Source organism: Arcobacter cryaerophilus gv. crypticus (assembly GCF_002993025.1).
Classification (GTDB): domain Bacteria; phylum Campylobacterota; class Campylobacteria; order Campylobacterales; family Arcobacteraceae; genus Aliarcobacter; species Aliarcobacter cryaerophilus_B.
Genome location: NZ_NXGI01000010.1, coordinates 1 through 57,671 on the forward strand (window position 1 = coordinate 1; position 57,671 = coordinate 57,671).

The 57,671-nt window shown below is 27.1% G+C and carries 52 protein-coding genes and 1 other RNA gene (1 of these 53 running past the window's edge); 29 read left to right on the forward strand and 24 right to left on the reverse strand.

From position 1 onward, the window contains the following. Positions 1-427 precede the first annotated feature (427 nt). The 20 genes from CJ670_RS05265 (at position 428) to CJ670_RS05360 (ending at position 22,297) form a co-directional block, all read left to right on the forward strand. Positions 428-1,999 carry a PepSY-associated TM helix domain-containing protein gene (locus CJ670_RS05265; protein WP_105939144.1) on the forward strand — a complete coding sequence of 524 codons (1,572 nt, stop codon included), beginning with the start codon at positions 428-430 and terminating at the stop codon, positions 1,997-1,999. Next, on the forward strand, positions 1,996-2,301 hold the full coding sequence (locus CJ670_RS05270) for a hypothetical protein (protein WP_105939145.1): 306 nt from the start codon (positions 1,996-1,998) through the stop codon (positions 2,299-2,301). Before CJ670_RS05265 ends, CJ670_RS05270 begins: the two co-directional genes overlap by 4 nt. An 11-nt stretch (positions 2,302-2,312) precedes the next feature. Then, entirely contained in the window at positions 2,313-2,816 is a 504-nt protein-coding gene (locus CJ670_RS05275; RefSeq protein ID WP_228154205.1) for a hypothetical protein, read from the forward strand. Positions 2,817-2,957: 141 nt separating this feature from the next. Further along, entirely contained in the window at positions 2,958-3,488 is a 531-nt protein-coding gene (gene hpf / locus CJ670_RS05280) for a ribosome hibernation-promoting factor, HPF/YfiA family (RefSeq protein WP_105911274.1), read from the forward strand. Positions 3,489-3,568: 80 nt separating this feature from the next. Next, positions 3,569-5,032 (forward strand): ribosome biogenesis GTPase Der, encoded by a 1,464-nt coding sequence (der, locus tag CJ670_RS05285; RefSeq protein ID WP_105911275.1) that lies wholly within the window; start codon positions 3,569-3,571, stop codon positions 5,030-5,032. Between the two features lie 8 nt (positions 5,033-5,040). Continuing rightward, a complete protein-coding gene (locus CJ670_RS05290; protein ID WP_228154206.1) occupies positions 5,041-6,603 on the forward strand; it encodes a SulP family inorganic anion transporter in 1,563 nt (520 codons plus the stop codon). Beyond that, positions 6,578-7,207 (forward strand): uroporphyrinogen-III synthase, encoded by a 630-nt coding sequence (locus CJ670_RS05295; RefSeq protein ID WP_105939146.1) that lies wholly within the window; start codon positions 6,578-6,580, stop codon positions 7,205-7,207. Before CJ670_RS05290 ends, CJ670_RS05295 begins: the two co-directional genes overlap by 26 nt. A gap of 235 nt (positions 7,208-7,442) precedes the next feature. Next, positions 7,443-8,714 carry a phosphoribosylamine--glycine ligase gene (purD, locus tag CJ670_RS05300; RefSeq protein ID WP_105939147.1) on the forward strand — a complete coding sequence of 424 codons (1,272 nt, stop codon included), beginning with the start codon at positions 7,443-7,445 and terminating at the stop codon, positions 8,712-8,714. A gap of 1 nt (position 8,715) precedes the next feature. After that, positions 8,716-9,159 carry an RDD family protein gene (locus CJ670_RS05305; RefSeq protein ID WP_105939148.1) on the forward strand — a complete coding sequence of 148 codons (444 nt, stop codon included), beginning with the start codon at positions 8,716-8,718 and terminating at the stop codon, positions 9,157-9,159. Continuing rightward, complete coding sequence (locus CJ670_RS05310; protein ID WP_105939149.1) at positions 9,152-11,308, forward strand: LPS-assembly protein LptD; 2,157 nt, start codon at positions 9,152-9,154, stop codon at positions 11,306-11,308. Before CJ670_RS05305 ends, CJ670_RS05310 begins: the two co-directional genes overlap by 8 nt. A gap of 2 nt (positions 11,309-11,310) precedes the next feature. Then, positions 11,311-11,976: a phosphoribosyltransferase family protein gene (locus CJ670_RS05315; RefSeq protein ID WP_105939150.1), complete on the forward strand. Its 666-nt coding sequence runs from the start codon at positions 11,311-11,313 to the stop codon at positions 11,974-11,976. Beyond that, positions 11,973-14,117 carry a polyribonucleotide nucleotidyltransferase gene (locus CJ670_RS05320; RefSeq protein ID WP_105939151.1) on the forward strand — a complete coding sequence of 715 codons (2,145 nt, stop codon included), beginning with the start codon at positions 11,973-11,975 and terminating at the stop codon, positions 14,115-14,117. The genes CJ670_RS05315 and CJ670_RS05320 overlap by 4 nt, the downstream gene beginning before the upstream one ends. A 64-nt stretch (positions 14,118-14,181) precedes the next feature. Further along, positions 14,182-14,550 carry a response regulator gene (locus CJ670_RS05325; protein ID WP_105911282.1) on the forward strand — a complete coding sequence of 123 codons (369 nt, stop codon included), beginning with the start codon at positions 14,182-14,184 and terminating at the stop codon, positions 14,548-14,550. Between the two features lie 23 nt (positions 14,551-14,573). Beyond that, positions 14,574-16,655 carry a chemotaxis protein CheA gene (locus CJ670_RS05330; RefSeq protein WP_105939152.1) on the forward strand — a complete coding sequence of 694 codons (2,082 nt, stop codon included), beginning with the start codon at positions 14,574-14,576 and terminating at the stop codon, positions 16,653-16,655. Positions 16,656-16,664: 9 nt separating this feature from the next. After that, positions 16,665-17,510 carry a CheR family methyltransferase gene (locus tag CJ670_RS05335; protein WP_105939153.1) on the forward strand — a complete coding sequence of 282 codons (846 nt, stop codon included), beginning with the start codon at positions 16,665-16,667 and terminating at the stop codon, positions 17,508-17,510. Continuing rightward, positions 17,507-18,181 (forward strand): chemotaxis protein CheD, encoded by a 675-nt coding sequence (locus CJ670_RS05340; RefSeq protein WP_105911285.1) that lies wholly within the window; start codon positions 17,507-17,509, stop codon positions 18,179-18,181. The genes CJ670_RS05335 and CJ670_RS05340 overlap by 4 nt, the downstream gene beginning before the upstream one ends. A gap of 20 nt (positions 18,182-18,201) precedes the next feature. Beyond that, entirely contained in the window at positions 18,202-19,275 is a 1,074-nt protein-coding gene (locus CJ670_RS05345) for a protein-glutamate methylesterase/protein-glutamine glutaminase (RefSeq protein WP_105939154.1), read from the forward strand. A gap of 155 nt (positions 19,276-19,430) precedes the next feature. Then, positions 19,431-20,483, forward strand: coding sequence for a tyrosine-type recombinase/integrase (locus tag CJ670_RS05350; protein WP_105911286.1), 1,053 nt, complete (start codon positions 19,431-19,433; stop codon positions 20,481-20,483). A 75-nt stretch (positions 20,484-20,558) separates the two neighbouring features. Continuing rightward, positions 20,559-21,674 (forward strand): molecular chaperone DnaJ, encoded by a 1,116-nt coding sequence (dnaJ, locus tag CJ670_RS05355; RefSeq protein ID WP_105939155.1) that lies wholly within the window; start codon positions 20,559-20,561, stop codon positions 21,672-21,674. Positions 21,675-21,700: 26 nt separating this feature from the next. Further along, positions 21,701-22,297, forward strand: a complete 597-nt coding sequence (locus CJ670_RS05360; RefSeq protein WP_105939156.1) for a hypothetical protein — start codon at positions 21,701-21,703, stop codon at positions 22,295-22,297. A 193-nt stretch (positions 22,298-22,490) separates the two neighbouring features. Here CJ670_RS05360 and CJ670_RS05365 read toward each other — a convergent pair whose 3' ends face one another. The 3 genes from CJ670_RS05365 to CJ670_RS05375 form a co-directional block, all read right to left on the reverse strand. Next, a complete protein-coding gene (locus tag CJ670_RS05365) occupies positions 22,491-22,790 on the reverse strand; it encodes a hypothetical protein (protein ID WP_105939157.1) in 300 nt (99 codons plus the stop codon). A gap of 3 nt (positions 22,791-22,793) precedes the next feature. Then, on the reverse strand, positions 22,794-22,982 hold the full coding sequence (locus CJ670_RS05370; protein ID WP_105911290.1) for a hypothetical protein: 189 nt from the start codon (positions 22,980-22,982) through the stop codon (positions 22,794-22,796). Positions 22,983-23,056: 74 nt separating this feature from the next. Further along, complete coding sequence (locus CJ670_RS05375) at positions 23,057-23,875, reverse strand: ferritin-like domain-containing protein (RefSeq protein ID WP_105911291.1); 819 nt, start codon at positions 23,873-23,875, stop codon at positions 23,057-23,059. A 56-nt stretch (positions 23,876-23,931) separates the two neighbouring features. Between CJ670_RS05375 and CJ670_RS05380 the strand changes: the two genes are divergently transcribed. From CJ670_RS05380 to CJ670_RS05390, 3 genes are read left to right on the forward strand one after another with little or no spacing between them, the layout of a single operon-like run. After that, entirely contained in the window at positions 23,932-24,528 is a 597-nt protein-coding gene (locus tag CJ670_RS05380) for an MBL fold metallo-hydrolase (RefSeq protein WP_105939158.1), read from the forward strand. Beyond that, a complete protein-coding gene (locus CJ670_RS05385; protein WP_165785187.1) occupies positions 24,525-25,427 on the forward strand; it encodes a GGDEF domain-containing protein in 903 nt (300 codons plus the stop codon). The genes CJ670_RS05380 and CJ670_RS05385 overlap by 4 nt, the downstream gene beginning before the upstream one ends. Before the next feature lie 9 nt (positions 25,428-25,436). Then, positions 25,437-26,411 (forward strand): GGDEF domain-containing protein, encoded by a 975-nt coding sequence (locus tag CJ670_RS05390; RefSeq protein ID WP_105939160.1) that lies wholly within the window; start codon positions 25,437-25,439, stop codon positions 26,409-26,411. A gap of 14 nt (positions 26,412-26,425) precedes the next feature. Here CJ670_RS05390 and cmoB read toward each other — a convergent pair whose 3' ends face one another. Together cmoB and CJ670_RS05400 are read right to left on the reverse strand one after the other, a co-directional pair. Beyond that, positions 26,426-27,340 (reverse strand): tRNA 5-methoxyuridine(34)/uridine 5-oxyacetic acid(34) synthase CmoB, encoded by a 915-nt coding sequence (gene cmoB / locus CJ670_RS05395; protein ID WP_105939161.1) that lies wholly within the window; start codon positions 27,338-27,340, stop codon positions 26,426-26,428. Between the two features lie 42 nt (positions 27,341-27,382). Then, positions 27,383-29,152 (reverse strand): sensor domain-containing diguanylate cyclase, encoded by a 1,770-nt coding sequence (locus tag CJ670_RS05400; protein WP_105939162.1) that lies wholly within the window; start codon positions 29,150-29,152, stop codon positions 27,383-27,385. A 292-nt stretch (positions 29,153-29,444) separates the two neighbouring features. Here CJ670_RS05400 and ccsA point away from each other — a divergent pair, with 292 nt between their 5' ends. Both ccsA and CJ670_RS05410 read left to right on the forward strand, forming a co-directional pair. Beyond that, entirely contained in the window at positions 29,445-32,201 is a 2,757-nt protein-coding gene (ccsA, locus tag CJ670_RS05405; RefSeq protein WP_105939163.1) for a cytochrome c biogenesis protein CcsA, read from the forward strand. A 110-nt stretch (positions 32,202-32,311) separates the two neighbouring features. Further along, a complete protein-coding gene (locus CJ670_RS05410; protein ID WP_105939164.1) occupies positions 32,312-33,598 on the forward strand; it encodes a zinc-binding metallopeptidase family protein in 1,287 nt (428 codons plus the stop codon). Between the two features lie 46 nt (positions 33,599-33,644). Here the strand turns inward: CJ670_RS05410 and CJ670_RS05415 are convergent, their stop codons facing one another. The 3 genes from CJ670_RS05415 to lolA form a co-directional block, all read right to left on the reverse strand. Then, positions 33,645-36,095 (reverse strand): methyl-accepting chemotaxis protein, encoded by a 2,451-nt coding sequence (locus tag CJ670_RS05415; RefSeq protein ID WP_105939165.1) that lies wholly within the window; start codon positions 36,093-36,095, stop codon positions 33,645-33,647. A gap of 88 nt (positions 36,096-36,183) precedes the next feature. Then, positions 36,184-36,505: RNase P RNA component class A (gene rnpB / locus CJ670_RS05420), an RNA gene on the reverse strand. Between the two features lie 14 nt (positions 36,506-36,519). After that, on the reverse strand, positions 36,520-37,047 hold the full coding sequence (lolA, locus tag CJ670_RS05425) for a LolA-like outer membrane lipoprotein chaperone (RefSeq protein WP_105939166.1): 528 nt from the start codon (positions 37,045-37,047) through the stop codon (positions 36,520-36,522). Between the two features lie 59 nt (positions 37,048-37,106). Between lolA and secA the strand changes: the two genes are divergently transcribed. Together secA and CJ670_RS05435 are read left to right on the forward strand one after the other, a co-directional pair. Next, positions 37,107-39,713, forward strand: coding sequence for a preprotein translocase subunit SecA (gene secA, locus CJ670_RS05430; RefSeq protein WP_105939167.1), 2,607 nt, complete (start codon positions 37,107-37,109; stop codon positions 39,711-39,713). Position 39,714: 1 nt separating this feature from the next. Then, complete coding sequence (locus tag CJ670_RS05435) at positions 39,715-40,920, forward strand: ABC transporter permease (RefSeq protein ID WP_105939168.1); 1,206 nt, start codon at positions 39,715-39,717, stop codon at positions 40,918-40,920. Between the two features lie 60 nt (positions 40,921-40,980). Here the strand turns inward: CJ670_RS05435 and mog are convergent, their stop codons facing one another. The 8 genes from mog to CJ670_RS05475 all read right to left on the reverse strand — a co-directional run bounded on the left by mog (position 40,981) and on the right by CJ670_RS05475 (position 50,053). After that, complete coding sequence (gene mog / locus CJ670_RS05440; protein WP_105939169.1) at positions 40,981-41,526, reverse strand: molybdopterin adenylyltransferase; 546 nt, start codon at positions 41,524-41,526, stop codon at positions 40,981-40,983. Next, entirely contained in the window at positions 41,523-42,038 is a 516-nt protein-coding gene (gene bioV, locus CJ670_RS05445; RefSeq protein WP_228154207.1) for a pimeloyl-ACP methyl ester esterase BioV, read from the reverse strand. Before bioV ends, mog begins: the two co-directional genes overlap by 4 nt. Then, positions 42,025-43,509, reverse strand: coding sequence for an AAA family ATPase (locus CJ670_RS05450; protein WP_105939171.1), 1,485 nt, complete (start codon positions 43,507-43,509; stop codon positions 42,025-42,027). The genes bioV and CJ670_RS05450 overlap by 14 nt, the downstream gene beginning before the upstream one ends. Next, the gene (gene mtaB, locus CJ670_RS05455; RefSeq protein ID WP_105939172.1) at positions 43,490-44,767 is read right to left on the reverse strand and encodes a tRNA (N(6)-L-threonylcarbamoyladenosine(37)-C(2))-methylthiotransferase MtaB; all 1,278 of its coding nucleotides are present in this window, start codon (positions 44,765-44,767) and stop codon (positions 43,490-43,492) included. Before mtaB ends, CJ670_RS05450 begins: the two co-directional genes overlap by 20 nt. A gap of 12 nt (positions 44,768-44,779) precedes the next feature. Further along, positions 44,780-46,462: a mechanosensitive ion channel family protein gene (locus tag CJ670_RS05460; RefSeq protein WP_105939173.1), complete on the reverse strand. Its 1,683-nt coding sequence runs from the start codon at positions 46,460-46,462 to the stop codon at positions 44,780-44,782. Beyond that, entirely contained in the window at positions 46,463-47,497 is a 1,035-nt protein-coding gene (gene aroB / locus CJ670_RS05465) for a 3-dehydroquinate synthase (RefSeq protein ID WP_105939174.1), read from the reverse strand. A gap of 85 nt (positions 47,498-47,582) precedes the next feature. Continuing rightward, positions 47,583-49,457 (reverse strand): LapD/MoxY N-terminal periplasmic domain-containing protein, encoded by a 1,875-nt coding sequence (locus CJ670_RS05470; protein ID WP_105939175.1) that lies wholly within the window; start codon positions 49,455-49,457, stop codon positions 47,583-47,585. Continuing rightward, the gene (locus CJ670_RS05475; protein WP_105908858.1) at positions 49,454-50,053 is read right to left on the reverse strand and encodes a transglutaminase-like cysteine peptidase; all 600 of its coding nucleotides are present in this window, start codon (positions 50,051-50,053) and stop codon (positions 49,454-49,456) included. Before CJ670_RS05475 ends, CJ670_RS05470 begins: the two co-directional genes overlap by 4 nt. A gap of 81 nt (positions 50,054-50,134) precedes the next feature. Between CJ670_RS05475 and CJ670_RS05480 the strand changes: the two genes are divergently transcribed. Further along, positions 50,135-50,632, forward strand: coding sequence for a SixA phosphatase family protein (locus CJ670_RS05480; RefSeq protein ID WP_105939176.1), 498 nt, complete (start codon positions 50,135-50,137; stop codon positions 50,630-50,632). Positions 50,633-50,642: 10 nt separating this feature from the next. On the opposite strand, the gene CJ670_RS05485 is transcribed toward CJ670_RS05480, so the two are convergent. The 7 genes from CJ670_RS05485 to CJ670_RS05510 form a co-directional block, all read right to left on the reverse strand. After that, the gene (locus tag CJ670_RS05485; protein ID WP_105939177.1) at positions 50,643-51,590 is read right to left on the reverse strand and encodes a FecCD family ABC transporter permease; all 948 of its coding nucleotides are present in this window, start codon (positions 51,588-51,590) and stop codon (positions 50,643-50,645) included. Continuing rightward, positions 51,587-52,288, reverse strand: a complete 702-nt coding sequence (locus CJ670_RS05490; protein WP_105939178.1) for an ATP-binding cassette domain-containing protein — start codon at positions 52,286-52,288, stop codon at positions 51,587-51,589. The genes CJ670_RS05485 and CJ670_RS05490 overlap by 4 nt, the downstream gene beginning before the upstream one ends. Beyond that, positions 52,266-53,093: an ABC transporter substrate-binding protein gene (locus CJ670_RS05495; RefSeq protein ID WP_105939179.1), complete on the reverse strand. Its 828-nt coding sequence runs from the start codon at positions 53,091-53,093 to the stop codon at positions 52,266-52,268. The genes CJ670_RS05490 and CJ670_RS05495 overlap by 23 nt, the downstream gene beginning before the upstream one ends. Position 53,094: 1 nt before the next feature. Then, positions 53,095-54,930, reverse strand: coding sequence for a TonB-dependent receptor plug domain-containing protein (locus CJ670_RS05500; protein ID WP_105939180.1), 1,836 nt, complete (start codon positions 54,928-54,930; stop codon positions 53,095-53,097). A gap of 18 nt (positions 54,931-54,948) precedes the next feature. Then, a complete protein-coding gene (locus CJ670_RS10830) occupies positions 54,949-55,119 on the reverse strand; it encodes a hypothetical protein (protein ID WP_164469546.1) in 171 nt (56 codons plus the stop codon). Positions 55,120-55,255: 136 nt separating this feature from the next. Beyond that, complete coding sequence (locus CJ670_RS05505) at positions 55,256-55,966, reverse strand: sulfite exporter TauE/SafE family protein (RefSeq protein WP_066359182.1); 711 nt, start codon at positions 55,964-55,966, stop codon at positions 55,256-55,258. After that, the gene (locus CJ670_RS05510; RefSeq protein WP_105939181.1) at positions 55,966-56,463 is read right to left on the reverse strand and encodes a hypothetical protein; all 498 of its coding nucleotides are present in this window, start codon (positions 56,461-56,463) and stop codon (positions 55,966-55,968) included. Before CJ670_RS05510 ends, CJ670_RS05505 begins: the two co-directional genes overlap by 1 nt. A gap of 298 nt (positions 56,464-56,761) precedes the next feature. Here CJ670_RS05510 and CJ670_RS05515 point away from each other — a divergent pair, with 298 nt between their 5' ends. Further along, complete coding sequence (locus tag CJ670_RS05515) at positions 56,762-57,391, forward strand: HAD family hydrolase (RefSeq protein WP_105939182.1); 630 nt, start codon at positions 56,762-56,764, stop codon at positions 57,389-57,391. A 27-nt stretch (positions 57,392-57,418) separates the two neighbouring features. On the opposite strand, the gene CJ670_RS05520 is transcribed toward CJ670_RS05515, so the two are convergent. Further along, positions 57,419-57,671, reverse strand: the 3' portion of a protein-coding gene (locus tag CJ670_RS05520; RefSeq protein ID WP_105939183.1) for a pseudouridine synthase. The gene runs 416 nt beyond the window's last position; 253 of the gene's 669 nt are visible here — the last part of the coding sequence; the start codon falls outside the window, past its right edge; its stop codon occupies positions 57,419-57,421.

The following is a 57,671-nucleotide window of genomic DNA, read 5'->3' on the forward strand; positions in this document are numbered from 1 at the left end:
AACTTGTTTTACAGCATCTCTTCTAAACTCTTCACTATATTCTCTTCTTGCCATTTTTAATTCCTTCAATTATTTACAATTTTCTCTAAATTGTTATTTTAATTAACTGAATTAATTTGTGTCTATATTTTCGGGGTCATTCCATATAGAGATGGTGCAAATACAGATGTTATCCCATCTTATACAGTTTATGATGGTGGAGTTAGATATAAAACAAAACTTGATAAATTCCCAACAACATTTATAGTTAATGCTACAAATTTGACAGGTAAAAAATATTGGAGAAGTTCAACATCTTTTGGAGAACCAACAAATATTGCATTTTCTATGAAAATGGAGTTTTAATAAATTAAGCTATCTTTTTGTTCTCAATAATAAATATTGAGAACAAAATTATTAAAAATAATAAATAAAAAGAAGATAAGATATGAAAAAAGAAGAAGACAAAATTTTTAAACAAAGACTCCAAAGAGTACATGTGTCAACAGGAGTAAGTTTTTCTTTACTTATGTATATAGCTGTATTTTTTGGAATATTTGCTATTATACTCCCATATATTCAAGTTTGGGAGAAGCCATCAAGACATTTTAAAATGGCTGATATTACAACTATAAATTATGGAGCTATGATAGATCCCATTTTGGCAGATCCAGACTATCCAAAGGTAAATCCAATAACAATATCATTTCCTGGATATATGGAAGATCCTGCTTTAAAAATAAGAACAGATTTTGTAAAAACAAAAGTTTTTAATCCAAATACTTCACTAGAAGTTGAAAATGAAGGTGATTTATCAGAATTAGCATGGTTTTTAAACTCTATGCACTATGGAAGACCACTAAAAGATGTTGGAATATATACTTTTGGATTTATGGCTGTTGGAATTATGTTTTTGGTTATAGGAGGAGTTTATCTAGTCCTAAAAATAAAATATACAAATAGTGGTAAAAATGCTACAAGTAAGTTTTCAAAGTGGCATAGAAAGATATTTATATGGACATTTGCACCTTTTATCATTATCACTCTAACAGGTGCATTGATGAATATAGGATATAGCGGTTCAGCTCCTATGACATATATTGCTTCAAAAGGTAATACTCATGAAATAGGAGATTTAACTGGACCTATCTTATTTCCTAAGCAACCACGACTTGATTTACGAAATGATAGTATAGTTATGCTTCCTATAAATGAATTACTTATAAAAGCAAAAGAGATAGCACCTCAAATAGATTTTCAAAGAGTAAGAATTATAAATTGGAATGATAGTAGTGCAATAGCAAAATTTGAAGGATATAATCCATATATGCCATTTTTAAATGGTATTTCAAATAAACCTTTTGTAACTCTAAGCGGAGTTGATGGAAGCTTAATACACCAACAAAAAGTTATGGATAAACACTGGAGTGGATTATTTTATGATAGTATTTTCTTTTTACACTTTTTATTTGGAGTAGATACATTTACAAGATTCTTTATACTTTTTCTTATGACTTTATCTACATTAGCAATAGGTTTTGGTAATCTGTTATGTTTAGAGAAGAAAGCAAGAAAATTACCAAATAATACTCCAACTTATCAAGGATTTGGAAAACTATCTTTAGCAGTTATGATTGGAGTTATTCCTGCAACTGGACTTTTATTTGTTTTACAATGGTTACTTCCTTTTGATATGGAAAATAGAGTATTAATTCAAAAAGGTTTATTTGCAACTCTTTGGATAGCTACTTTAGCTTATAGCTTCTATCAACTAAACTCCTACAAAACAGCTAAAGAATTTTTATATCTTGGTGGAATTTTATTTATTTTAAGTCCAATAATACATTTTATAAATAGTGGGTTTAATCCAATATCTTTATATGTAGGTGAAATGTATTCTATACTAGGTGTTGATATTGGATTATTTATATTTGGAGTAATTTTACTTTTTGTTGCTTATAAATTACCAACAAATAAAGAAAAGATTCAAGAGTTTTGGACAAAAAGAGGTGTTAAATGACAAAGTATCTCAATAAACTCAAAGTTGCAGAAAATAGTGGCACAAAAATAGGATTATTTAGAACTATTTGTTCTATTTTTGGTGGATTAATTGTTGCATATTTAAGTATGACTTTTTTAGTATTTATTATTCCAGGAACTGCTGGTGAATCTATAATAGTTTCACTTTTACTAAATACTTTAACTTGGGCAATTATTGCTTTGTGGATTAGTTTATCTAAAACAAAATATATAGCGCTTTTAAGATGTGTTGTTCCAAGTTTAATATTTGGAATACTTTTAATAATACTTTACAATATTTAAGGATAGAAAAAATGATAAAAAAGATATTTATATTTTTAATTACAATATTTGCTGTTAGCTCTTTATACGCTCATGATGAACTTACACTAGAGATAATTGATAATAAAAATAATACTATTACAATAGTAGGTGATGAAGAACATAATCAAGGTTTAGCAGGAGCTTTAATCAAAGTTGAATCTTTAATAAGTGGAGATATACTTTTTAAAGATAGATTTCCAAAAGAGAGTAAAATTACAATTGATATTCCAAAAGAACCTTATCAAGTTGTTCTTGATACTTCTTTTGAAGTTTTAACAAAAGTTGGTATTGCTCCAATTCAGGGATTTGATAAACAACATCAATTAACAGCAGATGAAGTTTTAGCAAAACTATCAAAAGAGACTCATAATGAAGATGAGTGGGATAATTTAACTATTCTTTTCTTCTCTTTATGTTTAATTTTATTTTTATTTGCAATTTATTTTAGCAATAGAAATACAAATAAAATATTAGAAAAAGTAAAAGAGGGTTAATCTCTCTTTTTATACTCTTAAGTTATATATTTTTATTAAATCCTTTTAAAACATACCTTCAAATAACATTTTATTTCAAATTCTCACCCAATAAAAGAATTTTTATGCTAGAATAAAGATATTTTATTTCAAGGAGTAATTATGAATACAAGTATAGTAGGAAGACATATAAAACTTACGGACGCAATAAAAGATTATATAAATAGTTCAATAGATACATTTAAAAAATATAACTTGGATATTATTTCAGTTACTTCTACGATTGTTGGAGATGAAAAAGCAAAAGGTTTTACTTTTGAGTTCTCTTTAAATATTGCAAATATAGATACAGTTGTTATTAAACAAAAAGATAAAGATTTATATACTGCAATTGATATTGCAACAGATAGAGTTGCAAAAGTTTTAAGAAGACACAATGATAAAATAACTGCTCATAAAGCAACAAAATTTAGCGAAGCTATAGAAGTAGAAGATGGTATAGCAAAAGAGCTTGAAAAGTTTGAAGATGAGATTATACCTCAAAGATTAACTTCTTATAAGCCAATAGATATTGAAGAAGCTTTAGAAGAGTTGAAAAATTCAACTGCTTTGTTTAAAGTTTTTTATGACAAAGATGACAATATGAGAGTTCTTTACAAGGCAAATGCTGCTGGAAAATTTGGACTTTATTAATACAGAAAAAAGTATACAAAAAGGTATTAGCTTTTGCTAGTACCTTTTTTAATTTATAAAAATAGGATTAGATAAAATTTATGGAAAAAAACTTAAAAAAAATTGCACTAATAGGGCAACCAAATGTTGGAAAATCATCGCTTTTTAACAGAATAGCAAATAAAAGAATAGCTATTGTATCAGATGTTTCTGGAACAACAAGAGATGTAAGAAGACATGAGATAGAGATTATTGATAGAAGTGCATTGATTCTTGATACAGGAGGAATTGATGATACAAATGATGAAATTTTTTCAAATGTAAAAAAGAAGGCTGTAAAAACTGCAAAAGAGGCTGATATAATACTTTTTATTGTAGATGGAAAAAAGATCCCCGATGATAAAGATAAGGAACTATTTTATGAGCTTCAAAGATTAGGTAAAGAGCTTGCCTTGATTGTAAATAAAATTGACAATGATAAAGAGCTAGAGCGACTTTGGGAATTTTTTGAATTTGGAATAGGAGAAGAAAACCTTTTTGGAATATCAGTTTCTCACAATCGTGGTACAAAAACACTTTATGAGTGGATTTATAAACATCTTCCAGAAAATCCTGAAACAGTTGCAAGAATGGAAGAAGAAAAAAGAAGAAAAGAGCTAGAAGGTGAGTTTTTTGAAGAAGACTTTGATGATGAAGAGGATTTTTCTGCTGAGGGATTAGAAAAAATAGAAGAAGAACTTATTATTGATGATACTTCTATAAATGTTGCAATTATTGGTCGAGTTAATGTTGGAAAATCATCTATTTTGAACTCTCTTGTGGGAATGGAAAGATCAGTTGTTTCAAGTATTGCTGGAACAACTATAGATCCTGTTGATGAAACTTTCTCTTACAAAGACAAAGAGATAACTTTTGTTGATACAGCTGGACTTAGAAGAAGAGGAAGTATTGAAGGTATAGAAAAATTTGCCTTAATGCGAACAAAAGAGATGCTAGAAAAAGCAAATGTTGCTTTGGTTATTCTTGATGCTTCAAGAGAGCTTACAGATTTAGATGAAAAAATTGCTGGATTAGTTGATGAATATGGTCTTGGAACAATTATTGTTTTAAATAAATGGGATGAAAATATGGATACATTTCAAAAAATGGAAGAAGAAGTAAGAAGAAGATTTAGATTTTTATCTTATGCTCCAATCATAGCAGTTTCAGCAAAAACAGGAAGAAGTGTAGATAGATTAAAAGATAAAATTATAGAGATTTTTGAAAACTATACACAAAGAATTCCAACTTCACAACTAAACAAAGTAATAGAAGAGGCGGTAATTAGACACTCTCTTCCAAGTCCAAATGGAGCATATTTAAGAATTTATTACTCTACACAATTTAGCTCAAGACCACCAAGAATTGCTTTAGTTATGAATAAACCACAACTTTTACACTACTCATATAAAAGATATTTGATTAACTTTTTAAGAGAGAAGTTTAATTTTGAAGGAACACCAATTCATGTTATTGCTCGTGGTAAAAATGATAAAATGGGTGATGAAGAGTATCTAGAAAGATAGGAATTTTTTTGACAATTAAAACTGTAAAAAATGATATTTTAGCTGGTATTACTGTTGCTGTAGTTGCACTTCCTTTGGCTTTGGCTTTTGGAGTTGTAAGTGGAGCAGGGGCTATTGCAGGACTTTATGGAGCTATTATATTAGGTTTTATTGCTGCTCTTTTAGGTGGCGTTTCTGTTCAAGTTTCAGGACCAACTGGTCCGATGACTGTAGTAACAGCAGCTGCAATTGCTACTTTTCCAAATGATTTTTCAACTGTTATGGCAATTGTATTTTTTACTGGAATTATTCAAATATCTTTTGGAATTGTAGATTTAGGAAAATGGATAAATTTTATTCCATATCCAATTATTTCTGGTTTTATGTGTGGAATAGGTGTTATTATTATAATTTTACAAATAAATCCACTTTTTGGGGCTAATACAAATAGTTCAATTGTTTATATAGTTACTCATCTTTTTGAAACATTTAAAAATACAAATTACGAAGCACTTTTTGTTGGTTTAATTACAATTTTAATAATGTTTTTAACTCCAAAAAGTATTACAAAAATAGTTCCAGCAGCTTTAGTGGCTCTATTTTTTGTAACTATTTTAGCTACGATATTAAACTTAAATATTCCAACAATAAGTGAAATTCCATCTCAGTTACCAGATTTTATTTTCCCATCTTTTAATATTTTAGATTTAAGCAGTATTCTTACTTTTGCTATTACTTTGGCACTTTTAGGTTCTGTTGATACTCAATTAACATCTGTTTTGGTTGATTCAAAACTAAAAACAAATCATAATTCAAAAAGAGAATTAATCGCTCAAGGTATTGGAAATACTATGTGCTCATTTTTTGGTGCAATTCCAGGAGCAGGTGCAACTATGAGAACAGTTGTTAATATGAAAAATGGAGCAACAACTAGAATCTCTGGAGTTACTCATGCAATTGTATTACTTATCATAGCTCTATTTTTAGCTCCAATTGCTTCAAAAATTCCCTTGGCACTTCTTGCTGGAATTCTTATAAAAGTTGGTTTTGATATTTTAGATTATAGATTTTTACAAATCATACAAAAAGTAACAAAAGACGATTTAATTATTATGATAACTGTATTTTTATTAACAGTTTTTGTAGATTTAATAATAGCAGTTGCGGCTGGAGTTTTTATCTCATCATTTATGGCTGTTTATCAAATATCAAAAAATATCAAAATGAAACATCATAGAGTTTTAATAGTTGATGAAAATATAGATATTATAAAAGTAAAAGGTGCTTTATTTTTTGCTACAGCAATACTTCTTGAGAGAGTTATAAACAAAGCTAAAAGTGAAAAAATAGTAATTGATTGTACAGAAGTTAGTTATTTAGATATGTCTGCTATATTCAAACTTGAAGATATTATAGAAAAATATCAAGAAAAAAATATTGAGATTATTTTGGTTATAAAGTATACTCACAAAAGAAGATTGTTGAAAATAGGTAAAATTTTTAATACAATAAAGATATACAGAATCCTAGAACATGCAAAAATACATATAAAAGAAGAGTTGAAAAATGAGCAAAATATATCTACTAAATGAGCAAAAATTTGATGGAGTAGAAAATCTTGAAGTTTTTGAGATAGAGTATTTAAAATTTGATTTAGATTTAAAAAAATATGATGCCTTAGTCTTTACATCAAAAAATGGTATTTTTTCACTAGAAGAAAATGGTATAAATTGGAAAAACATTCCATCTTATGTAATAGCTCCAAAAACAGCAGATATTGCAAAAAAAGTTGGTGCAAATATAGCTTTTATTGGATTTAGTGGTCATGGAAATGATTTTGCAAATGAACTAATCCCATATTTAAAAGATAAAAAAACTCTATATGTAAGAGCATTAAAAACCGTATCAAATCTCACAAATATTTTAAAAGAAAACGGTATAAATATAGATGAAATAATTGCATACAAAACATCTTGTAATAAAAAAGAAAGAAAATCTTTAGATAAAAACTCTACAATTATTTTCACCTCTCCATCTAGTGTTGAGTGCTTTTTTCAAAAATATAGCTGGGAAGATAGCTTTAAGGCAATAGCTATAGGCAAAACAACAGCTTTATATCTTCCAAAAAATATAAAGTGTGAAATAAGTTCTATTACTAGTGTTGAGGAGTGTGTTAAACTAGCTCTTAAAGATTAGTTTAATCACAATTTTAAATTTTTTTAGATAAAATTATCAATTCTAAGTAGTACGGGATTTCCATTACTTGCGGGTCCGATAATATTTTATTTTATACAAATTTGTAGTTTATACTGTGTGCAGCATCTCCTTTGGTTTTTGCTCCTAAAGTATTTCTCTTGTATATTTACTTGGCTTTTAGGGCCACCTTTATGGTTATCGGCTACTTGGATTTTAAAAATTAAAGGGAAAAATAATGAATATATTAATACTTGGAAGTGGCGGTAGAGAGTACTCTATTGGACTTGCACTAAAAAATGAAAAATCTCACAATTTATACTTTATGCCAGGAAATGGTGCAACTTCTAATTTAGGAAAAAATATTAATATTACAGATTATGAAAAACTAGCAATTTTTGCAAAAGAAAATAGTATAGATTTAACAATTGTTGGACCAGAAGGTCCACTTGTAGATGGTGTTGTTGATATATTTAAAAAATACGAATTAACTATTTTTGGACCTTCAAAAGAAGCAGCTCAGCTTGAAGGTTCAAAAGCTTATATGAAAAATATATTAAAAAAATATAATATACCAACAGCAGCATTTATTGAAACATCAAATAAGCAAGATGCTTATAGTTTTATAGATAATATGAAAAATCTTCCAATAGTTGTAAAAGCAGATGGTCTTTGTGGCGGAAAAGGTGTAATAATAGCTCAAAGCAAAGAAGAAGCTAAAAAAACAGTTGATGATATGTTAAATGGAAGTAGTTTTGGAGAAGCTGGTGAAAAAGTTATCGTTGAAGAGTTTTTAGATGGTTATGAGCTTTCAGTTTTTGCAATTTGTGATGGTGAAAATTACAAAATACTTCCAGCCGCTCAAGACCATAAAAGAGTAGGTGATGGTGATACAGGACCAAATACTGGTGGAATGGGTGCTTACGCTCCAACTCCACTTATAAATGATGAGATTTATAAAAAACTTGAAGATAGAGTAATTAAGCCTACCCTAAAAGGAATGCAAGAAGAAAATGCTCCTTTTGAGGGTGTTTTATTTATTGGAGTTATGGTTGTAAAAGGTGAACCAATAGTTTTGGAATATAATGTTAGATTTGGGGATCCTGAGTGTGAAATTTTAATGCCTTTAATTGAGTCAAAAGTTTCTGAATTATTCTACTATGGAGCAACAAAACAGCTTGATAAACTTGATATAGTAATAAAAAATGAATTTGCTGTTGGAGTTGTAATGGCTAGTGAAAACTATCCATATAGTGCTAGTGCTCACTCTATTATAACTATTGATAATATTGTAGATAAAGATTTACTTGATAACTCTCATATATCATTTGCTGGAGTTGAAGAAAAAGATGGAAAACTTTTGGCAACAGGAGGAAGAGTTTTGGTTTGTGTCGGAGTTGGAAAGAGTATAAAAGAAGCAAGAGATAGAGCTTATTTATTATCTTCTGAAGTTCATTTTGATGGAAAGAAATTTAGAAATGATATTGCATACCAAGCTTTAAAGAACTAAAATGCAAGAGCAAAATAGTAACTCAAACTTACAATTAGCAACTCTTAGAAGTAGGGCATTGGCTTTTGTTATTGATGATTTAATCGTAACTTTATTAATCTGTCTTATTTATTGGAATAGTATAGTTGCTGTAAGTGACAATCAAGAGGCTTTAATAAACCTAATGCAAACAACTTTTGTAGTGCCTTTAATAGTATTAAAGCTTGTATATCATACTTTTTTTATTTGGTATTATGGGCAAACTTTAGGTAAAAAAATAGTAAAGATTAGAGTAATAGATGCTAATTCTTGGGAAAGAGTTAGCTTTTTTTCATCTTTTTTAAGAAGCTTAGGAAGAGTTATATCTGAAATGTTTTTTTATATAGGATTTTTAATAGGATTTTTTACTGAAGGTAGAAGAACTTTTCATGATTTTACTGGTAAAACGTTGGTAGTAAATGCATAAAATAGTTGTTTCATTAGCTTTAGCTTCATTTTTAATTCAAGTAAATGCACAAGAGTTAGATATGGAAAAGTTGCAACTTGTTGCAAAAGATGTTGATACTAAAAATAATATTATAACTGCAATTGGTGATGTTGTTGCATACTCTCCAACATATTATTTAAGTTCCGATAAAATGGTTTATGATAAAGACAAAGAGATTTTAGAACTTTTTGATAATGTTTTAATTATCAAAGATAATAAAATCCAAACTCAAAGTAACTACGCTTATGTAGATATGAAGAATGATATTATAAATCAAGACCCAGTATTTCTAATGGATAATACTTCAAATATTTGGTCAAACTCAAAAGAAGCAAATAAAGATAAAGATGTAATAACTCTTGAAAACTCTATTTTATCTTCTTGTGATTGTATTGATCCAGTTTGGAGTATTAGGTCATCAAGCAGTGATTATGATACTGAAGCTATGTGGATGAATACTTACAACCCTAGACTTTATGTAAAAAATGTACCTGTTTTTTATCTTCCATATTTTGGTTTTCCAACAGATACAACTAGACGAACAGGACTTTTGCTTCCAACTATGGGATATTCAAGTAGTGAAGGTTTTTTATATTCACAACCAATATTTATAGCTCCTGCTGATAACTATGACATAGAGCTAATTCCACAAATTAGAACACAAAGAGGATATGGAAGCTACGCAAATTTTAGATATGCTGATAGTCCTGATAGTATGCTTAATGTAAAAACAGGATATTTCAAAGAGTTTGATAACTACAGAAAAGAAGAAAAACTTGAGAATAGTGAACATTATGGTTTAGATATTGATTATGAGAGAAAAAATATTTTCGCAACAAAAAAAGAGCATCAAGATGGAGTTTTTACTTCTGTTAGATATTTAAATGATATTGAATATATAACATTAAAAGAAGAAGATGACAATTTAGGAACTGATAAAAAAGTAGAATCTAAAGTAAACTATTTTTATAATACACCTGAATATTATGGTGGAGTTTATGGAAAATACTATGTAGATGCTTCACAAAAAACAAATGATAATACTTTACAAGAGTTACCACAAATTCAGCTTCACTCCTACAATAAAGAGCTGTTTTTAGAAAACCTTATATACTCTATAGATACAAAAGCACAAAATTTCACAAGAAAAGAGGGCTTAAACGCAAAAATCTATGATATAAATGTTCCTATTAGTTATACAAAAAATATTTTAGATGACTATATGTATGTAGGAGTTGAAAATAGAACTATTTTAACTCAATATGATTACAGTAACTCTTTATATAATAATTTAAGATACGAGGATGGAACTTTAATACAAAATAGGACCTCTTTTATTGTTGGAACAGACCTATTAAAACCATATAGTGACTATATTCATACTTTAAACTTAAACGCTAGTTATGATATTCCTGAAAATTTAAGAAAAGATGGAGATTTGTACAATATAACAGTAAAAGAGAATCAACCACTAAAATATAATGAATTAAGTGTTTTTCCAACTTTGCAAGAACAAAAAACAATAAAATTATCTTTAAACCAATCAATTTATGATAAAGATAATTTAAAACAGTTTATAAATCATAAAATGTCACAATCTATTTTATATAATAGTTTCGATGAACCAAAATTCCAAGATTTAGATAACTATGTAAAGATAAATCATGATTATGGTTCATTATCTGGAAAAGTTGTTTATAATATGGATGATAACAAAGTTGTTGAAGGAAGTTTTGATAACTCATTAAGTTATGAAAATTTAACTTTTAGTGCGGGTTATTATTATTATACTAAAAAAACGAATAATGAGTTTAATACAAGAGATGATTTAGAATCATATAGATTATCAACTTCTTATAAACTGGCTAAAGATTACTCTATAAAATATTACGAAAACTATGATTTACAAGAAAAGACAAGAAATAGACAAGGAATAGGGTTGAATATAGATGATAGTTGTTGGAATTTAGATTTATTACTTGAAAAAGAGATAACTCCTAGAAGCAGATATGTTGAAAGTACAAGAAGTTATGATAGTCATGAACAAACTATTGTATATGCCGTTTTAATGCTAAAACCAATTGGTGGAATAAGACAAAAATCTATAGTTAAAGATAGCGATAAGTAATAATGAGTAAAGATAAAATATATTTCAAAAATAGAGAAGAAGCAGCTTATAAACTACTGGAAATATTACCAATAGATAGCATGAAGCTTGAAGAGTGGACGGTAATTGCTTGTTCATATGGTGGTTTTGAAATTGCAAAAATAGTAGCAGATAGTTTAGATGCAGAGTTTGATATTATGTTTAATGAAAAAATTTATGCACCACAAAATGATGAGTGTGAAATAGCAGTTGTAACGGAACTAGAAGAAGTTTTAATACATGAAGAGTTGGTTAAAGCTTTTGATATAAATCTTGATTCAATTTATACTATGTCAAAAGAGATATATAAAGAGAAAATAAAACCAGTGGCTTATAGATTTAGAAATGGTGAGAAATTTCAAAATCTAGCTTTTAAAAATGTTTTAATTGTAGATGAAGATATAAATGTTGGTTTAGTTATGATGGCTTGTATAAAAACTATTATAAATCAAAAAGTAAAATCTATAAGTGTAGCAACTCCAATACTATCTACTGCTAGCATAAAAGCAATCGACAGTATTACAGATGATTTATACTATATAAAAAGTCTTGATCATTTTATTGAGGCAGAGTATTATTATGAAACATTAGAAGAGCTAACTTATGAAGATATAAATAGAATTAAAAATGAAGGAAAAGAAAAAGAATGATAATAAAATGTGAATTAGAGCTAAATCAACAAAAAGAGATTTTTGAGTTTAATAAAATTGCTAAACAAGCAAATGGTGCAGTATTGGCAAAAATGGGTAATGCAGTTGTAATAGCAGCAGTTGCTAGTGAGTTTGATAATCCTGTAAGTGAAGATTTTACTCCACTTACTGTTCAGTACATTGAAAAAACATATGCTTCAGCAAAACTTCCTGGTGGATTTATCAAAAGAGAAGGAAAACCTAGCGATTTTGAAACATTAACTTCAAGAGTAATAGATAGAAGCTTAAGACCACTTTTTCCAAAAGGTTTTGTATATCCAACAACAATAACTGTAATGGTTGTAAGTGCTGATAAAAATGTAGATTTACAAATATTGGCACTAAATGCAGCAAATGCAGCACTTTACACTTCAAATTTACCTATTAAAAAATCTGTTTGCGGTGTAAGAGTTGGAAAAATTGATAATAAACTTGTAATAAATCCAACAAAAGAAGACTTAGAAAATTCTACTTTAGATTTATATATAGCTGGTTCAAAAGATGAATTGCTTATGATTGAGATGAAAACAATTTCATCTTTAAATGATTCTAAACACTTTACAAATGAAATGGAAGAAGAAGCTTTAATAGAAGCAATAGCTTTTGCTCAAGAAGCTCTAAAAAAATCAAATATAGCTTATGAGATAAATTTTGAGAAAGCTTGTAAAATAAAAGCTAATGTAGAATTAGTTGAATTTGCAATAGAAAAAGAAGTTATTGATTATGTAAGAGATAATTTTGCAAATGATATACAAGATGCTATCAAAAAACTTGCAAAAAGTGAAAGAGCAGTTGAGTTAAAAGAATTAGCAAAAAGTATCGTAAAAAATGATTATTGCACTACAAATGAATTTGAATTTAAAACAATTTTTGAAGCTGTTAATATTGTAAAAAAAGAATTAGTTCGAGCTATGATAGTAAATGAAAAAATTAGAGCAGATGGAAGAAGGCTTAAAGATGTACGACCAATAAGTATTGAAACAAATATTTTACCATCGGCTCACTCTTCTTGCCTTTTTACTAGAGGTGAGACTCAGGCTTTAGTTGTAGGAACTATTGCTGGAGCAAAAGATGGACAAATGTATGAGATTTTAACAGACAAATCAACATCTATGGAAAATCTTATGGTTCATTATAATTTTCCTGGATTTAGTGTTGGTGAAGCAAAACCAATTTTTAATGTAGGAAGAAGAGAATTAGGTCATGGAAATCTAGCAAAAAAAGCACTAGAATCTACAATAAATAAAAACTTCAAAGATACTTTTAGAATAGTTTCAGAAATTTTAGAATCAAATGGTTCTTCTTCTATGGCAACTGTTTGTGGTGGTTCACTAGCGCTTAAAGCTGCAAATATCCCCGTTTCAGATCTTGTAGCAGGTGTTGCTATGGGAATGGTTGTTGAAGGTGATAAGTACTCTGTTCTAACAGATATTATGGGTCTTGAGGATCACGATGGAGATATGGATTTTAAAGTTGCTGGAACTTCAAAAGGTATTACAGCTTTACAAATGGATATAAAACTTGGTGGAATTGAATTAAATGTTCTAAAAGAAGCTCTTTTGCAAGCACAAGAGGGTAGGTTGCATATTTTGAATATTATGGAAGAAGCAAGTCTTGATATTGTTTCAAGTCCTGCTTTACCAAAAATTGAAGAGTTTGAGGTTGATAGTTCTAAAATGATGGTTATTATTGGAAAAGGTGGAGCTACAATAAAAGAGATTATTGAAAAATACTCTGTAAACATAGATTTAGATAGAGATAATGGAATTGTAAAAGTAAGTGGTGATAACTCTTCTAAAATAGCAGAAGCAAGTGATTTTATAAAAGATTTGGTAAATAATTCAACTGCATATAAAGCACCAGCAAAAATAGATTTTGAAAAACTTTATAGTGTAGATGAAATTGTTTCTGGAAAAGTTGAAAGAATAGTTGATTTTGGTGCATTTATTCTTCTTTCAAAAGGAGGAGAAGGTCTTTTGCATATATCTAAAATTTCAAAACAAAGAGTAGAAAAAGTAAGCGATATTCTAAGTGTTGGACAAGAAATAGATGTAAAAGTTCTAAAAATTCAAAAAGATAAAATAGAACTAGGTTTAAATTAATATTAATTAATTTTGTGTTAGGATGGGAAAAATTTTTAAATGAATAAAATCAAGGGGCTAATATATGGCTAAACTTTTAATAGTAGATGATTCTACAATGCTCAGAGACATGTTGAACTATGCTTTAAATGAGGGTGGTTATACAGATGTTGTTGAAGCAGTTGATGGAGTAGATGGTCTAGCTAAGGCAAAAAATACAAATTTTGATTTAATTATTACAGATGTTAATATGCCAAATATGGATGGTTTAACCTTAATTGGTGAACTTAGAAAAATTCCTCAATATATAAAAACACCTATTTTAGTTTTAACAACTGAAAGAAGTGATGAAATGAAAGCTAAAGGTAAATTTGCAGGAGCTACTGGTTGGATTGTTAAACCTTTTGTTCCAGATCAGCTTTTAAAAGCTGTAAATATAGTGCTAAGTAGATAAATCAAAAAGGGGAGACTTTAATTATGTCATTTGATATTTCAAAATATAGAGAAATGTTTTTAGAAGAAGCAGCAGAGCTTTTTGAATCAGCTGATAATGTTTTGTTAGCTGCTGAAAACAATGGAAGTTTAACAGATGACGAGATGGGACAACTTTTTCGTGATGTTCATACACTAAAAGGAAGCGGTGCTTCTGTTGAATTGGCTTTTTTTGCTGAATTTACGCATGATGTTGAAAACTTAATGGACAAATTAAGAAGCCATAAAATAGACTATAAACCAGAAATGGCTGAAACTCTAATAGATGGTCTTGATGTAATGAAAGAAATTTTAGAATTAGAAGTGTCAAACCAGATTACTAGAGAAAAATTCCAAGATTTAACAACTTCTTTATTAGAAGAGCTTAGAGCATATTCAAATGGTAGCATTATTGCTAAAACAGTTGAATTAAAGCAAGAACCAATTCCACAAGCTGTTACGACATCAGAAAAAACAAATACTCAAATTACTGATGAAAAAGAACAATTTGGTTTTTTTAATGATGATTTAAATAATCAAAGAGATATGAAAGATATGCCTTTTGGTATTTTTGAAGATGATGATATTGATGATAAAAATATTGGTTTTTATGATGATGAGCTTGAAAATTTATCAAATAATATAGATGATAATAAATTTAAAATTGATGAGAATAAAGAACATTTTGGTTTCTTTGATGATATGGAAAAGATTTCTCCAAATTCTATTATGGAAACAAATGATATTGAATCTGAAACTTCTAATGATAATAAAATAGTTATTCAAGATAAAAAAGAAGTAGCTTCTGCACCAACTACTACTAGAAGAGTTAAAGAAAATAGTGATGATGGCGAAAAAAAATCTATCTCAAATAATAATAACAGCATTAGAGTAAATCTTGATAAAATTGATTTATTAATGAATAATGTTGGGGACTTAGTTATTACAAATGCTATGCTTACACAATTTTCATCAACTATTGAAGAGACTAAAACTAGAGGTTCTGTTTTAGAAAGACTTGAACTTCTTGAGCGACATATTAGAGATATGCAAGATAGTATTATGAGTATTAGAATGGTTCCTATGGACTCTATTTATTCAAAATTTCCAAAAGTAGTACGTGATATATCTAAAAAACTTGGTAAAAAAGTCGAATTTAAACATTATGGTGATAATGTTGAAATAGATAAAGCTATGATTGAAGGATTAACAGATCCTTTAATGCATATTATTAGAAACTCTTTAGATCATGGTATTGAAATGCCTGAGGATAGAATAAAATCTGGTAAAATTGATACAGGAACTATTAGTATTTCTGCAGAACAAGCAAATGGTCAAATGATAATTACAATTAAAGATGATGGAAAAGGTGTTGACAGTGAAAGAGTTGCTGAAAAAGCACTAGAAAAAGGTCAGATTGATGAAAACCAATTTGCAAGTATGTCTCATAACGATAAAGCTCTTTTGATTTTTGGAGCAGGGCTTTCAACAGCTGATCAAATAACTGATATTTCAGGTCGTGGTGTTGGAATGGATGTTGTAAAAACAAATATTCATAAATTAGGTGGAATAATTAAGCTTGATACAGAACTAGGGAAAGGTACAATTATTACAATTATGCTTCCTTTAACTCTTGCGATTCTTGATGGTCTTGATATAAGAGTTGGAGATCAAAAATATATCTTACCTCTTAGCTCTATTGTTGAATCACTTCAGCCAACAGCTAATATGATTAAAAAAATTGGTGATGGAACTCAAGATTTATTAATGTTAAGAGAAGAGTTTATTCCTGTAGTTAAACTTCATCAACTATTTGGACTTAAAAAAAGTTTTGAAAAACTTGAAGATGGTATGTTAATAGTTGTGAAATCAGGAAATACTAAAGTAGCTCTATCTATTGATGAATTTTTAAATCAACACCAAGTTGTTGTAAAACCTCTTGATAAAAACTTTAGAAGTGTTCAAGGAATTGGGGCTGCAACAGTTAGAGGAGATGGAAGTATTGGACTTATTCTTGATGTTTTAGGAATTATAGATGCTCAAATTAAAATAGAAAAAGATATGAATGCAACAAAAAGAGCCTCTTAAGAAATAATTATGGCATATACAACACAAGATGTACATGAAAAAATAAAAAAAATTCTTTATTCTCTAACAGGTATTACTCTTACTGAGAATAAAGATATTATGATTTCAAATAGAATAGATAAGTTAAAAAGAAATTGTAATAATTATGGCGATATTATGGAACTTTTAGACTCTGTTGAAAAAGGAATAAATGTTACAGAGTTTATCAATACTTTTACTACAAATAAAACTCATTTTTTTAGAGAAGAGTTTCATTTTGAAGATTTAAGAGATAGAGTTCTTCCTACTTTCTCAAAAAATAAAGAAAATATATCTATATGGTGTTCTGCTTCTTCAACAGGAGAAGAGCCTTATTCTATTGCTATGACTGTATTTGAAGCAAATAAAGCACTATCTTCAAACATTAAAGCAAATATAATAGCAACAGATATTGATACTAGTGTTTTACAGTATGGAGCTGATGGTATTTATAGATACTCAAAATCATCAAAAGAGTTTCCATCTTGGATTAAACCACAAAATTATTTTAAAAGAAGAGTACAAAAAAATCTATCAGGAGAAGAAGTTTTAATAAAAGTAAATGATGAGTTAAAAAAAATGGTAACTTTTCATATAATGAATCTAAACAATGATAGTTATCCTTTTTCAAATCATCAATTTGATGTAATTTTTTGTAGAAATGTTTTAATATATTTTTCAGTAGAAGATCAAAATAATATTTTAAAAAAATTATTTAAATACCTCAAAATTGGTGGGACTTTATATCTAGGGCACTCAGAAAACCCTCAAGATTTAATACATTATGTAAAAAGAGCAGGGCAAAATATATTTGTTAAAGAGAAAGATTTAATATGATTACTATTGGTAGAAAAGATGGAAACATAGAAAAACTATCTTTAGCAAAAATAACTCAAAAAACAAAAGGTTTTCCTACTCATACAGTTATTGGTGGTGAGTTTGCTGTAGCTCCTGATAGTGATGATATTGCCTTAAAAACTCTTTTGGGTTCTTGTGTTGCTTTAATGTTTTATGATAGAAAAAAGAAAATAAAAGCAATGAATCACTTTTTATTACCTGATACAAATGATAATTCAAATGATATGAAGTACGGACTATATTCAGTTGAAGCCATGCTAAATGAGATGTACAAACTAGGTTGCTCAAAATCTGATATTGTTGCTAAAATATCAGGTGGTGCTGATATTATGAATTTAAATCTAAAAAACTCAATAGGTTCAAGAAATGTTGAATTTGCAAAAGAATTTTGTCACAAAGAAGGGTTTAGAGTAATTTCTGAACATGTAAGAGGAGAGCATGGAAGGTTGATACTTCTTGCTGATAACTTTGAAACTTTTATTAAAGTTACTCAAAAAACTGAAACTGATAGTAAAATTCTATCAAATGAGAAATCATTACAAATTGAAATCTCTAAAGCTCCAGTTATCAAAGAGTACACAGGTGCAGTTGAGCTATTTGGTACAAATAATAAGAAAATTGAACAAACTATGGAAATTGAACTTTTTTAAAAAATATTTTAGGATAAAAAATGTACACAGTATTAGTAATTGATGATTCTGCCTCTATGAGACGAATTTTAAAAGATATGATAAGCTCTATTGATGAATTTGAAGTAGTTGCAGTTGCAAATGATGCTTACGAAGCTAGAGAAAAAATCAAAGAATACGAACCTGATTTAGTTACTATTGATATAAATATGCCAAAAATGGATGGAGTTACATTTTTAAGAAATCTAATGCGACTTCACTCTATGCCAGCAGTTGTAATTTCAGGGGAGAGTGTAAGAGGAAGCGATATTTTCGATGATGGTGCAGTTGGATTTATTCCTAAACCAAACTCTAGAGAGAGTATGGTATCTTTTGAATCAAGAATAAAAGATACACTTTTAAGCCTTACTTTTTTACTAAAAAGATATACACTAAAAAAACCAGCTCCTTTGAAAAAAGATTATAAACCAACACAAACACCCAATTATAAAGTTCATCCAGATGAAGTTATTCCTCTAAGAGCTGCAAAATTTGGAGGACAAAAAGTAATAGCAATTGGATCATCAACAGGCGGGGTTGAGAGTTTATTAAAAGTATTTAGTAGATTGCCTTCAGATTTACCACCAATTGTTATGACACAACATATTCCGTATGGATTTTCAAACTCTTTTGCTTTAAGATTAAATGATCATTCAGCTGTTGAAGTTTGTGAAGCAAAAGATGGGCAGATATTAGAATTTGGTCATGCTTATTTAGCTCCTGGAAATATGCATTTAACTATTGAAAAAGTAGGAAATGAGCTAAGAACAAAGCTTCTTGACACAAAAAAAGTAAGTCAGCATAAACCAAGTGTTGATGTATTATTTAGATCTGTAAACAATAGTGTAGGTGGAAGTGCCATGGCTGTTATGATGACAGGAATGGGAGATGATGGAACAATTGCCATGAAAGAACTTTTTGATAATGGTGCATATACTATTGCACAAAATGAAGCTACTTGTGTTGTTTTTGGAATGCCTATGAAAGCTATACAAGCAGGAGCAGTAAAAGATATAGTTCCTTTAGATGAAATTGCTGATTATATAATAGCTTTTTCAAAAGGAAAAGTTAGATAAGAATGCATTTATAAGTAGAGCGTTAATTTTTATAAATGTTCTATTCTTAATAAATAAAAATATACTTAGTATTGAAAACTATAATTTTCAAACTAATATTAATATCTCTTTTGTTATACTTTCTTATAAATTAATAAAAATATTTAGAGGTTCATATGAGATATGATTTAGATTTTAAAAACAACTTTAAAGACACGATTCTGTTTTGGATAGAGAGATTTATAAGATATAAATTAACAAGTCTATCAAATAGACAAGTATCAAATAAAGATAAACTAGCTTTTATTATTCAAAGTTTAGTAAAAGGTACAAAATCAATTGAAGAGCTTGATGCTTTAGTAAAAGAAGCTAGAAATATTGGATTAAATGGAATAAATACATATTTTAATCCTCTTTTAAAACTATATAACTATACAAATAATTTAGGTTTAGCTTCTCTTAAAGAGATTGATGAAGAGTTATTAAGTGATTTTTTAGCTAGTGAAACCAGTGCTCTATCAGATGCTTCCAAAAAAAACCATCGTATCGCCCTACTATCTTTATTTTCGTACATAGATAAACAAAATGAAAATGAAGATGGAAGCTCATATTTATTCAAAATAGAGTTAAAAAATTGGGGTGGATTAAGTGGAAAAAGTGGTTCAAAACTCCCCTCTTTTATGAATAAAGATGAGATTGATAGATTTTTATCTGCTATTAATAATTTTGAATTTTCCAATAATACAGCTTATAGAAACCGACTTATTATAAAAATAATAATATATACAGGAATTAGGGTTAGTGAGATGTTAAATCTAAAATTAAAAGATATTTTTAACGAAAAAGATGTTTATATGCTTCAAATTCGTGGAAAAGGAAATAAACCAAGAGTTGTTATGATTAAAAAAGACATTATTGAACATGAACTACAAAACTGGCTAACTCAAAGAGTTTGCAATAGTGATATTTTGGTTTGTAATCAAAAAGGTGAGAGATTAACTCAAGCTTATGTTAGTCGTATTGTTGAGAACATTTTAGTAAGTGCTGGTATTAGAAAAGAGAAGAATGGAGCACATATGCTACGTCATAGTTTTGCAACTTTACTTTACTCAAAACACCATGATTTAATACTTGTTCAAGAAGCTTTAGGTCATGCAGATATAAATACAAGCAGAATTTATACTCACTTTGATAAAGAAAGATTAAGAAAGACTACAGATATTTTTTAACTTAATATTGTTTTATCAATAATTGGATAAAATAACAACTTTATTATAAAATTAATACATTTTTGGAGATTGAAATTGATTGAAATTGACTATTATGAGCTTTTGGAGATTGAAAAAACATCTGATAAAGCAACAATAAAAAAAGCATATAGAAAACTAGCTATGCAGTATCATCCTGATAAAAACCCAAACGACAAAGAAGCTGAAGAGAAATTTAAAACTATAAATGAAGCTTATCAAGTTTTAAGTGACGATGATAAAAGAGCTTTATATGATAGATATGGAAAAGCTGGTTTAGAAGGTCATGGTGGAAGAAGTTCTGGTTTTGGTGGTGGGTTTGATGATTTAGGTTCTATTTTTGAAGAGATGTTTGGTTTTTCAAGAAATCATAGCAAAAAAGAGAGAAAAACTTATAACTATAATCTTGATACTGCCGTTGAAGTTAAATTAGAGTTCAATGAAGCAGTATTTGGTTGCAAAAAAGAGATAAACTATAAATATAAAACAGCTTGTAAGCCTTGTAATGGAACTGGTGCAAAAGATAGTAAGATTGAAAACTGTAAAACTTGTGGTGGAGTTGGACAAGTTCATACAAGACAAGGTTTTATGACATATGCACAAACATGCCCTACTTGTAGCGGAAGCGGACAATCAAAAGCAAACTCTTGTAAATCATGTAATGGAAATGGTTTTGAAGAGATTAAAGGAAATTTCACTGTTGATATTCCAGAAGGTGTAAATGATGGAATGAGAATAAGAGTTTCAAATAAGGGAAATATAGCACCAAATGGTCAAAGAGGAGATCTGTATCTTCAAACAAAAGTAAAAGAAGATAGTCACTTTGTAAGACATGATGATGATATATATTTTGAAGCCCCTATTTTCTTTACTCAAGTAGCTTTAGGAGCAAAAATAAAAATTCCTAGCTTAAAAGGTGAATTAGAGCTTGAAATACCAAAAAATGCAAAAGATAAACAACAGTTTACTTTTAAAAATGAGGGAGTAAAAAGTGTTCAAGGATATGGAAAAGGTGATTTAATTGTTCAAATAAAAATAGAGTATCCAAAAACTTTAACAAACGAACAAAAAGAGCTTTTAGAAAAACTACAAGATAGCTTTGGGGTAGAAAGTACTCCTTCTGAAATAAAATTTGAAGGAATGTTTAACAAAGTTAAAAAATGGTTTTCATAAATTGAAAATATACACAAGGAGCATGAATGAAATTTGAATACGTTGGATATAGACCTGTTATTAGCCACCATGGAATTACTTTTAAGCAAGGGAAAGATGATAAATTTATTTATTTACCTTATGTTTATGAAATTTTAAATGCATTAAATCATGAATATACAGCAAATAAGAATAAATATTCAAATAGTATAAATCTTGATAATTCAAATATTGATAAATTATATAAAGTTGTTGAAACATATTTTCCAGATATTGAAAAATCTATAGAAGATAAGCTCAAAAAATATAAAGAACATTTAGAAGAAGAGAGAGAAGATATAATTTCAAGACCACACTTGAGTGATATAGAAAAAAATATATTTCTTACAAATCTTGATTTAATGAAAAATTATAGAGTAAATAGGGCAAAAAACAAAATATTCTATTATTTTACAATAGCAACTATTGTAGAAGTAATAAAAGAAAAAAGAATTAAAGAAATAGATATTCCATATCACAATAAATTTTGGCATGTTTTAAACACTCTTCAAGGTGTTTTGAGTTCTGAAAAAATATCTAGTAATATAAAAGCTGTATATTTAGATACAAAATTAGAGCTTAAATTTACTACATCGTTATCTTAAAACTGCTTAATAATATCAAGATTTTTTTTATCTAAATCTTGATATTTTTCCATTATATTTTTATATTCCAATTCATAATTTTTATATAAAAAAGAGTATTTTTCTTCATTTTTATACTTATTAGAGCCTTTTTTTGAGCTTGAAGATAATGCACTTATAAAATCAAAAGAGTTTACTTCGAGTAAAATATCATCTAAATCTTCTTTCCTAAAACTGTATCAAATAAAATATTTGCTAATTTTTCATCACTTGTAAAAAGTGTAGTTAATCTAAGATTTTTTGCTAAATCTTTTTTCTCAACATCTTTAAAAAGCTCATCAATCTCTTTTAGTGTAATTCCATTTATATTAAAAAAGGTCAATGAGTCATCTCTTTTTTTATCTTTATTTAATATATTTTCAACACTATTTGAAAATATATTGTCTATATCTTTTTCTAAAATATTGTTTGTATTTGTTTTCAATATTAAAATATCATAGTTTGAGTTTATCATTTATTAAAACCAAAATATAAAAAATGTTGCAATATTTGAAATCAAAATTGCAAAAAGTATAGATATCTTTGTAGAGTTATTTTCTACAAAAATAAACTTATTTGATAATTTATTTGTTACATAAATAGCCGGAGAGAGGCAAAATGCAATCAATGCCAAAACAAAAACAGAATATATAACAACATCTATCATAAAAAATACCCTTTATTGAAATATTATATAAAATATAACGAAAATAAAAACAAAATCCATTAATTTATATCAAGCTAAATACAATTGTCTTTTTTTGATAAAAACTTAAGTTCATCACAAGAAAATCCAGCTTCTTTTCTAGCACTAAAATTCAAATCCATTTTTCTTTTAGTGCTACCTGGAAAAACCTTTTCTATGGCTTCAAAATAAGCAACTTCTGGATTGCACCCTACTTTTTCACACTCATATTTAAACCAGAAATCGCCTTTTTTTACATGGCTTATCTCTTCTTCTAAAATAATTTTTAAAGCCTCTATTAACTCAATATTAAATTCATCTTTGTTTGAGTTTAGTTTTTCCATAATTTTTGGATTTTGATCAAGACCATTTGCCTCTAAATACCTAGGAATACATGCCATACGACTTAATAAATCAGGAGTTTGTTGCATAGCTTCAAATAGATTTTTATGTACTTCAAATTCTCCATAAAAACCATTTAACTTTTTTAATAATTTTTCTAACATCAAAAAATGTCGAATCTCATCACTAGCAACTTCTAGCCAATCTTTATAAAATTCAAAAGGCATATTTTGGTATCTTAAAGCTGCATCTAAAGCTAAATCAACAGCACTATACTCAATATGTAAAATAGTGTGTATTAAATATTTTTTTCCCTCTTTCGTTTTAAAGTTTTTAATTGGAGGAAGTTCTGTTGGTTTTACTATAGATAAAAAATCAGCATAAGATGGATTTTGTATATCTAAAGCTCTATAATTATGATTAAAAATAAGCTTATTTTCTAAAAAAAGTTTATAAAATTTATCAAACTTTATAAACTTTTCTTTTGGTAATTTTGTGAGTAAAATATCCTCTAAAATTGTGAAATAATCCATGTACATTAACCTTTTTTTAGATATAATGAAACAATTTTAGCAAATTAAGGTTTAAAATGGAAATCAAAGTTCATCCTATGGGTGATTATGCCACAAATTGTTATATTGTTACTATCGATAATAAAGATTTTATAATTGACCCTGGTGTAAACGCTACTGCTTGGATTAAGCAAAATATTAAAAATCCAGTTGCTGTTTTAAATACACATGGACATTTTGATCATATTTGGTCAAATCAAGAAGTAAAAGAGCTTTTTAATATAAAGCTTTATACTCCAAAAGATGATGAATTTATGTTAACTTTAAACCCATATAATTTAGGAATGCCTCATTCAAAGGCAGATATTTTAGTAAATCCAGATGAAGAAATTGAAATTGAAGGTGTAAAAGTAAAATTTCACCATTTTCCTGGACATACTCCTGGATGTAGTATGATTGAAATAAATAAAACATTTTTTAGTGGAGATTTTATCTTTAAAGGAACTATTGGAAGATTCGATTTTCCAAATTCAAGTTCAACACAGATGAAAAAAAGCTTAAATAAAATTTTAAAATGGAAAGATAATTATAATATTTATCCAGGACATGGTGATAAAACTACTCTTTTTAATGAAATTGACAATATTACTATATGGGAAAAACATATAAAATGAGAAATTTCTATGAAACTATCACTCAATTATCTCATAAGCTATCAATAAGCGAAAAACAAGAGATTTTTGATGATATTTTTGAATTTCTACAGTTTAATTTTCATATAGATTCATTAAAAATTTATCTTAAGAAAAATGGTATTTCAAGTAGTGTTTTTGATAATTCAGATCAAGAAAATTCACCATTTTATTATACATATAAAACAAAACTTACAAATAGTCTTGAGCTTACTTTCGGAATTATTTTTAAAAATAAAGATAAGCTAGATAATTTAAAAAAAGATACTACAAATATTAATATTTCACTAGATATTTTATCTATGAATATCTATACAAAACATTTAGAAAATACTATCTCTGATATTTTGATTATAGATTTATTAACAGGGTGCTATAATAGAACCTATTTAAATCATTACATAAGATCTATTTTCAGTTTGGCTTTGAGAGAAGAAAAAAAAATAGCATTTTTAAAAGTTGGTGTTGATCACTTTAAAGCTGTTTTAGATGAATTTAACTATGAAATTGGTGATAGGGTAATAAAACAATTGGCACAAGTTTTACAAGCTGGAACTAGAGATTCTGATTTAGTAATAAGAGTTTCAAATGATGCTTTTTTGGTTTTGCTTCAAAATATACAAGAGGAAGAAAATGCTGTTTTTGTTGCAAATAAGCTAATAGATGCTTTTAAAAAAGAGAAGATAGTTATAAACCCTGATACTAATCAAATTTTAATGAAAACAATCTGTGTTGGAATTACATTTTATCCAAAAGATGGAGAAGATTTAGATACAATAATCAAAAAGTCAGATATAGCAATTAGAGAAGCTAAAAATAAAGGTAGAGGTATTGCATTCGTATTTAGTGAAGATGAAACAGCTAAGATTGAACTTTTTTAGGTAAGATTGATGAGAAATAGTATTATAGAGTTAATTAAACAATCGGCATTTGATAAAGTTGCATTTGAAACATTGGATAGCATTTTTAAGCTATATGAACAGCTTCAATACTCTTCAAATTTAAACCAACTTGCAAATGATATTTTTTTATGGCTAGAAGAAGAATTTGCTATAAAAAATATGGTATTTTCATTATTTGATATAAACAAAAATAATAAAACTGATATTTTAGCAAAAGGCGATAAATTTTATTTAGATGATGATTTATCACAGTTTTTTATAATAAACACACATACAAATTTGAATGCAACTATATCTTTTTGTGCATCATCAGAAGAACACTCTTTATTTTTAGAAAATAAATACAACTCAATTGAAGCAACATTTTTTATTATTTCAACAATTGTTCAAAATGCTATTTTAAAGAAAAATTTTATTGATTCTGCTTCTCTTGATTCTGTTACAAATGTATTTTCAAGCCATTATTTTATTGAAAATCTATCTTCATATCTTAAGTTGTCAAACAACAAACAAAATGAGATTTTTTTACTTATGATAGGAATAGATAGATTTAAAGCTGTAGTTGATGAGTTTAATTATGAAATTGCTGATAAGGTTTTAATAGAATTAGCAAAGGTTATACACTCAAATATAAATGAGTTTGATATTGTAGGAAGACTTGAGACAGATACTTTTTTAGTGTCTATTTTAAGTAATGATGATGAAAATCAAGCTTGTGAAGTTGCAAAAAAGATTATTAGTGATTTCTCGAAAGCTAGAGTAATTGTAAATGAAGAAACTAGACAAATTCTACAAAAAACAGTTAGTATTGGTTTTGAAAAATTTGCATTAAACTCAAATATGTCACTTGATGATGCTATAAAAAATGCTGATATTGCACTAGTTGAAGCAAAAAATAAAGGAAGAGGAGAGTTTTTGAAATTTTCAAAAATAAATAGTATTGATAATTTTAAACTCTTTTAGTTCTATTTTTGATTTTATAAAACTTTTCTAGCTTTTACATAAACTCTTTTTGGAGCTGGATAACCTTCAACCGTTTTACTACTATCATTTGGATCTAAAAAATCTTCTAAACTCTCATCAAAACTCCAAGGAGTAGCTCTTTGTTCATCTTTTGTTGTAACAACTGTTGCTAATACTTCAATATTTTCAAATCCAGCTCTTATTAACCAATTTTTAAGTGCAGGAATTGTTGGAATAAAGTATATATTTGGGATTTTTGAGTATCTTTGATTTGGAGTTAAACATATCTCATCATCTCCATCTATCATAAAAGTATCAATTATAATCTCACCTTTACTATTTAATCCTTTGTTTAATGCTTTTAAAGTTCCAACAGGATCAGCTCTATGATATAAAACTCCTAGCATAAATATAAAATCAAATTTATGATTATAAACTTCTAAATGCTCAACTCCAAGCATCTCATAAATAATATCTGATTTTACAAAGTGGTTTATAAACTCAAATTGATGAAGCGTCAAAGGTGATGGATCAAATCCTATAAGTTTTTTTGGCTTATCTTCTAACATTCTAAACATATAGTAGCCGTTGTTGCAACCAATATCTGCAACAATTTTATCTTTTAGATTAAAATGTGGTCTTATTAGATTATATTTTAAATTACTTTGCCACTCACTATCAATTTCAAGGTCAAAAATTTTAAAAGGTCCTTTTCTCCAAGGAATTAGTTTTTTTGCTGTTTCTAAAATAACTTCATACTCTTTTGAGCTTAAATCATCTTTTTTTCCAATACTAAACCAATCACCATAATCAATAGCTAAATTACTCTTTTCAATCTTACAAGCCTCTTGCAGTTGATTAAACCAAGGCTCTACATTTTTCCAAGTTCTGCACTCATTTTTTTTAGTTTTTAGTTTTTCAATATTCATAGGTGAAATTATAGATATTTAAACTTAAACTTTAAGTCATATTTAAAAAACTTCAACTCTATCTCTTCCATTATTTTTGGCTTCATATAAAGCTTTGTCTGCATTTGAGATTATGTCATCATATTTTAAATCGTTTAAGCTACATGTTGCAACACCCACACTAATAGTTACACTATTTGGATAAGTACTAAATTTGTGAAGTTTAATAGCCTTATTTAGTTTTATTGCTAAATCTTTTGCACCATTTTTTAAAGTTTCTGGACAAACTACTAAAAACTCCTCTCCACCCCATCTTCCCAAAGTATCGACATTTCTTATATTTTGACTTAAAATATTTGAACACTCTTTTAAAACATCATCTCCAACTTGATGTCCAAAATTATCATTTATCTTTTTAAAGAAATCTATATCGATAATAATCACAGAAAAAATATTTCCATATCTCAAAGATAGGCTCATATTCTCTTGCAAAACATTGTCTAGTTTGACTCTGTTGTAAATTCCTGTTAATTTATCTGTAATTGATAGCTTAAAAAGCTCTTCATTTTTAATATTTAACTCTTTTGTTCTTTGTTCTACTTTCTCTTCTAATGATTGTTGATATTCATAAATAGATTTTGACATATCCAAAAATGCATTTGACAAAATTGAAACTTCTAAAATAGAGCTATCAACTTTTGAAATAGAATCATACTTTCTATTTTTTATTTTTTTACTCTCTCGAACAAGCTTAAGAATAGGATATACAATAATTTTTGAAAAATATATTATCAAAGGTATCATAATAAGGCAAACAATAAACAAACTCAATATTAAATTTAAAGTTTGAAATAAGTAAGGAGCAACAGTCTTTTTGTAATCTGCAAAAAGAATAATATAATCATTATTATCTGAATTATTAAGTTTTGCAATTTGTACAATATATTTTTTATCTTTTATATTTACAATACTCGCATTTTCAAATTTCTCTAAATCTTTATTTTTCTCAAAAAATGTAGCTAATAAATAATCATCTTTTGCAATAGAAGAAATAATAGTTCCATCTTTTTTAAATAAAAACATATCCATAGTCTCTTGATTTATACTATCTTTAAATATATTTTTGAAATCTTCAATCAAAAAATCAACAGATACAACATTTTTACTACCATTTAACTCTTTTGAAAAAGTAAGTCCATAAGAGTCAATATGTGAAAATTTATATGGAACTGTTTTTATAGCCCTATTCTCACTAGATATTGCCATCTCATACCATGGTCTTTTTGTAGGATTGTAGCTATTTTCTTCGACTCTTTTAGCAGTTTGATTTAAATCTTCATCATAAAGTGTTACCTCTTTTTTATTTATATTATTACCATCTATTTTAATTAAAACCCATCTATCAAGCTCTCTTGCTTTATAAGCATCTTTTAATTTTTTATTAATATTTAAATTTATAAGTTCATAAAAACTTCCATCTTCATAACCTGTATAAACAGAATAAAAGTTTTTTTGGATATTTAAAACTTTGATATATGTTTCAAAATTTTTATCTTGGTCTATTTTATCTTCATGATTTATTATACTTAACATCTCGACAATTCTAAAGTTTTGATTATCGCTATTTTTGATTAATTCATTTAAACTATGTGAAAGATTTTTAAATTTTTCACTTATATCTTTTTTGGATTGATTGTTGTCAATATATAGTAACTGAATACCAAAAATAATCAAAAGTAAAATCATAATAGATATGAAAAGCGAAAGTACAGTAGCTTTTAGAGTTTTTTCCTTGTTAAATACTTTTTCCATAAAATTAATTTTTTTTTGCATAATACCCCCTAATTTTAAATATTTAACCCATAATCAATAGTTTCAAAAGCATAATTAAAACAACTATTTAAGGTAGTTATTTTAATATTAATGCAGCTAAGAATACTTTTGATTTTTTAAAGCTTTTAACATAAGCTTTTTTATAGAACAACATCTTATCAAAAAATAACTTTTGAGAATATAAATCTTATTTTTCATTATAATTCTATTCTTAAAGAATATTATCAATTAACTAAATGTTAATTTTATAATAATACAATTTGCCAAAAATGAATACAAAAAAAGGATATTTTTGAAGCTTTTAAACTTTCTCTTCTCTTTTAAAGCAACCTTGCTTTTGTTAGCTATTTTGGCAATTGGTGCTGGAGTTGCTACTTTTATTGAAAATGATTTTGGAACATCATCAGCTAGAGTTTTAGTCTACAACAACACTTGGTATGAAATAGCTTTAGTTTTAACTACTATAAACCTATGTGGAATAATATATAAATTTAAAATGTGGAATAATCTTCCTAGATTTTTATTTCACTCCTCTTTTGTTGTGATACTTTTAGGAGCAATTATTACTAGATATGTTGGGTATGAAGGAATTATGCAAATACCACAAGGTACTACAGAAAATCAGATGATTTCACTAGAACCATACTTACAAGTTACAGTAAAAGAAGGTGAAAAAGTTGTTGCATATAAAGAGTGGCAAAAAGAGTTTACATCTTTGCTTCCAGAATTAAACAATTTTTCTTACAAAGTTGATTTTGACAACAATAATTTAATCATAGACTACAAAAGATTTCAGTTTGAAAAAAAAGAACAAGCAAAGATGGGATTACTTACTGTTGATGTAACTTTAAATGACAAAAAAGAGACTATTCGATTGCCAGGCTTAAGTGGTCAATTAGGAGTTCCTAGAGATCTTGTTTTTGATAAATACACAGTTACTTTGGAGTATGGTTCTAAGTTTATTGCTCTTCCTTTTGCTATTAGATTAAATGAATTTCAATTAGAAAGATACCCAGGAAGTATGGCTCCATCATCTTATGCTAGTGAAGTTACAGTTATAAAAGATGATAAAACTTATGATTATAGAATATTTATGAATAGAACTTTAAATGAAGGAAATTTCCTATTTTTCCAAAGCTCATATTTCCCAGATGAGAGTGGAACGGTATTATCAGTAAATAATGACCCTGGAAAATGGCCTACATATTTTGGATATTTTTTACTAACTCTTGGACTATTTTTAAACTTTTTTGATAAAAAATCAAGATTTAGAAAACTAACAAAATTTGTTGCAAACAAAAACTTAGCTATGTTTGTTTTAACTTTAGCTCTTCTTTCAACTCAAAATTTAAAAGCTAATGAAAACGATAATGTTGCATCACCTGAAGTAGTTGATGATATAACTATGAGAGTTGATTACTTAAATAAATTAAAAGATGAATCAAAAGTAACTGCAGATAAATTTGGACATCTAGTAGTTCAAAGTAGTGGTGGAAGAATGAAACCACTTGCAACTCTAAATAGAGAAATAGTTCAAAAACTAAGCGGAAAATCATCATTTATGGGAATGGATGCAAATCAGATTGTTTTAGGAATGATTACAAGACCTGATATTTGGAAAGATGTAAAAATAATAAAAATAAATACTCCAAAACTTAAAAAATTTCTAGGAGTAGCTGAAAGTGAAAAGTATATATCTTTTTCAGAAGCATTTGGGGAAAAGAATGATTATTTACTTGCAAAAGAGTCAGAAAAAGCTCTTCTTACAAAGCCAATTGAAAGAGGAACTTACGAAAAAGATATTATAAAAGTAGATGAAAAATTAAATATTATTTATAGTGTATTTAATGGTGCATTATTAAATATCTTTCCAAAAGTTTATGATGAACAAAGTGCAGATGATAATTTCAAATGGTATTCTCCTCTTGAAGCAATGCAAGAATTTTCAGGACAAAATCAAGCTGCTATTGGATCTGTTGTAAGAGGATTATTTAACTCAACTATGGATTTTGACTGGAATAGTGCAAATAATTATATTGATATGATAGCTTTATATCAAGACAAAGTAGGAACAGATATAAAACCTACTGCTTCAAAAGTAAATGCTGAAATAGTTTTCAATAAACTAGATATTTTCTTTAATCTAACTTTAGCTTATGTTCTTTTAGGTTTTGTAATGGTTGTTTTAGCTTTTGTTATTATTTTCAAACCAGAGTTTAAACCAGCAAAAACAACAAAAATTATACTTGCTATTTTATCTATACTTTTTGCTATACAAACTTTTGGTATGGGTTATAGATGGTATTTATCAGGACATGCTCCTTGGAGTGATATTTATGAAACTTTAATTTATATATCTTGGTCTGCTATATTTGCTGGAGTTATATTTTTTAGAAACTCTTTATTAGCTTTAGGTGCAGCTACAATTATCGCTGGAATTTTTATGTTTACAGCTCACTTAACAGATGTTGATCCTCAAATTACAAGTTTAGTGCCTGTTTTAAAATCTTATTGGCTTACAATCCATGTATCTATTTTGACTGCTTCATATGGATTTTTTGGACTTAGTGCAATATTGGGATTTTTAACTTTAATAATGTTTATTTTTAGAAAAAATAGACCACATTTAGATGATGTTGTTAAACATGTAAGTGCAATAAATGAGATTTCTCTAATTATTGGTTTAGCTTGTATTACTATTGGAAATTTCCTTGGTGGAGTTTGGGCAAATGAGTCTTGGGGTAGATACTGGGGTTGGGATCCAAAAGAGACTTGGGCATATGTTTCAATAGTTGTTTATGCTTTAGTTCTGCATCTTAGATTTGTAAAATCTTTAAATACACCATATGTTTTAGCAACTGCTTCATTACTTGCATTTAGCTCTATTATGATGACATATCTAGGAGTAAACTTCTACTTATCTGGAATGCACTCTTATGCGACAGGTGATCCTGTACCTATTCCAATGTGGGCTTATTTAACTGTTGCAACTGCTTTTGCTGCAATTATTTTAGCTTATAAAAATAGAGATTTAAAAAATATAGAGTAGATAAAAAGGGCTAAAAGCCCTTTTTTCATTTAAAATATAATTTTGTAAAAAAGCAAACATACTTTTTATTGAAATTGCTTTTTTTCAAGTTTTATAAAAGAGAGATAAGTATGCCAACAGTTTTAGAAATATTTAAAGATATTACAAAAATTCAAAGATGCAGTGGAAATCATAAAGCATTTATAGAATATATGAAAGAAATATCTAAAAAACTAGACTATATTTGTTTAGTTGATGAAACAAATAATATTTTATGTAAAAAAGAGAACTCAAATGCAAATATAGTTTTTCAATCTCACTATGATATTGTTTGTTTAAATGATTTTTGTATTCCTCAAATTATTGAAGATGATACAACTTTAAAAGCGATAGATTCAACTTTGGGCGCTGATAATGGAATTGGTTGCTCATACATGATAGCCTTAATGTATGAAAATTTCGATGGTGAATTTTTGTTTACAAGCGATGAAGAGATTGGACTTATAGGTGCAAATGCTTTAAATCTTCCTATAAATTCTAAATATATGCTAAATCTTGATAGTGAAGAAGAAGGTAAAATTTGTATTGGTTGCGCAGGTGGAGTTGATATTATTGCAAAAAACAAAAATAAAAAAATAGTTCCAAATATTGAAAATTTAGATTTATATGAAATTTCTATATCAAATCTACAAGGTGGACATAGTGGTGTTGATATAGATAAAAATATTCCAAATGCTATAAAACTAATCGTAAAAGCTATAAAAGAGTGTGAAGGAAAACTATTGGATATAAATGGAGGTGAGAGAATAAACTCAATTCCTGCAAATGCAAAAGCTATAATTGCTTCAAAAAAAATTCCACAAAAAAATCATGAAAATATGAAAATAGAGAAAATCAACACAAAATCTGAACATTTAAATATTTATGATGATGAAATTATTAATTTTTTATACAAATTTGAAAATGGTGTAAGAGATTTTAATAAAGAGTTAAATGTAGTTCAAGACTCTATAAATTTAGCATTAATTAAGACAAATATAGATGAAATTGTTATTGAATTTAGTGCTAGGTCAATGAATAATGAAAACCTAAAAGAGTTAAAAGAGAAAACAAAAAAAGAGTTAATAAATAATAATTTTAGTGTAGAAACTTATGGAAAATATCCAGCTTGGAGTCCTGATATAAATGACTTCACATCAAAAGTTTTAAATATTTACAAAACTTTTGATACAAATGCATCCCTAGAGGCTATTCATGCTGGATTAGAATGTGCTATTTTTAAAGATAAATTTCCAAATTTAAAAATAGCTTCAATTGGTCCAACTATAAAATTTCCTCACTCAAAAAAAGAGTTTGTATATAAAAAATCTATTGAAAATGTTTTTGAAGTAGTTAAAAAAATTGCAAATAGTATGTAGTCTTTAAAAGTTGAGAATTAATCTCAACTTTTATTTTTTAAGAGTTTTAGAAATTTTCCCATTCATCATTATCTTTTACTTGCTCTTTTTTTTCGATTTTTTCTATAGTTTGTGTTTTATTTGAAATTGTAGCTGTAGTAGATTTATGAAAATCTCTAGCTTTTGCACTATCTTTTCCTATAAACCCTTTTGAATTTGCCTCTTTTACAATCTCTTTTGCTATTTCATCTGTAACCAAAGCTATATCGTGAGTTTGAGATGATACCATTGCATTTTGTTGAGTTTGACGGTCAAGTTCGCTTACTGCATCATTTATCTGCTCTATTCCCATTAATTGCTCTTTAGAAGCATTTTCAATATCAGATATTAAATCCATAGTTTGAGTAATATTTTCACTTAAATCTTTGTACCCATATATCATACTTGAAGCTATTTGTTTTCCTTCATTTGCTTTTATAGTAGCATCTTGTACAATATTTTTTATATCTTTTGCAGCTTCAGCACTTCTACTTGCAAGATTTCGCACCTCTTGAGCAACAACTGCAAATCCTTTTCCAGCTTCTCCTGCAGTTGCAGCTTCAACAGCAGCATTTAGTGAAAGAATATTTGTTTGGAATGCTATTTGGTCAATTACTGAAATTGCTTCATTTACCATATTTACTTTTTTATTTATTTCATCCATAGCATTTGTTGTTTCATTTGCTAGATTTTCTCCATCTTTTGAAGATCGAATAACACCATCTGATAATTTTGCCATTTTAGCAATACTTTCAGTATTGTTTCTTATATTTGAAGTAATTTGCTCTAAAGCAGCTGCTGTTTCTTCTAATGAAGCAGCGGCTTCATTTGAGCTAATATTTAATTTATTTACATTTTCTAATAAAATTTTTGAACTATCTTCTAGTGTAAGTCCATTGATTTTATTTTCTAATAAAAGATGATTTATCGTATCTGCTAAAATATTTATCTCTTTTGCTACATCACCTGTTGAGTTCTCTATTCTTGGTGTAAAGTCCATATTTTTGTATTTAGATAATACTTCATCTATTGAAACTAAATCATTGTTTACTTTTTTAGATATTATTTCTAGCATATCATTTAAAATATTTTTTAACTCTTCTAGACTATCATTATCTGTCTTTGCTATAATTCTTTCTCTTAAATTTCCCTTATTTATTTGAGAAACAACTTCTTTTACATTATTAATTAAAGCTTCATCTTGTTTTAGTAGATTATTTGTTCTTTCAATATTATCATTTACTACTTTTGTCATTATTCCTATTTCATCTTCAGATTTTATCTCTATTTTATAAACATCTGAACTCTCTTTATTTAGATATTTAAAAAATGATAAAAGTCCACTTTCAAATCTTTCTAAAGGAGATATAATCTCTTTTGTAATAAAAAATGAGATAAGGAAAATTAAAATAACCGAAACAACTATAGCAATAATAACTATTCCTAAAATAATTGAAGCAATTTTTTCTTTTGAATTTTTGTGCATAATTTCAATATTTTTTTCAATATTATCAACATAAACTCCAGTTCCAATCATCCATTTCCACTCTTGAAGCCCATCTGCATACCCTATTTTGTCATATAAAATTGGATCATCTTTACTTTTTGGAAAATCAAAAATTACTGTTCCTCCACCTTTTTTTGCAGCTTCTATCAAATCTTTTATATAATAAACACCTTTTTGGCTTTTATTTTCAATTAAATTTTTTCCAATTAGTGATTGATTTATTGGGTGCATTATATTTGTACCATTATAATCATAAACAAAGAAATATCCATCTTGACCAAATCTAATTTTTGAAATCTCATTTAAAGCTTTTGCTTTTAACTCTTTTTCTTCGTTATCTATATAAACTCCTGTTCCAACAACCCAACCATAAGGTTCAAATAATCTTATATTAGATAATTTTGCTCTTGGTTCTTTACCTGGAATTACTTGCTCATAAGGCACAAAACCTTCACCTTTTTCAAAAGCGGTTTTTATAAATTCTAAAATATGTTTTCCATTGTTTTTAGTACCTTCTCGCTCTGGAGTCAAAGGTAATTTTAGTATTGTAGAATTTTTATCATACACAAAGAAGTAATCTTTTTCTTCTCCATATCTAACAGAACCTATAGCTTCTAAAAGTATTTTTTTTAGTTCTGCTTCTGGCATTTTATTTTTTTGTTCATCATAAATTTTTAATATCATTGCAAACAAAAAATCAGTTTGTGATTTTAAATACTCACCTTTTCTTACTTTAACATTTTCAATTTTTGCTTCTTCATAAGCATTTTTTGCAATATTTTGAGCAAACGCTGTATAGTTTTTTAGCTCTTCTATGCTTGAATTAAAAGCATTTTGCTTGTATTCCTCGATAGTTTGATTTGTAAGGTTATTAACCTCATAAATAGACTTTGTAGCTATTATAGTAGAAACTAATATAATAGTAATTATTACAATGCTTAGTAACTTAATCCGTATTGATAAATTTTTCATAAAAAACCCTTTTGTGTTTATTGAAAATTATTTTACTAAAAGAATTATAAGTTTTTGTTTTAATTTATATATATTTTTGTTAGATTTCTAAAAAAGGTAGATTATAAGCCGTGTTTTGTATTTGACAATAATTTATCTAGGTATTAAATCACTTTAATACTCCTGCGAAGACGAAAAATGTGAAGCTAAATACCATGTCTTCTTACTACAAGTTGGGTTTACAAAGCTGTTAAGATTACTCAAAACACTGGTAGGCTCTTACTCTACCGTTTCACCATCACCAAAAAAATTGGCTGTATACTTTCTGTTGCACTATCCCTTAGATTACTCTAGCCATCCGTTAGATGGAACCTTGCTTCACTGCAGCACGGACTTTCCTCTTGAAATCAAGCTATTGTCTATCTACCTTTAGTCGAAATTGTATCTATTTTCTTATTAAATCATAATTACTAGGAGCTACAAATACAAAAATATTATCATCAATTGGTTCATCTTGAACTGAATTTGAGAAAATTATCTCAACATTATTATCAAGAGTATCTTTATAAATTATTTTTTTTATTTTGTTATTGTCCATAGAGATTTGATATTTTGTACCATCTATTGTTGAAGCATAGTTGTTATTATCAATTTTTTTAGCCTCTTTTAAAAGCTTTAATATATTTATCTCATTTTCAAGTGTTGTAAAAATAGCTTGTTCTAACTCTGGCTCATCAACTATTGCCATATTATTATCAATATAAACATTTTTAACCACTGGAGTTTTATATTTCCACAAAATTTGTCCACTACTTTTTATAAAAACTTCGCCTTTATAAGTTATGATATCACTTGAACTTGATGTAATAGTTTGGGTAAATTTTGATTGAAAACTTTTCAGATTTTGAATATCATTTGAAGAAAAACAGAAGCTTGAAAAAATAAACAGAGTAAAGATAAGCTTATAAAACATTTTTTAACCTTTTTTTATATATAATCATTGCTTCATTATAACGAAAAGGAACTAATTTTATGTTAAATGTTTTTTCAAAAGTTTTTGGTACAAGAAATGATAGAGTTGTAAAAAAATATAAAAATATAGCAAACGAAATAACAAATTTGGAAGCAATATACTCAAAGCTAAGCGATGATGAGCTTAGAGCCAAATTTAATGAGTTTAAAAAAGAAGTACAAAACGATGAAAAATCATTGGATAGTGTTTTAAAAGATGTTTTTGCAATAACTAGAGAAGCTAGTGTTAGAAGTTTAGGTCTTAGACCTTATGATGTACAGCTAGTTGGTGCTATGGTTTTAAACGATGGTAATATTGCAGAGATGAAAACAGGAGAAGGAAAAACTCTTGTTGGTGCTATTGCTGTTTGCTTAAATGCATTAAGCGGAAAAGGCGTACATGTTGTAACTGTAAATGATTATTTAGCCTCTAGAGATGCAAGTGAGCTAAAACCACTATATGAGTTTTTAGGATACAGTGTTGGTGCTTTAAGTGATGCAATAAGAGATGATGATACAAGAAGAGAACAATATGCTTGTGATATTACTTATGGAACAAATAGCTCTTATGGTTTTGATTTTTTAAGAGATAATATGGTTTATGATTTAAAAGAGAAAGTTCAAAGAGGTCATCACTTTGTAATTGTAGATGAAGTTGACTCTATTTTAATAGATGAAGCTAGAACTCCTTTAATTATTAGTGGTCCAACAAATCACAAAAATTCAAATTATGTAAAAGCAAATGAGATAGCATTAAAATTAGTTCGTGGAGAATTAATAGAACCAAAAAATGCTAGTGAAAAACCAACTACAACTGGAGATTTTATTGTAGATGAAAAAAATAGAGCTGTAAGTTTAACAGAAGATGGTCATATAAAAGCCGAAGAGCTTTTTGGAGTTGAAAATCTTTACTCTATTGAAAATGCTATGTTATCGCACTCTCTTGACCAAGCTCTTAAAGCAAACTATATTTTCCAAAAAGATGTTGATTATGTTGTAAAAGATGATCAAATTATTATTGTAGATGAGTTTACAGGAAGATTAAGTGAAGGAAGAAGATTTAGCGAAGGACTTCATCAAGCACTTGAAGCAAAAGAAAAAGTTGCTATTCAAGATGAAAGTCAAACTTTAGCTGATACAACATATCAAAACTACTTTAGAATGTATAAAAAACTTTCAGGAATGACAGGAACAGCTCAAACAGAAGCAACAGAATTTGCACAAATCTATAATCTTGATGTTGTATCAATTCCTACAAATGTGCCTGTTAAAAGAGTTGATAAAAGTGATTTAATATATAAAAGTGAGAGAGAAAAGTTTGAGGCAGTTTGCGAAAAGATAAAATATTACCACGAAAAAGGGCAACCAGTTCTTGTGGGAACTGCAAGTATTGAAAAAAGTGAAAAGCTTCATAAATTTTTATCAGATAAAAAAATTCCTCATACTGTTTTAAATGCAAAACAGCACGAAAAAGAGGGAAAAATAATTGCTGATGCTGGTCAAAAAGGTGCTATTACAATTGCAACAAATATGGCAGGACGTGGAGTTGATATTAAATTAACACCTGAAATATTAGAACTTGGTGGATTAGCAATTATTGGAACAGAAAGACATGAAAGTAGAAGAATTGACAACCAACTTCGAGGAAGAAGTGGAAGACAAGGAGATGTTGGAGAATCTCAATTTTATTTGAGTTTAGAAGACAATCTTTTAAGAATATTTGGAAGTGATAGAATAAAATCTATTATGGAAAGATTAGGAATAAAAGAAGGAGAGTTTATTGAGTCAAAAATGGTTACAAGAGCTGTTGAAAACTCTCAAAAGAAAGTTGAAGCTATGCACTTTGAAAGCAGAAAACATCTTTTAGAATATGATGATGTTGCAAATGAGCAAAGAAAAGTAATTTATGCATTTAGAAATGATTTATTAAGAGAGGATTATGACATAGCTTCTAAAATAGATGAAAATAGAGTTGAATATGTTCAAAATCTTTTATCTGAATTAAATATTACTCGAGCATTAAGTGAAGAAGAGTTTGATTATGAACAACTAATGGCAAGGCTTAAAGAGGAACTTCATTTTATAGTAAAAGTTGAAGATATAAAAAGTGAGGATTATGAAAATTTAGAAAATAGATTAATCCAAATCTTAAAAGATGTTTATGAACAAAAAATGAGCCAAGCAGGAGATAAACAAAAAGCTGAAATTGAAAGAATATTATATCTTCAAATTTTAGACAATGCTTACAGAGAGCATCTTTACTCTATGGACACTCTTAAAACTGGAATTGGACTTAGAGGATACAACCAAAAAGATCCACTAGTTGAGTATAAAAAAGAGTCTTATAATATGTTTATAGATTTGGTTGCAAATATTAAACTAGAAATTATAAAAATTCTTTTTACAATCCAACTTCAAAGTAAAGAAGAGAAAGAAGCTCTAGAAAAAATAAAAGAGACTATGGAAAAATCAAATGAGCATATAACTACAAATATTGCACAAGAAGCTGTAAAAAGTAGTGAAAAAAAGATAGCTCGGAATGAAGTTTGTCCTTGTGGAAGTGGATTGAAATACAAACAGTGTTGTGGGAAAAGTGGTCCAAAAAGAGGCTTGGTAGCAGGAATTTAATTTGAATAAAGAATTAATAAATTTTATAGTTAAAAAGTATCTAAAGTTTGATAAAAAAAATCCATTTATCTCTATTAGTGCTATTTTAGCTTTTATTGGGGTTGCTATTGGAGTTATGGTACTAATATTATCAATGGCAATTATGAATGGAACAGCAAAAGAGTTTGAAAGAAAACTTTTTACTATGAACTATCCACTAACTATCTACTCAAAAAGTGCAAATAGTGTAACTGAAGATTTACTTTTGGATCTTGAAGCAAATTTTAAAGATCTTAAATTTTCGCCATTTATATCAACTCAAGCTATTGTTCAAAATGCAAACAATATGAGTGGTGGAATGATTTTTGGAGTAATACCACAAAAAGAGGCAAACATTAACCCTATTTTCAAAGAGGCTTTAAGGGATTTTGATTTTAATAAATTTGACATAATAACAGGTGTTGGAATAAGTGACAAACTTCTTCTTACTCAAAATAGTAAATTAACTCTATATTTTACAGAGTTAAATCCAGCTGGTTTTTCTCTTATGCCAAAAATGAAAAGGTTTGACTATATCTCATCGTTTAATTCTGGTCTTAGTGCGTACGATAAAGCCTATATGTACACAACTATTGAAGCTTTACAAACTCTTCTTCAAAAAGATATTGGCTCATATGATGGTATTCATGTACACTCAGATGATGCTTTTGTTGATATTGAAAAATTAAGAACTTTCTTACAAGATAAAAGAGTTGGTGTTGTTGGTTGGTGGCAACAAAATGGAAACTTTTTTGCTGCTATGAAGATGGAAAAAACTGCTCTTTTTATAGTTTTAATGTTGATTATTTTAGTTGCTTCATTAAATATCATTTCATCTTTACTAATGACTGTAATGAGTAGAAGAAAAGAGATAGCACTTCTTTTATCAATGGGGACTAGTGCAAAAGAGATAAAATCTATTTTCCTTAAAGTTGGTATTGCTATTGGTTTTGGGGGTATTGTTTTAGGTATTATTTTAGGGTTTATTGGGTATTTCTTACTTGATACTTTTGATATAGTAAGCTTACCTGCTGATGTTTATGGAAGTGCTAAATTACCGCTTGATTTAGCTGTAACAGATTTTATATCTATTGTTGTTGGCTCTATTGTTATTGTATTATTATCATCTTTTTATCCAGCTAGCAGGGCTACAAAAATAGATGTTATTGATGTTTTAAGAAACGAATAAATATAAAGACTTAAGATATAGTATTTTTTATACTATATTAGTCTAAATATTTCATAGAAATTATTTTTTAGGTCTAAATGCTTTTATAATATCTTCATTAGTCTCTAAAAATGGACCTTCCATCAAATCTATGCAGTATGGAATAGCTGGAAAAACTGCATCAAGACACTCTTTAATTGATTTTGGTTTTCCTGGAAGATTTACAATCAAAGAACTTCCTCTTAAACCTGCTGTTTGTCTTGAAAGAATCGCTGTTGGAACATATTGTAAGCTTACACTTCTCATAAGCTCACCAAATCCTGGCATCATTCTATCGCACACAGTTTCAGTTGCTTCTGGAGTTACATCTCTTAAAGATGGTCCTGTTCCTCCTGTTGTCACAACCAAGCAGCACTTTTGATTATCTATTAAATCTATTAAAGTCTCTTCAATAGTAGCTTTATCATCACTAATGCATCTATAAACCTCTTGCCAAGGAGATTTTAAATAACTATTTAAAGTATCAATAATAGCCTTTCCTGATAAATCCTCATAAATTCCAGCACTAGCTCTATCACTTGTTGTAACTATTCCAATTTTTGCTATTTTTTTTATCTCTTCACTCATAGTAAATGTCCTTTATCTTTAAAATAATAAACTGTTGCAAAATCTTTAAAAAACTCTTTTACAAAAAAACTATCAATTATTTTGTCCTTTTCGCCTAAAAAAACTTCTATTTTTATTCTCTTAGAAATTAACTTCTCAAAATCTTCTTTTTTCCAAACAAACTCTAAAAGCTCTTCTAATTCTTCATATTTTCCTATATGTAAATACTCTTTTATATCCTTGTTTTGCGGATATTTTACATTTTCTAAGAAATTATTTATATAACTCTTTTCATCTTTTTTAAAAAATAATTTTTGCATTTTTTTAAATTTTTCATCTTTATTTTGAAAAAAAGATGGTGAGAAAAGTTGAAGTTTATCAACTCTTGTTTGGCTTTCTAAAGCTTGCTTAAAAGCTCTAATAGCTCCATATGAAAATCCAGAGATTATAAAATCCCCTATTTCCAAATAATCTTTGAAAAGTTCACACTCATTTTTAAAACAAAATCCACTATAAAAGTTATTGCAAATCATCAATAGTTATTACCTCATTTTTAAGCATAATTTCTTTTAATTTGTTTATCTTTTCAATATTTTGTGAAAATTCAAGCTTTAGACTCTCTTTTGCATTAAAAATTATATCCTTGCTATCTTTTGCCATTTTATATTTTTCTACCATCAAAACTGCAATATCTTCTGCTCTTTTTATATCATCTTCACCTATTGCAAATTTTTTATTTTTTATTAGCTCAAGTCCAACACTTCCCGATAATTCTCTTTTTATATTTTCTTGCAACTCTTCAAAAGACAAAAATACTTTATTTATTTTTTTTACACCCTCTTCTAGTAAATTTACTTTTGATTTTGTAATATATGCTTTGCAAGTTTGATAAATTGCTAGAATCTCTTTTTGCTCAATATCAAGAATTTTAAGCTGTTTTTTTCCAAACTCTAGCTTGTTTTTTGCAATTTCAATATCATTTTCGCTTAATACTTTATTATTATTTTTTATCATATTTAAAAGAGCTTCATTTACTAATGTTGCCAATGCAGCTGAGCTAAAACCTGATGTCTCATTTGAAAGTTTTTGAATATTTATCTCATATTTAACATCTTTTAAATAAAGCTCCAAAATCTTTCTTCTATCTTCCATATTAGGTAATCCAACATATAATCTTCTATCAAATCTTCCAGCTCTTAAAAGTGCGTCATCTAAAACTTCTATCTTATTTGTTGCAGCAATTACAATAACTCCGCTTTCTCCATCAAATCCGTCCATTTGAGTTAGAAGTTCATTTAAAGTAGATTCTCTCTCATCATTTGATTTTCCACTTCGCATCTTTCCAACAGCATCTATTTCATCTATAAATACAATTGATGGTGCATTTATTTTTGCACTTGAGAAAAGTTCTCGTACTTTTTTTGCGCCCATTCCAACATAAATATGAACAAAACTAGCTCCACTTTGATAAAAAAATGGAACTTGAGCTTCTCCTGCAACCGCCCTTGCAATAAGCGTTTTTCCAACACCTGGAGGTCCTACAAGAAGAACACCTTTTGGAAGTTTTACACCAAATTTTTGGTACTTTTTAGGATTGTTTAAAAAATCAACAATCTCTTCAAGCTCCTCTTTTATCTCTTTTATTCCAGCAATATCTTTAAAAGTAATATTTGAAGTAACCGGTTTGATAGTCATATCAATATTTTTAGAATCACTAGAAGCTAAGCTTTTTTCTTGAAGCTCTTTTTCAAAAGCAGAGTTTTCTTGCTTTAAACCTCTTTTTTTAAGGAAATAATCTCTTATTTTATCTTGTTTAGCTCTTAAAACAAATGACATAATAAGTAAGATAAATAAAAACCCAACTCCTATATAATAGCTTATACCTTGAATATTTGTACTACTTTTATAGATTGTATATGAAAATAAAACAACCAAAACTATGGCTGATAAAACCATTAATTTAAAGTTTTTATCTATATTTTTATTATTTAAATCTTGCTTCATTCTTATTAAACTCCACTTTATAATTTTCTAAATTTAACCAATCTGATACTAAATCTTCATTTGAACTTATCTCAATTTGATTAAAAAACTGATCAAATCCTAAATACTTACCATTTTTTTCTTGTTCAACTAAAACTTCTAATTTAACTTTATTATTCTTGATATTTTGCCTAAATTCATAATTTTTTTGTTTAATTATCTCGACAAGTTCAATATATCTATCTTTTGCAACATCACCTTTAACCATATCTTTCATAGAAGCACTTGGTGTTCCATCTCTTTTTGAGTATGTAAATGCATGAACATGAGTTAGAGGAAAATTATGCAAATTTTTCATAGCTTCACTCCAAAGTTCTTGCGTTTCTCCTGGGTGACCAACTATAAAATCAGTTCCCAAAGCATATCCATTTTGGCTTAGAAATTCAAAAAGCTCTAAATCACTTAAAACTTTATTTCGTCTATTCATAATTTTTAACATATCTTTTGAAGTGTGTTGAAGCGCTATATGAAGATGTTTTGCCATAAAAGGCTCATTTATGAGCTCTTTAAACTCATCATCAATTTGAATAGGCTCAATACTTCCCATTCTAATTCTTTTAACACCTTTTATAAGTGACATTTTTTTAAGAAGTTTTGCAAGACTTGTGTGCATTTTCTTACCATAACTTCCTACATTTGTACCTGTTAAAATAAATTCACTAAAACCATTATTTGCCAAAGTTTGCACTTGATTTAAAATAACACTCTCTTCATAACTTCTAGCATCACCTCGCACATATGGAATAATGCAGTAAGAGCATCTAAAATCACACCCCTCTTGTATTTTTATAAATGCCCTGCTTTTTCCAACAAACTCTTCAACAACAGTTGTATCAAGACTATTTAAATCTCCAAGTTTATAGAATTTATCATCTAATTTTAAAAGTTCATTAATATTCTCTTTTTCACTTGAACCAAAAAGTCCATCAATTTTATCATCTGCAAAAAGTTTTTCACCTTTTGTTCTTGTTCCACAACCTGTAAATATTACTTTTGGAGAGTTTTCAAGTTTTTTTAAACCATTTATATAGCTTCTAGCAGTTGTATCTGCACTATTTGTAACTGTACAAGAGTTTATTATTACAACATTTGCTTCTTTTTCATTATTTGTTACATCAAAATCTTTTAGGTTACTAATCATTACTTGAGTATCAAAAATATTTGTTCTACAACCAAAAGTTTTAAAAAAAACCTTTGGTCTGTGTTCACTAAAATTCATAAAGTCTTTATCCTAATTATCATGTATTTCAAACTCTTTTTTTGGCATTTTTGATGCTGGTCCATAAGGATTTGAAGTTTTATTTATATTTATTTGTTGAGTTGGATAAGCTATATGTATATCATCCTCTTTCATTAATGCTTCAATTATCTCAGCACAAATAGTACTTCTTAAAACAAGTGCAGCAAAAGAGTTTGTAAGATACCAACCAGAAATAACCATTCCATAAGGTTCTATTAAAGTAAATACTCTTGGTTCAACTCCAGTTGCTCTAAGTTGATATTTATTTCTCATTTTTGAAAGTTGTTTTCTTGTAATATCGCTATAACCTTTTGAATAATGCTTTAAAATATCTCTAATAATCTTTTGAGCCTTTTTAAAATTTGAATCAAAAGTTAAAGTTATGTCAATTCCATCCCAAACTGTTTTTAGTTCACTATGACTATAATTTGCAATAAGTTCAGAAAAAATATAGTTATTTGGTACAAAGAAAATTCTTCCAGCTCTTCTATTTTTCATATATGAAACAAGTGTAACATCTTCTTTTATAGTAATTTTAAATAACGAAATATCTAAAACATCTCCAACCGTTTCAACATCTCCTTTTGTAACTCGAATTCTATCTCCAACTTGAATAAAACCAGAAGTTACAATAACCAACCAACCAAAAATAGACATAAACCAATCTTTTAGTGCAATTGCAATACCAGCAGATGCAAATCCTAAAATTGTTACAAGATATGAAACATTATCGATATAAGAGAAAAGAAGAAGCATTAAAACTAAAAAAGCCAATGTAAAATTTATAATTTTATTTACCATATAGTAATTTTCATTTTGTGAAAAATATCTTTTTAGTGTTAATTTCACTAAAAATGAGACTATAAGCATAATCACAATAATAGCAAATATCAAAAGTATTTTTTGTACTTGCTGAGATATTTGATTTTTTATCTCTAAAATAACCTGCTCAATTTTTCTTCCATAAACCTCTTGAGTTGTACTTACAATATCTAAGACAATTTCAAAATCTCTTTTTTGTTTATCTAAAAATACTATTTTCTCTTTGTACTCATCTTTTGGCTCTAAAACATATAAATTTCTATAGCTATCTAGCTCTTCTTGAAGATTTTTTGATAAAAATTCTAATTGTGCTTCTAAACTAGTAAATTGTTGTTTACTATCTTCCATCTTTTTTATACTTGATAAAGCATTAATTATTCCAAAAGGATTTGTAATTTTTTCAACTATTTCAATTTCTGGTGGATTTATCAAACTTCCTATTGGTGAACCTTTATATTCACTTATTAACTCTAGTTCATTCTCTTTTACTCTGATTTTATTTAAAAGTTGATACTCAAGCTCATCACTTAAATTATTTTTTCTCTTTAAGCTGTCTTTTAATTGCTCTAAATCAGCTGAAATTTTACTATACGATAGATAATTTGAGTATCTTTTTAAAAGAATATTATCTTTAAATCCAGACTCTATTTTATTTATTTTTTCAAGTAAAATATTTGCTTCAACCATATTTTCAATATCTAAAATATTTTCATCTTTTTTTTGACTATTTTTTGAAGAACCTTTTTTTTGATCTACTTTTTCTGTTTTTGTGTCATTTGTATTATCTTGATTTGCATTTAAAACTGTAGCACCAACTAAAAAAAGTATTAAAATAACTATTTTTTTAAACAATTAAAATCCTTTTAAAATTTCAATAACATCATCTTTTTTTATCTCATCTGTAATTTTACAATCACCAATCCCAACAGGCAAAATAAATTTAATTTTACTATTACTAGACTTTTTATCCAAGAAAAAATGCTCATAAAAATCTTCAACATCGTTTATTTTAAAAGTTGTTGGTATGTCATATTTTTTAAGTAAATTTTCTACTCTTTTTTCATCTTCTTTACTCATAATTCCTAGTTTAAGAGCTAAAGAATTTGCCATACACATTCCAATTCCAACAGCTTCACCATGAAGATATGTTTTGTAATTTGTAATATTTTCAATAACATGTCCAAAAGTATGCCCATAATTTAATGCAGCTCTTAATCCTTGCTCTTTCTCATCAACACTTACTACATAAGCTTTTGTTTGTACTGATTTTTGTATAGCTATATCAATATTTTTTTCATCTTTTAAGTCATTATTTTCAAGCCAAATAAAAAAATCTTTGTTGAAACAAACAGCCATTTTAATAATCTCAGCAACTCCCGCACCAAACTCTCTTTTTGGAAGAGTTTTTAAAAAACTAGAGTCTATGTAAACAGATTTTGGCTGATGAAAAGTTCCTACTAGGTTTTTTCCATATTTATTATTTATTCCTGTTTTTCCACCAACGCTTGCATCTACTTGTGATAAAAGTGTAGTTGGAATTTGAATAAAATCAATTCCTCTTTGATAAATTGATGCAGCAAAACCCGTCATATCTCCAATTACACCACCACCAAAGGCAATAAGAAGGGATTTTCTATCGAGTTTTGCTTCAAAGCACGAACCTAAAATATCTTCTAAAGTTTGTATATTTTTATACTCTTCACCATCTTTAATTGTGCAAAAAAATAGCTCTTTTGCTGTTAATTTTGATTTTAAATACTCTAAATGAAACCCAGCAACAGTAGGATTAGTAACAACAACAACTTTTCTATCAAAGCTCAAAGCTTTTAGTTTTTCGATATAAATTTCGTATGAATTATCATTTGTTAAGTCTATTTTTACAATCATAATTTATCTTTCATTTGATATAAGTAGAAATAGATATTAACCAAAAAAAGCTAAAAAAAGCCTTTCTTTGGTTAAATAGTAGTTTTTATAGTTTTGACATAACAGAGCCAGAAATTGCATTTATTCCTATCTCTTCTAAAGTTTTTATCTCTTCAATTTCATCAACACTTGTAGCAACAAGTTTAATATCTAAAGATTGTGTAAGTATTTTTAACATATTTAAGCTCTGTCTTGATTCAAGTAAGAAGAATTTTGAAGCTTTAATATAAAGTGGTCTTAACTCTTTTAAATAGTTATAATCATCGCTATTTGCAATAAAATTAAATATAGCAAAGTTGAAACCAAACTCTTTAAATAGTGAAATATACATCAAAGTACTATTGAAATTTTTATTAAATGCATCTTCTTCAATTTCAAAAATAATATTTTTTGAAATATGTTTATATTTAATTAATAGCTCTTTTAGATTTGCATAACTACTTAATTTTTCTATAAATAAAGTAGGAAGTTGAATTGATAAAAACTCATTTGCTTTATTTTGTTTGAAAACTTTTTCAATGATATGCAAATATACTTCATCTAATCTATTTTGTTCTAAAACAGAAGCTATAAATTCACCATATCTAATAGTTTCTCCTTTAAAATCAAGCTCAAAACTAATTGTTTTTAAATACTCTTCTTTTGAATTTATATCAACAATATCTCTATGAATAAGTCTGAAGAACTCCTCTTTTAAAGATATATTTAGTATATTTATCCACTCTTCTTTTGTTTTAATATTTTCCATATGAGTTACATAAAAATAATCTTTATCGCTATTTACTTTTGCTTGAGAAAGTGAATAATCTATCTTTGTAAATAGAGTTCTTAAACTCTCTTCATTTTCATATTTACAAAGACCTATAAAAATATTATCTTCAAGCTCTACAATAGCTTTTAAATCAATTATCAGTTTTTCTAAAGCGTTTTTTACATCTTTTTCTTTTGCGTTTGGAACAAGTGCTAAAAACTCTGAACCATTCATTCTAACAACAATATCATGATCAGCCTCAAAACTATTTTTTAACTTTGAAGCTAATTTAAATAAAATCTCATTTGTTTTTATAAATCCATAAGTTTTGTTTATTACATCAAGTTTTATTGCAAGAGATACTATAAAACCTTTATTATTTGAGCTATCTTTATCTAAATACTCATTTGCTTTTAATATAAAATATTTTCTATTATTTATTTTTGTTACTTCATCAAAATATAAAAGTTCTTTATTTGTCTTTAATACTTCATTTGTATTTTGAAACATTTTTTCAAATTTAGAAACCATACTATTTATACTAGTTGTTAAAGTTTTAAACTCATCTGTAAATGGTTGCTCTGTTGAGAGTATAAACTCATTGTTCATTACAGCTTTTGCTTGATTATTTATTGTTCTTAAAGGTTTTAGTATAAAATTAAAAAAGATAGATAAAATAATTATTAAAACAACAAAACTAAATGCTAAAGATTGTAAAAGTTTAATAAACATACTATATGTTTGATTATAGTATATAGCTCTATCTGCATAAATTTCTAAAACTCCTAAAACATTCCAGCCTTCTGAAATACTAGCAAGTGCTGAAATTTCACCAGTATCTACAATATTAATAAACCAATGTGGTATCTCATCGCTTATTATTAAATCTTTTTTTAGTTCATAAACTATCTCATCATTAATATTTTTAAACACAATTTTTTCATAATTTCCATTATCAAAAGCTGCATTTATAACTGTTTTTATAGTTCCTTCATCAACTCCCGCATTTGTTATTGATAAACTAGTACTTGTAACACTATTTTGTACATTTTCATACAAAGATTTTGCCGATGAATCTTTTATAATATTAAAAGATAGACCAATAATAGATACAAAAAGTATCAAAAAAATAAAACCAAGAACAATAGAAACTTGCTTTAATAAACTCATATTTTTTTTCCTTTATAATCTTTAATTAATGTATCCCACTTTCTGTGAGCAGCTGTTTTTTCACCCTTTAGAATATTTGGATTAAAGTTGAAAACTGGTATCAGATCATCTCTTTTTGAAGCTGGCTGTATAGTTTTTCTTAAATTATCTAAAACTAATGGCTCAGAACTTGGTGTTTCAAAATATGTCAAAACCATATGTGCTTCATTTGAAGATTTAACTCTAACATAAGATAAAAACATTTTAGAAGTTGGAACTCCTAAGTATTCAAGTGCAAGATATTTTGCAATTGCATAATCTTCACAATCTCCTTTATCTTTTGCTAAAAATTCATAAGGGTTTGCCCAATAATCACTAGTACCATAAACAGTTTGATCACTTGCATATTTTATACCATTGAAAAAATCATTTATCTTCTCAAGCTTTGTTCTTAAATCAGAGTTTTTGCTTTTTTCCAACATAGTATTTAATGCAATAAACCTATTTTTTGCAAATTTTCCATATTTTTCTTCAACTTTTAAGATTAAAGAGGTATCAACAAAATCAGCATTTATGGTAAAAAACAGTAGAAAAAATATACTAATTAAAATTTTCATGTAATTATTATATCTAAAAATAATATATTTTTTCTTTTCTGTAATATATGATAAAATGAGAAAAAAATTGAAGGATTTTATATGAAAGAGTTGATTTTAATAAGACATGCAAAATCTAGTTGGTCAAATCCTCTTTTAGAAGATTTTGAAAGACCTTTAAATAAAAGAGGTGCAAAAAATGCACCTTTTATGGCAAAAATTTTGAAACAAAAAGAGGTAAATCCAGATTTAATAATCTCTTCACCATCAAAAAGAACAAAAGATACTTTAGATTTTTTTATCAAAGAGTTTGATTATAAAGGAGAAATTATCTTTGAAGAATCAATTTATGAAGCACCTTATATTAATATTTTAAAAGTTGTAAAAAATATAGATGATAAACATAAAACTATATTTTTATTTGGACATAATCCTGGACTTAATGATTTAGCAGATTTTTTATTAGGAAGATTTGAAGAGAATATCCCTACATGTGGAGTATTAAAACTAAATTTTAATATATCAAAATGGGAAGATATTAAAGAAAAAATTGGAATTTTAGAGTTTTTTATATATCCAAAAATGTTTGATAAATCTTAAATAAAAATATTTATTTACGTATTAAAAGATATACAAAAAATGGAGCTCCAATAAAAGCAGTCACAACACCTATTGGTAAGCTTGAAGCTGTTGGTAAAACTCTTGAAATTAAATCACAAAAAACTAAAAAAGTTCCACCAAAAAATAGTGTTGGTATAAATAGTTTAGTTGCACTTTGCTTATATATTAGCTTTACAATATGAGGAATTACAAGCCCTACAAAGCCAATAGGTCCTGTAAAACTAATACAAATTCCAACACAAATAGTAATAAACAAAAGTAGAGTCAAAATAGTTTTGTTTACATTTAAACCTTTTAAAAAAGCCATATCATTTGAAATAAGAAGTAAATTTATACTATTTTTCATTTTATAAACAAAAAGAATAAGACAAGCAGCTACAACAACTACAACAAAAGAAGCAAGAAACCCAACCGTATCAAGACTTCCTAAGGTAAATCTTACTATTGAATAGTTTTCTTGAAGATTACTCATAAAAAATATAAGCATAAGTGCTGAACTATAAAAATATGATAGTGCAATTCCTATTAAAAGCATTGAATTTGTAGAGCTTATAAGCTTTTTGGAGTTGATTTTTTTAGAAATTATAAATAGAATTAAAATAGTTACAAGTGATCCAAAAATACTAGAAAAAAATAGTGGTATCAAAGGAAAAAAAACTATAGAAATAGCTGAAAACAGTGTTGTTCCACTTGCAATTCCTAAAGTATATGGAGTTATTAACTCATTTTTAAAAACTATTTGAAAAATTAAACCACCCAAAGCCAAAATTGAACCTACAAAAAATGCCAAAATAACTCTAGGAACTCTTAAGTCCCAAAAAACAGTAGATAAACTATCATTTAAATTTAAAATATCTTTAATATTTATTGTAATTTCTCCTAAAAAAGGAGATAAAAATATAATCAAAATAGCAAAAATATATAATATTTTTTTCATAAATCAAGTACCAAATGAGAATCTAAAAGTTTTAAATTTTCACCATAAAATCTATTTAAATTCTCTTGTATAAAAAACTCACTATGAGAGCCAAAAAATTTCAAAGAACCTTTTTGTAAAAATAGTACTTTGAAATCTTTTAAAGCATAAGCAAAATCAAGATTATGTGTAATTACTATTTTTTGAGAAAGTAAGCTTGAATTTAAAATATCAAAAACATCTTTTACTCTATTCAAATCCAAATTTGCAGTTAATTCATCAAAAATTGTAATCTTTGCATTGTGTAGTAAAGCACTAGCTAGAAGCAAAAGTTGTTGCTCTCCTGAACTTAAATCTACACAAGAATTAAATTTTAAATCTTCAAGTTTTAGTAAAGATATAATTTTTTCTATATCTTCTATATTTTTTTCTTCTATAATTGATAGTTTTAAATACTCTAAAACATTCAAATACTCATCAAATATTTCAAAACGACTAGGAATATAATTTATAGATTTTGCTCTATCATATGAGCTTAAATCTTTTATATTTTTACTTTCAAAAAAAAGATTAGAAGATGGTAAAAGATTTGATAAAACTTTTGCTAAAGTAGATTTACCTGCTCCATTTTCACCTAAAATAAGTAAATTTTCACTTTTTTCTAAAATAAAAGATATATCTTTTAAAATAAAATTACTAAAATTTTTTAGTTCTAACATCTTCTAAAATACCTTTAAAATCATCTATTAAATATTTTACTCTGTGACTTGAGATTCCTGAGTATTCATCATCTATTATATAAATATTCTCTTGTTTACTTGCAGTTACTGGTAACTTTTTCCAAAGATTTAACATATCATCTTTTTCTTTATCATCTTTTAAATATGGCGCTAATAATATAATAATATCTGGATTTAAAGTAATCAATTTTTCACTATTTATTGAAGGTTGTGATTTCAAACTTGATTGATAGGCATTTATATTGTTACTAGCTTTTATAATATCTTCAAAATATATAAAATTTCCTACTACAAAAATCTGATTTGATAGCGTGTTTTGTGGACTTATTACTATAAGAATTTTTTGATTTTCTATAATATTTTTTAAAGATTCCAAACTATTTTCTATCTGATTATTTAAATCTTTTGCTTCCTCTTTTTTATTGAAAACTTCACCTAAATCTTTTATTGTAAACTTAATATCTTCTAAACTATTTGTTTTATAAACCAAAGTTTTAAAATTTAAATCTTTTAAACTTTGGTTTAATTTTTTATCATAATCTTGATTTAATATAATAGTTGGATTTAAGCTTACAACTTTTTCCAAACTAACACTTCCATATCCTCCAACTTTTTGAATATTTTTTGACTCAATTGGAAAATCACAAAACTCCGTATTTGCAATAATCTTATCCCCTAAACCTAAGGCAAAAGCTATTTCATTTATTGCTGGACTTAAAGTGATAATTCTCTCAGTTGCATTTAAAAAATTTATAAAAAGTAGAAGATATAGTAGTTTTTTCATCTTAGAAACTAGCCTTTAATCCAACATATGCTGCTCTTTGACTTGTAGCATATCCATCAACTATTTGATAATCTTTGTTGAAAATATTATCAAGTTTTATATAAGTTGAGAAGTTTTTACTAATATCATAATCAACTACTGCATTCCAGATTGTATAGTTTCCAGTTTTTACATCAGGATCTCCCCAGTTGCTATTTGGGCTGTAACGAGTACCAATATATTCACCATTTACATTAAAATGAAAATCTTTTAAACCATAATAATCAACTCCAAAATTAAACTTATTTGTTGGTCTATTTTGAAGTTTTTTATCTTTTGAATCTTTTGCACTTAAGTTTGTATATGAAAGATTTAAAAATGTCTCTTCTACAACTTCATTTTTATAAGCTATCTCTGTTCCTTTTATTTTGCTTGTTCCTTCTATTTGCTCATAAACCCAAGTATTAGAATTAGAATTAATCATATTTTCTATCTTTGTTTTAAAGTAGGTAATTGAAAAACCTTTATATTCAACAGTCAAATCATAAGATTTTATTTTTTCTGGATTTAAATCTCTATTTCCATAAGTAATATCATTTAGTTGATAAATTGTTGGCACATTATATCCAGTACCATAGTTTGCACTAATATTTAGCTCATCAACAATATACTGTTTTATTCCTATCTTTCCTGTTGTTTTGTTGTCAAAATCACTGTATCTATCATATCGTAAAGCTTGCGTAAAGATAGTTTTATCATCAAAAAATTTATTTGTATTTGATACAAAAACAGCTTTGTTATCATAATCATCTACTGTATCTTTTTTATTTTCAAATTTTTTATAATCAGCTCCAATAGTTACATTTGAAGAACTTAAATAATCAATACTAGTATTTGCTCCATACTCTTTTGTAATACCCTTATAATCAGGTGTTTGACTATTTGTCGAACTTCTTTTTATCTCTGTAAAGTTTGTATAAACTTTTGTAAGAGCTATATCATTTCTGTTTTCATAAGTGATATTTGCTAAATGAGTTTTTGTTTTGGCTATATCTAAATTATTTGGGTCATTAGCATATGTTGGAGCTCCAAAATATCCATCAATATCAACTTTTGTATCTATTATTTCATATGAAGTTGAAACTCTATTACTATCATCAAAGTTATATCCTAATTTTAAATTTACTGTTGTATTTTCATATCCATCATCTTCATAATTTTTTGCTTTTTCTCCTTTTGGAGTCATAGCTGAAAAACCATCTGTATCAACTCTAGTAGCACTTAATTTTGCATCAAAACTTTCATTTTTGTGTGAAATATTTGCACGAGCTATTTTACTATTGTATCTTCCATACTCAATAGTTGCATTTCCATGAGTCCCATCTTGTGCACTTTTTGTAATAATATTTATAACCCCAGCACTAGCATCTGCTCCCCAAATACTACTTTGAGCACCTTTAATAACTTCAATTCTTTCAATATCATTTATCATTAAATGTTCAAAATTAGCACCACCATTTGGAGTTGTAATATCGTTATATCTTACACCATCAATTAAAACTAAAGTTCTTTTTGAATCCATTCCTCTTAAATATACAGAGCTAGTTTGCCCTATTCCACCATTACTTGAAATACTAACACCTGATAAACTATTTAAAGCCTCGATAACTGTTTTAAACTTTCTTGACTCAATATCTTCTGCTGTTATAACATCAACATTAGCTGTAACATTTTTTAATTTTTCTTCTGATTTTGTAGCACTTGAAATAGTAATTTCATCTAAAGAGCTTGTTTGTTGTGAGTATAAATTTGTTGCTATTAAAAAGCTTGCAACTAAGCTTACATTTATTTTTTTCATTTTTTTTCCTATATTTATTTATAAATTATTTGTTGAATATTGTTTGATTGGTTTTAGTTCAGTTTTTATTAAACTATTTTTTATATTTGGTAATTTTTCTAAATAGTTATCAAATTTTGAATAAAACATATTAAGTTTTGCATTTGATGTTGCCATTAAAATACCAAAAAAACTAAAATATCTTTTCATTTTTTCCTCCTTTTTAAATTTTGTTCCCAAATTTAAAAAGGGAACCTTTCATATTTGTCTACTTTTAAACATAATTTTAAAAAAATTATTAAAGTAGCAAATCTCTAAAGAGCTTCAATAATGAAGCCTAATAATTTTATATATGACAATTTAGTATTGATTTTGTTGGGTCAATAATATATTCATAACCTTTGTACGCTATATATATTCCAAAAATAATTACTAAAATAGAAGCTATTTTTATAAAAATATCTCTTAAATTTGATTGTTTAAAAAATCCAACAAAAAATCCTAAGAAAAATAGTGCTGGAATAGTACTAAGACCAAAAATAAACATAACAACTGCACCCCAAAAAGCACTTCCTGTACTTGCAGCTGTAATTGCAAAAGCATATACGAAGCCACAAGGTAAAAGACCATTTAACATACCTAAAAGATAGAAACTAAACAAAGAGTTAGATGTTAAAAGATTTTTGAATGTTTTTTGATAAAGTGGTGATTTTGAACAACTATGCTCCAAAATAGTTAAAAATTTTATTTTTCCTAAAAGTGAAAATCCAACTATTACCATCAAAAAACCAGTTATTAATAAAAAAACTCCACTTGTAGTATTTGAGAAAGTTACAACTCCACCAATAAAACCAAAAATAGCCCCTAAAATTGTATATGTTGTAACTCTTCCAAAAGAGTACAAAAGATGAGCAACACTTTGAATAGTTTTTGAATATTCACTTTTTATTTTTGTACTAGAATATGCCACAACTATTCCTCCACACATTCCAATACAATGCCCAAAAGAACCTAGAAGAGCTATTGATATAATTGAAATAAGGCTAAAAGTTTCCATTAATGTTTATGTTCTTTATGTTGCGGATTTGCTAAAGTCTGTTTTCTCAAAACTCTTAAGCTCATCTCTTCAAAATCTATAAAACCATCTTGATTGTTTTCATAAGCTCCAAAACCATATCTCATTGGAGTTATTTCATTTGTACTATAAAAAGCAGTTTTTCCATCTATATATCTATTTGTATCTTTAGTCATAACAAAAATTTTAACACTATTTTTAAAATTTTTATTATTTAACCAATTTGCCATTCCACCATGATCATGAAAAAACCAAGTTTTTCCATCTTGTGAAATTACTTGAGAAGCAAAAGTTAAATCATTAATAATCATTCCACAATCACTATCTTGATACTTACCTAAAATTATTTCAAGTGGAGTTTGAGAAATATTACCCTCTTTTATTACTACCATTTTTTGCTCTTTTGCCATAGATATAAATATTATTACAATTATTGCGATTATTAAAACAACTGTTAATATTGGTAAGATTTTCTTCATATGTCTCCAAAATATAATAAATTTAGGGGTGATTGTATCTTTTTTGGCATAAAAAAAAGCTTTGCAGAGGGAAAAACTGCAAAGCTTATATTATATAAATTCATTTCAAAAAAAGTATAGGATACTATAAAAAAATTGTATTTAATTGTAGGAGGATTCAATACAAATATCCTATGAAAGAATTATAATAAAAGAAATATTAAAATAAGATAAAATTTGTCTTATTTAACAAAAAATGTTTTTAACTTCATACTAATTTAAAAACTATATAATATTGAAGCCATTTTAAGGGGTTTTTATGAGAATGATTATTTTTGATATGGATGGAACGCTAATAAATAGCGGACATGCAATTGCAAATACAGTAAATTATGTAAGAGAAAATTTAGGGCTTGAAAAATTTGAACATGATTTTATCTTAGAACATGTAAATGATATAAATATAAATAGTGCAGAGTTTTTTTATAATCAAAAAGAGTTTACACCTTTAGTAACAAATCTTTTTGAAGAGTATTATAATCAAAACTGTTTGAATGATTTAGTAATTTATGATGGAATTAAAGATATTCTTGATGATTTTAAAAATGATTTTAAATTTTGTATAGCAACAAATGCAAATTCAAATGCTGCTAAAAAAATGTTATCTCATCTTGAAATAGAGAGATATTTTTCTACAATTTTAGGATACAACGATGTTGCTAAACCTAAACCAAATCCAGATATGGTAAATGTTTTACTTGATAAATATAATACAAAAAAAGATAAAACAAAACTTATTGGCGATTCAAATAAAGATATTGCAGCAGCAAAAAAAGCTGGGATTGAAGGGATTTTAGTTAATTGGGGATTTTCAGACCATAAAGAAGATGCACTAAAAACTGTTTGTGAATTAAGAAAAAAAATTGAAAATGAGTTTTTAAAAGCTTAAAATTTGGAGTTAGAGTTATGATTTATATTAAATAACTCTAAACTCGCCCTCTTTCAAATCATCAACTTTAAAACCAGCAAATTCCAATCTATGAAGTTTTGTAACTTTGTTTTTTGTATATGCAAACATTCTTTTTACTTGATGATATTTTCCTTCAACAATTTCAAGATGAACTAAATTATCATTTATAACTATTAATTTTGCTGGTTTTAGTGGCTTATCTTCTCCATTTAAAACTACTGTTCCGCTTGCAAAAATCTCTTTTTCATCACCTTTTAGT

Coding starts and splice junctions, on each gene's coding strand:
- CJ670_RS05265 (WP_105939144.1), top strand. CDS start 428: ATGAAAAAAGAAGAAGACAAAATTTTTAAACAAAGACTCCAAAGAGTA.
- CJ670_RS05270 (WP_105939145.1), top strand. CDS start 1,996: ATGACAAAGTATCTCAATAAACTCAAAGTTGCAGAAAATAGTGGCACA.
- CJ670_RS05275 (WP_228154205.1), top strand. CDS start 2,313: ATGATAAAAAAGATATTTATATTTTTAATTACAATATTTGCTGTTAGC.
- hpf (WP_105911274.1), top strand. CDS start 2,958: ATGAATACAAGTATAGTAGGAAGACATATAAAACTTACGGACGCAATA.
- der (WP_105911275.1), top strand. CDS start 3,569: ATGGAAAAAAACTTAAAAAAAATTGCACTAATAGGGCAACCAAATGTT.
- CJ670_RS05295 (WP_105939146.1), top strand. CDS start 6,578: ATGAGCAAAATATATCTACTAAATGAGCAAAAATTTGATGGAGTAGAA.
- purD (WP_105939147.1), top strand. CDS start 7,443: ATGAATATATTAATACTTGGAAGTGGCGGTAGAGAGTACTCTATTGGA.
- CJ670_RS05305 (WP_105939148.1), top strand. CDS start 8,716: ATGCAAGAGCAAAATAGTAACTCAAACTTACAATTAGCAACTCTTAGA.
- CJ670_RS05310 (WP_105939149.1), top strand. CDS start 9,152: ATGCATAAAATAGTTGTTTCATTAGCTTTAGCTTCATTTTTAATTCAA.
- CJ670_RS05315 (WP_105939150.1), top strand. CDS start 11,311: ATGAGTAAAGATAAAATATATTTCAAAAATAGAGAAGAAGCAGCTTAT.
- CJ670_RS05320 (WP_105939151.1), top strand. CDS start 11,973: ATGATAATAAAATGTGAATTAGAGCTAAATCAACAAAAAGAGATTTTT.
- CJ670_RS05325 (WP_105911282.1), top strand. CDS start 14,182: ATGGCTAAACTTTTAATAGTAGATGATTCTACAATGCTCAGAGACATG.
- CJ670_RS05330 (WP_105939152.1), top strand. CDS start 14,574: ATGTCATTTGATATTTCAAAATATAGAGAAATGTTTTTAGAAGAAGCA.
- CJ670_RS05335 (WP_105939153.1), top strand. CDS start 16,665: ATGGCATATACAACACAAGATGTACATGAAAAAATAAAAAAAATTCTT.
- CJ670_RS05340 (WP_105911285.1), top strand. CDS start 17,507: ATGATTACTATTGGTAGAAAAGATGGAAACATAGAAAAACTATCTTTA.
- CJ670_RS05345 (WP_105939154.1), top strand. CDS start 18,202: ATGTACACAGTATTAGTAATTGATGATTCTGCCTCTATGAGACGAATT.
- CJ670_RS05350 (WP_105911286.1), top strand. CDS start 19,431: ATGAGATATGATTTAGATTTTAAAAACAACTTTAAAGACACGATTCTG.
- CJ670_RS05360 (WP_105939156.1), top strand. CDS start 21,701: ATGAAATTTGAATACGTTGGATATAGACCTGTTATTAGCCACCATGGA.
- CJ670_RS05365 (WP_105939157.1), bottom strand. CDS start 22,790: ATGATAAACTCAAACTATGATATTTTAATATTGAAAACAAATACAAAC.
- CJ670_RS05370 (WP_105911290.1), bottom strand. CDS start 22,982: ATGATAGATGTTGTTATATATTCTGTTTTTGTTTTGGCATTGATTGCA.
- CJ670_RS05375 (WP_105911291.1), bottom strand. CDS start 23,875: ATGGATTATTTCACAATTTTAGAGGATATTTTACTCACAAAATTACCA.
- CJ670_RS05380 (WP_105939158.1), top strand. CDS start 23,932: ATGGAAATCAAAGTTCATCCTATGGGTGATTATGCCACAAATTGTTAT.
- CJ670_RS05385 (WP_165785187.1), top strand. CDS start 24,525: ATGAGAAATTTCTATGAAACTATCACTCAATTATCTCATAAGCTATCA.
- CJ670_RS05390 (WP_105939160.1), top strand. CDS start 25,437: ATGAGAAATAGTATTATAGAGTTAATTAAACAATCGGCATTTGATAAA.
- cmoB (WP_105939161.1), bottom strand. CDS start 27,340: ATGAATATTGAAAAACTAAAAACTAAAAAAAATGAGTGCAGAACTTGG.
- CJ670_RS05400 (WP_105939162.1), bottom strand. CDS start 29,152: ATGCAAAAAAAAATTAATTTTATGGAAAAAGTATTTAACAAGGAAAAA.
- CJ670_RS05410 (WP_105939164.1), top strand. CDS start 32,312: ATGCCAACAGTTTTAGAAATATTTAAAGATATTACAAAAATTCAAAGA.
- CJ670_RS05415 (WP_105939165.1), bottom strand. CDS start 36,095: ATGAAAAATTTATCAATACGGATTAAGTTACTAAGCATTGTAATAATT.
- lolA (WP_105939166.1), bottom strand. CDS start 37,047: ATGTTTTATAAGCTTATCTTTACTCTGTTTATTTTTTCAAGCTTCTGT.
- secA (WP_105939167.1), top strand. CDS start 37,107: ATGTTAAATGTTTTTTCAAAAGTTTTTGGTACAAGAAATGATAGAGTT.
- mog (WP_105939169.1), bottom strand. CDS start 41,526: ATGAGTGAAGAGATAAAAAAAATAGCAAAAATTGGAATAGTTACAACA.
- bioV (WP_228154207.1), bottom strand. CDS start 42,038: ATGATTTGCAATAACTTTTATAGTGGATTTTGTTTTAAAAATGAGTGT.
- CJ670_RS05450 (WP_105939171.1), bottom strand. CDS start 43,509: ATGAAGCAAGATTTAAATAATAAAAATATAGATAAAAACTTTAAATTA.
- mtaB (WP_105939172.1), bottom strand. CDS start 44,767: ATGAATTTTAGTGAACACAGACCAAAGGTTTTTTTTAAAACTTTTGGT.
- aroB (WP_105939174.1), bottom strand. CDS start 47,497: ATGATTGTAAAAATAGACTTAACAAATGATAATTCATACGAAATTTAT.
- CJ670_RS05470 (WP_105939175.1), bottom strand. CDS start 49,457: ATGAGTTTATTAAAGCAAGTTTCTATTGTTCTTGGTTTTATTTTTTTG.
- CJ670_RS05475 (WP_105908858.1), bottom strand. CDS start 50,053: ATGAAAATTTTAATTAGTATATTTTTTCTACTGTTTTTTACCATAAAT.
- CJ670_RS05480 (WP_105939176.1), top strand. CDS start 50,135: ATGAAAGAGTTGATTTTAATAAGACATGCAAAATCTAGTTGGTCAAAT.
- CJ670_RS05485 (WP_105939177.1), bottom strand. CDS start 51,590: ATGAAAAAAATATTATATATTTTTGCTATTTTGATTATATTTTTATCT.
- CJ670_RS05490 (WP_105939178.1), bottom strand. CDS start 52,288: ATGTTAGAACTAAAAAATTTTAGTAATTTTATTTTAAAAGATATATCT.
- CJ670_RS05495 (WP_105939179.1), bottom strand. CDS start 53,093: ATGAAAAAACTACTATATCTTCTACTTTTTATAAATTTTTTAAATGCA.
- CJ670_RS05500 (WP_105939180.1), bottom strand. CDS start 54,930: ATGAAAAAAATAAATGTAAGCTTAGTTGCAAGCTTTTTAATAGCAACA.
- CJ670_RS10830 (WP_164469546.1), bottom strand. CDS start 55,119: ATGAAAAGATATTTTAGTTTTTTTGGTATTTTAATGGCAACATCAAAT.
- CJ670_RS05505 (WP_066359182.1), bottom strand. CDS start 55,966: ATGGAAACTTTTAGCCTTATTTCAATTATATCAATAGCTCTTCTAGGT.
- CJ670_RS05510 (WP_105939181.1), bottom strand. CDS start 56,463: ATGAAGAAAATCTTACCAATATTAACAGTTGTTTTAATAATCGCAATA.
- CJ670_RS05515 (WP_105939182.1), top strand. CDS start 56,762: ATGAGAATGATTATTTTTGATATGGATGGAACGCTAATAAATAGCGGA.